Annotated in this window: 48 protein-coding genes and 1 pseudogene (1 of these 49 running past the window's edge); 18 read left to right on the top strand and 31 right to left on the bottom strand. The window is 70.2% G+C overall.

Translation table 11 applies throughout. From position 1 onward, the window contains the following. The coding region (locus tag AC1DE0_RS14600; RefSeq protein WP_478101775.1) for a 13E12 repeat family protein at positions 1–1,129 on the bottom strand (1,129 nt) is incomplete at its 3' end. 83 nt (positions 1,130–1,212) lie between these two features. On the opposite strand from AC1DE0_RS14600, the gene AC1DE0_RS14605 reads away from it, so the two are divergent. After that, on the top strand, positions 1,213–2,169 hold the full coding sequence (locus AC1DE0_RS14605) for an IS1595 family transposase (RefSeq protein WP_478101777.1): 957 nt from the start codon (positions 1,213–1,215) through the stop codon (positions 2,167–2,169). A gap of 159 nt (positions 2,170–2,328) precedes the next feature. On the opposite strand, the gene AC1DE0_RS14610 is transcribed toward AC1DE0_RS14605, so the two are convergent. Continuing rightward, positions 2,329–5,760 (bottom strand): TM0106 family RecB-like putative nuclease, encoded by a 3,432-nt coding sequence (locus tag AC1DE0_RS14610; protein WP_478101778.1) that lies wholly within the window; start codon positions 5,758–5,760, stop codon positions 2,329–2,331. Here AC1DE0_RS14610 and AC1DE0_RS14615 point away from each other — a divergent pair. Then, a complete protein-coding gene (locus AC1DE0_RS14615) occupies positions 5,759–6,475 on the top strand; it encodes a VOC family protein (protein WP_478101779.1) in 717 nt (238 codons plus the stop codon). The two genes, AC1DE0_RS14610 and AC1DE0_RS14615, sit on opposite strands and share 2 nt — an antisense overlap. Positions 6,476–6,601: 126 nt before the next feature. Here AC1DE0_RS14615 and AC1DE0_RS14620 read toward each other — a convergent pair whose 3' ends face one another. The 3 genes from AC1DE0_RS14620 to AC1DE0_RS14630 form a co-directional block, all read right to left on the bottom strand. Continuing rightward, on the bottom strand, positions 6,602–7,177 hold the full coding sequence (locus tag AC1DE0_RS14620) for a DoxX family protein (protein ID WP_478101780.1): 576 nt from the start codon (positions 7,175–7,177) through the stop codon (positions 6,602–6,604). A gap of 141 nt (positions 7,178–7,318) precedes the next feature. After that, the gene (locus AC1DE0_RS14625) at positions 7,319–8,551 is read right to left on the bottom strand and encodes an McrC family protein (protein WP_478101781.1); all 1,233 of its coding nucleotides are present in this window, start codon (positions 8,549–8,551) and stop codon (positions 7,319–7,321) included. Between the two features lie 49 nt (positions 8,552–8,600). Beyond that, positions 8,601–11,417, bottom strand: coding sequence for an McrB family protein (locus AC1DE0_RS14630; protein WP_478101782.1), 2,817 nt, complete (start codon positions 11,415–11,417; stop codon positions 8,601–8,603). Between the two features lie 516 nt (positions 11,418–11,933). Here AC1DE0_RS14630 and AC1DE0_RS14635 point away from each other — a divergent pair. Together AC1DE0_RS14635 and AC1DE0_RS14640 are read left to right on the top strand one after the other, a co-directional pair. Then, positions 11,934–12,401, top strand: coding sequence for a DUF6318 family protein (locus tag AC1DE0_RS14635; RefSeq protein ID WP_478101783.1), 468 nt, complete (start codon positions 11,934–11,936; stop codon positions 12,399–12,401). Between the two features lie 542 nt (positions 12,402–12,943). Next, positions 12,944–13,312, top strand: coding sequence for a hypothetical protein (locus AC1DE0_RS14640; protein WP_478101784.1), 369 nt, complete (start codon positions 12,944–12,946; stop codon positions 13,310–13,312). A 144-nt stretch (positions 13,313–13,456) separates the two neighbouring features. On the opposite strand, the gene AC1DE0_RS14645 is transcribed toward AC1DE0_RS14640, so the two are convergent. The 3 genes from AC1DE0_RS14645 to AC1DE0_RS14655 form a co-directional block, all read right to left on the bottom strand. Further along, positions 13,457–14,065: a hypothetical protein gene (locus AC1DE0_RS14645; RefSeq protein WP_478101786.1), complete on the bottom strand. Its 609-nt coding sequence runs from the start codon at positions 14,063–14,065 to the stop codon at positions 13,457–13,459. Then, positions 14,062–14,334, bottom strand: a complete 273-nt coding sequence (locus tag AC1DE0_RS14650) for a hypothetical protein (RefSeq protein ID WP_478101787.1) — start codon at positions 14,332–14,334, stop codon at positions 14,062–14,064. Before AC1DE0_RS14650 ends, AC1DE0_RS14645 begins: the two co-directional genes overlap by 4 nt. A gap of 130 nt (positions 14,335–14,464) precedes the next feature. Further along, on the bottom strand, positions 14,465–14,899 hold the full coding sequence (locus AC1DE0_RS14655; protein ID WP_478101788.1) for a hypothetical protein: 435 nt from the start codon (positions 14,897–14,899) through the stop codon (positions 14,465–14,467). A 161-nt stretch (positions 14,900–15,060) separates the two neighbouring features. On the opposite strand from AC1DE0_RS14655, the gene AC1DE0_RS14660 reads away from it, so the two are divergent. Next, positions 15,061–16,494, top strand: coding sequence for an amidase (locus AC1DE0_RS14660; RefSeq protein ID WP_478101790.1), 1,434 nt, complete (start codon positions 15,061–15,063; stop codon positions 16,492–16,494). A 130-nt stretch (positions 16,495–16,624) separates the two neighbouring features. Beyond that, entirely contained in the window at positions 16,625–19,045 is a 2,421-nt protein-coding gene (locus tag AC1DE0_RS14665) for a Tex family protein (protein WP_478101792.1), read from the top strand. Between the two features lie 66 nt (positions 19,046–19,111). On the opposite strand, the gene AC1DE0_RS14670 is transcribed toward AC1DE0_RS14665, so the two are convergent. After that, positions 19,112–19,492 carry a VOC family protein gene (locus AC1DE0_RS14670; protein ID WP_478101795.1) on the bottom strand — a complete coding sequence of 127 codons (381 nt, stop codon included), beginning with the start codon at positions 19,490–19,492 and terminating at the stop codon, positions 19,112–19,114. Between the two features lie 99 nt (positions 19,493–19,591). Between AC1DE0_RS14670 and AC1DE0_RS14675 the strand changes: the two genes are divergently transcribed. After that, positions 19,592–20,026 carry an SRPBCC family protein gene (locus AC1DE0_RS14675; RefSeq protein WP_478101798.1) on the top strand — a complete coding sequence of 145 codons (435 nt, stop codon included), beginning with the start codon at positions 19,592–19,594 and terminating at the stop codon, positions 20,024–20,026. Between the two features lie 65 nt (positions 20,027–20,091). Here the strand turns inward: AC1DE0_RS14675 and AC1DE0_RS14680 are convergent, their stop codons facing one another. From AC1DE0_RS14680 to AC1DE0_RS14690, 3 genes are all read right to left on the bottom strand, one after another. Further along, on the bottom strand, positions 20,092–21,015 hold the full coding sequence (locus AC1DE0_RS14680) for a universal stress protein (RefSeq protein ID WP_478101800.1): 924 nt from the start codon (positions 21,013–21,015) through the stop codon (positions 20,092–20,094). A gap of 185 nt (positions 21,016–21,200) precedes the next feature. Next, positions 21,201–22,565, bottom strand: coding sequence for a S8 family serine peptidase (locus tag AC1DE0_RS14685; protein WP_478101802.1), 1,365 nt, complete (start codon positions 22,563–22,565; stop codon positions 21,201–21,203). A 303-nt stretch (positions 22,566–22,868) separates the two neighbouring features. Beyond that, entirely contained in the window at positions 22,869–23,297 is a 429-nt protein-coding gene (locus AC1DE0_RS14690; RefSeq protein WP_478101804.1) for a ChaB family protein, read from the bottom strand. A gap of 321 nt (positions 23,298–23,618) precedes the next feature. Between AC1DE0_RS14690 and AC1DE0_RS14695 the strand changes: the two genes are divergently transcribed. The 3 genes from AC1DE0_RS14695 (at position 23,619) to AC1DE0_RS14705 (ending at position 27,096) form a co-directional block, all read left to right on the top strand. Next, on the top strand, positions 23,619–25,022 hold the full coding sequence (locus AC1DE0_RS14695) for an MFS transporter (protein WP_478102555.1): 1,404 nt from the start codon (positions 23,619–23,621) through the stop codon (positions 25,020–25,022). Then, the gene (locus AC1DE0_RS14700) at positions 25,019–25,573 is read left to right on the top strand and encodes a universal stress protein (RefSeq protein WP_478101806.1); all 555 of its coding nucleotides are present in this window, start codon (positions 25,019–25,021) and stop codon (positions 25,571–25,573) included. The genes AC1DE0_RS14695 and AC1DE0_RS14700 overlap by 4 nt, the downstream gene beginning before the upstream one ends. Before the next feature lie 197 nt (positions 25,574–25,770). Further along, on the top strand, positions 25,771–27,096 hold the full coding sequence (locus AC1DE0_RS14705) for a nuclease-related domain-containing protein (protein ID WP_478101809.1): 1,326 nt from the start codon (positions 25,771–25,773) through the stop codon (positions 27,094–27,096). Positions 27,097–27,181: 85 nt separating this feature from the next. Here AC1DE0_RS14705 and AC1DE0_RS14710 read toward each other — a convergent pair whose 3' ends face one another. Next, a complete protein-coding gene (locus AC1DE0_RS14710; protein WP_478101811.1) occupies positions 27,182–28,099 on the bottom strand; it encodes a universal stress protein in 918 nt (305 codons plus the stop codon). Positions 28,100–28,399: 300 nt separating this feature from the next. On the opposite strand from AC1DE0_RS14710, the pseudogene AC1DE0_RS14715 reads away from it, so the two are divergent. Both AC1DE0_RS14715 and AC1DE0_RS14720 read left to right on the top strand, forming a co-directional pair. Beyond that, positions 28,400–28,858, top strand: a pseudogene (locus AC1DE0_RS14715) (wax ester/triacylglycerol synthase domain-containing protein); the annotation flags it as partial. Positions 28,859–28,904: 46 nt separating this feature from the next. After that, entirely contained in the window at positions 28,905–29,666 is a 762-nt protein-coding gene (locus AC1DE0_RS14720; protein WP_478101813.1) for a WS/DGAT domain-containing protein, read from the top strand. Positions 29,667–29,693: 27 nt separating this feature from the next. Here AC1DE0_RS14720 and AC1DE0_RS14725 read toward each other — a convergent pair whose 3' ends face one another. Genes AC1DE0_RS14725 through AC1DE0_RS14735 form a run of 3 tightly spaced genes read right to left on the bottom strand, consistent with a single transcriptional unit; the run spans position 29,694 to position 33,284 of the window. After that, positions 29,694–31,076, bottom strand: coding sequence for a pyridoxal phosphate-dependent decarboxylase family protein (locus AC1DE0_RS14725; protein ID WP_478101815.1), 1,383 nt, complete (start codon positions 31,074–31,076; stop codon positions 29,694–29,696). Positions 31,077–31,130: 54 nt separating this feature from the next. Next, entirely contained in the window at positions 31,131–31,559 is a 429-nt protein-coding gene (locus AC1DE0_RS14730; RefSeq protein ID WP_478101817.1) for a hypothetical protein, read from the bottom strand. Positions 31,560–31,619: 60 nt separating this feature from the next. Further along, positions 31,620–33,284, bottom strand: a complete 1,665-nt coding sequence (locus tag AC1DE0_RS14735; protein ID WP_478101819.1) for a nuclease-related domain-containing DEAD/DEAH box helicase — start codon at positions 33,282–33,284, stop codon at positions 31,620–31,622. Positions 33,285–33,519: 235 nt separating this feature from the next. On the opposite strand from AC1DE0_RS14735, the gene AC1DE0_RS14740 reads away from it, so the two are divergent. Further along, positions 33,520–35,457 (top strand): hypothetical protein, encoded by a 1,938-nt coding sequence (locus tag AC1DE0_RS14740; RefSeq protein ID WP_478101821.1) that lies wholly within the window; start codon positions 33,520–33,522, stop codon positions 35,455–35,457. 86 nt (positions 35,458–35,543) lie between these two features. On the opposite strand, the gene AC1DE0_RS14745 is transcribed toward AC1DE0_RS14740, so the two are convergent. Beyond that, on the bottom strand, positions 35,544–36,554 hold the full coding sequence (locus tag AC1DE0_RS14745) for an aldo/keto reductase family protein (protein ID WP_478101823.1): 1,011 nt from the start codon (positions 36,552–36,554) through the stop codon (positions 35,544–35,546). Between the two features lie 163 nt (positions 36,555–36,717). On the opposite strand from AC1DE0_RS14745, the gene AC1DE0_RS14750 reads away from it, so the two are divergent. Next, positions 36,718–37,179: a transferase gene (locus AC1DE0_RS14750; protein WP_478101825.1), complete on the top strand. Its 462-nt coding sequence runs from the start codon at positions 36,718–36,720 to the stop codon at positions 37,177–37,179. A 137-nt stretch (positions 37,180–37,316) separates the two neighbouring features. Here AC1DE0_RS14750 and AC1DE0_RS14755 read toward each other — a convergent pair whose 3' ends face one another. The 3 genes from AC1DE0_RS14755 to AC1DE0_RS14765 form a co-directional block, all read right to left on the bottom strand. Then, entirely contained in the window at positions 37,317–38,702 is a 1,386-nt protein-coding gene (locus tag AC1DE0_RS14755) for an NAD-dependent malic enzyme (protein ID WP_478101827.1), read from the bottom strand. Positions 38,703–38,808: 106 nt separating this feature from the next. Then, positions 38,809–39,450, bottom strand: coding sequence for a GTP cyclohydrolase I FolE (gene folE, locus AC1DE0_RS14760; protein ID WP_478101829.1), 642 nt, complete (start codon positions 39,448–39,450; stop codon positions 38,809–38,811). Next, the gene (locus AC1DE0_RS14765; protein WP_478101831.1) at positions 39,447–40,349 is read right to left on the bottom strand and encodes a patatin-like phospholipase family protein; all 903 of its coding nucleotides are present in this window, start codon (positions 40,347–40,349) and stop codon (positions 39,447–39,449) included. The genes folE and AC1DE0_RS14765 overlap by 4 nt, the downstream gene beginning before the upstream one ends. Positions 40,350–40,582: 233 nt before the next feature. On the opposite strand from AC1DE0_RS14765, the gene AC1DE0_RS14770 reads away from it, so the two are divergent. Continuing rightward, positions 40,583–42,040: a right-handed parallel beta-helix repeat-containing protein gene (locus AC1DE0_RS14770; RefSeq protein ID WP_478101833.1), complete on the top strand. Its 1,458-nt coding sequence runs from the start codon at positions 40,583–40,585 to the stop codon at positions 42,038–42,040. 32 nt (positions 42,041–42,072) lie between these two features. On the opposite strand, the gene AC1DE0_RS14775 is transcribed toward AC1DE0_RS14770, so the two are convergent. The 5 genes from AC1DE0_RS14775 to AC1DE0_RS14795 all read right to left on the bottom strand — a co-directional run bounded on the left by AC1DE0_RS14775 (position 42,073) and on the right by AC1DE0_RS14795 (position 48,561). Further along, positions 42,073–43,350 (bottom strand): adenylate/guanylate cyclase domain-containing protein, encoded by a 1,278-nt coding sequence (locus AC1DE0_RS14775; protein WP_478101835.1) that lies wholly within the window; start codon positions 43,348–43,350, stop codon positions 42,073–42,075. Positions 43,351–43,457: 107 nt separating this feature from the next. Then, positions 43,458–43,874 carry a hypothetical protein gene (locus tag AC1DE0_RS14780; RefSeq protein ID WP_478101837.1) on the bottom strand — a complete coding sequence of 139 codons (417 nt, stop codon included), beginning with the start codon at positions 43,872–43,874 and terminating at the stop codon, positions 43,458–43,460. Between the two features lie 291 nt (positions 43,875–44,165). Continuing rightward, positions 44,166–47,087, bottom strand: coding sequence for a vitamin B12-dependent ribonucleotide reductase (locus AC1DE0_RS14785; protein ID WP_478101839.1), 2,922 nt, complete (start codon positions 47,085–47,087; stop codon positions 44,166–44,168). Between the two features lie 91 nt (positions 47,088–47,178). Continuing rightward, complete coding sequence (gene nrdR, locus AC1DE0_RS14790) at positions 47,179–47,676, bottom strand: transcriptional regulator NrdR (protein ID WP_478101841.1); 498 nt, start codon at positions 47,674–47,676, stop codon at positions 47,179–47,181. Between the two features lie 459 nt (positions 47,677–48,135). Then, positions 48,136–48,561: a Crp/Fnr family transcriptional regulator gene (locus AC1DE0_RS14795; RefSeq protein WP_478101843.1), complete on the bottom strand. Its 426-nt coding sequence runs from the start codon at positions 48,559–48,561 to the stop codon at positions 48,136–48,138. 184 nt (positions 48,562–48,745) lie between these two features. Between AC1DE0_RS14795 and AC1DE0_RS14800 the strand changes: the two genes are divergently transcribed. Continuing rightward, entirely contained in the window at positions 48,746–49,984 is a 1,239-nt protein-coding gene (locus AC1DE0_RS14800; RefSeq protein ID WP_478101845.1) for a sensor histidine kinase, read from the top strand. Here AC1DE0_RS14800 and AC1DE0_RS14805 read toward each other — a convergent pair. From AC1DE0_RS14805 to AC1DE0_RS14820, 4 genes are all read right to left on the bottom strand, one after another. Continuing rightward, positions 49,902–50,657 carry a hypothetical protein gene (locus AC1DE0_RS14805; protein WP_478101847.1) on the bottom strand — a complete coding sequence of 252 codons (756 nt, stop codon included), beginning with the start codon at positions 50,655–50,657 and terminating at the stop codon, positions 49,902–49,904. The genes AC1DE0_RS14800 and AC1DE0_RS14805 overlap by 83 nt on opposite strands. Further along, positions 50,654–52,435, bottom strand: a complete 1,782-nt coding sequence (locus AC1DE0_RS14810; RefSeq protein WP_478101849.1) for an alpha/beta hydrolase — start codon at positions 52,433–52,435, stop codon at positions 50,654–50,656. Before AC1DE0_RS14810 ends, AC1DE0_RS14805 begins: the two co-directional genes overlap by 4 nt. Then, positions 52,432–52,761: a hypothetical protein gene (locus tag AC1DE0_RS14815; RefSeq protein WP_478101851.1), complete on the bottom strand. Its 330-nt coding sequence runs from the start codon at positions 52,759–52,761 to the stop codon at positions 52,432–52,434. The genes AC1DE0_RS14810 and AC1DE0_RS14815 overlap by 4 nt, the downstream gene beginning before the upstream one ends. Before the next feature lie 271 nt (positions 52,762–53,032). After that, positions 53,033–53,431, bottom strand: a complete 399-nt coding sequence (locus AC1DE0_RS14820; protein WP_478101853.1) for a LysM peptidoglycan-binding domain-containing protein — start codon at positions 53,429–53,431, stop codon at positions 53,033–53,035. Between the two features lie 263 nt (positions 53,432–53,694). Between AC1DE0_RS14820 and lexA the strand changes: the two genes are divergently transcribed. After that, the gene (lexA, locus tag AC1DE0_RS14825; protein ID WP_478101855.1) at positions 53,695–54,393 is read left to right on the top strand and encodes a transcriptional repressor LexA; all 699 of its coding nucleotides are present in this window, start codon (positions 53,695–53,697) and stop codon (positions 54,391–54,393) included. Between the two features lie 99 nt (positions 54,394–54,492). Beyond that, a complete protein-coding gene (locus AC1DE0_RS14830) occupies positions 54,493–55,395 on the top strand; it encodes a hypothetical protein (protein ID WP_478101857.1) in 903 nt (300 codons plus the stop codon). A 12-nt stretch (positions 55,396–55,407) separates the two neighbouring features. On the opposite strand, the gene AC1DE0_RS14835 is transcribed toward AC1DE0_RS14830, so the two are convergent. Next, positions 55,408–56,484, bottom strand: coding sequence for an aminoglycoside phosphotransferase family protein (locus AC1DE0_RS14835; RefSeq protein WP_478101859.1), 1,077 nt, complete (start codon positions 56,482–56,484; stop codon positions 55,408–55,410). Beyond that, positions 56,468–56,621, bottom strand: the 3' portion of a protein-coding gene (locus AC1DE0_RS14840; protein ID WP_478101861.1) for a Sir2 family NAD-dependent protein deacetylase. The gene runs 821 nt beyond the window's last position; only the last 154 of its 975 coding nucleotides appear in the window; its start codon lies off the right edge, out of view; the stop codon is at positions 56,468–56,470. The genes AC1DE0_RS14835 and AC1DE0_RS14840 overlap by 17 nt, the downstream gene beginning before the upstream one ends.

The raw sequence follows: 56,621 nt of genomic DNA on the forward strand, positions 1-56,621 counted from the left end.
CGTCACGCAGCAGGGCCTCGGTGGCCAGGTCGCAGCGCAGCTGGTCCAGGGTCCGCGAGTCTCCTCCGCCTCGCGCGGCGCGAGCACGGGTGTCGAGCCGGTCCAGGATCGCCGCGACCGTGCCCGCATCGGCCGTCAAGCTCAGACACCCCATCCCGTCACCGACCATCCGCCCGAACACCCCACGCCGGGCCTTCGCGTGCGCCCGCCGCTCCTCCGCACCCCTCGTGTCCACCGACGCGATGGCGCGAGTCAACCGGGCCGTGAACGTCCGCTGCCCCACCACCCGCCCGTCCCGCGACGGAGCCAGCACCGACTCCTCCACCACCGCGACATCCACATCCGACAGCTGAACCGTGTCGCAGGCGACCTGCACCGCCCGGTACAGCGACGTGCCACCGGCCCGCAACGCGGCCAGGACCCGTCGGTGCCGCCGCGGCGCCGTCGCCAACCCCAGCCGCCGCGACACCTCACCGACCCCGACCCCGGTCGCCAGCGCGATCTCCTCCGCGACCACCCGCTCCGACGAGGCCAGTGCCGCCATCCGCACCGCACTCCCACCGGCTGGCAAGGCCTCGATCTGCTGGGCCTCGATGGTGTGCAACGCCCCGTACGCAGCGAGCAGGTCGGCCTCGACCCGCGCCTTCGCCACCTCGAGCGCCTCGACCTGCGCCATCACCCGCTCACCGTCCCGCAGCAGGCCCTCGGTCACCTCGACCGACCGCGCTCGGTCCGTCGCCGCGACGACATCAGTCGCCTCCGGCCGGCCTGCTGCATCGCCAGCACGCAGAAGACTCTCAGTCACCTCGACCGACTGGGCCCGGTCCATCGCCGCGACGACCTCAGTCACCTCGGCCCGGCTTGCTGCATCGCCAGCACACAGCAGGCTCCCGGCGGCCTCGACCGAACAAGCCCCTTCAGCTCGGTCGGCCTTCTCAACCGTCTCGGCATGGTCGGTGGCTCCGGCGTCAGCGTCCTCGACAAGCCTGACCCTGGCGCGCAGCGCCAGCGCGGACTCGAGGGCCCGTGCGAGCTCGGCCGGCTCGCCGGATGCGCTCACGCGCAGCACCTGGAGCGACCCGAGCAGCTCGGGACGCAGGGACTGGCTCGACGCTGCGATGAATGGCATCGGGCCCCTCCCCTCGGCTCTTTGGACTACCGCCAGTAGAACAGGTGTTCTGCATATCTGCTTAGGTGAAGTAAGATCTGTGGATGACGGCGAATCCGGTTCGGGGAGTGGATTACCCGTCGACGTACCAGCAGCTGCTGGAGTGGTTCCCGGACAACCGGTCATGCCTGGAGTCCCTGGCCGGGCTGCGGTGGCCGGATGGGTTTGTGTGTCCCAAGTGCGCGCAGCGGGAGTTCTGGCGCACGGCTGGCGGGTTGTGGATGTGCCGCGCGTGTGGGCGGCGGACCTCGGTGACGGCGGGCACGATCTTCGACCGCACCCGGACGCCGTTGTCGACCTGGTTCGCGGCGATCTGGTTCCTCACCTCGCAGAAGAACGGGATGTCCGCGCTCGGGCTCCAACGGGTCCTCGGGTTCGGGTCCTACGAGACCGCATGGGCCTGGATGCACAAGCTGCGCCGCGCGATGGTCCGACCCGAACGCGACAAGCTCTCAGGGATCGTGGAGCTCGACGAGACCATGATCGGCGGCGTCACCTCGAACAGTCACGGCGGCTACGGAGACAAGGTCGCGGTCATGATCGCCATAGAGCACAACGAAACCCGCCGCCTGGGCCGGGTCCGGCTCGCCGTCGCGGACCACCCCGGAACGACCCAGCTGGTCGACTTCGCCACCACCGTCATCGAGCCCGGATCCACGATCCGCACCGACGGCGCCCGGACCCTGCGCCGGCTCGCCGACCTCGGCTACCGCCACGAGTTCACCCTCGGCTACACGGCCCTGGACAAGGCCAGCGTCCTGCCCGGCGTGCACCTGGTCGCCTCGCTGCTCAAGCGCTGGCTCATCGGCACCCTGCACTTCCGCGTCGAGGAGGCGCACCTGCCGTACTACCTCGACGAGTACACGTTCCGGTTCAACCGCCGCAACGCCAAGTCCCGCGGGCTGCTCTTCTACCGGCTGCTCGAGCAAGCCGTCGACACCGACCCACATCCGCTCAAAGAACTGCTCAAGCCAGAAACCGGCATACCGGACTTCACCTAAGCAGATATGCAGAACAGGTGTTCGACTGAAATGCAAGGCTATGAGCGCATCTGTGGACAGCGAATTCCGCTGTGCCACAGACATTCTCGCCACGCTGTCGGCCACGTGGCACCCGAGACGCCACAGAACAGCGCGCCCTGGGCCGCTGGCCAGCCTGCGTCAGACCGACTTCGCCTCGTCGACGTAGCGGCACAGGGCGTTCACGGCACGCAGCTCCTCGGGTGTGTGCACCTCGGCGTCCATGAGCAGCGGGCTGCCGACGATGACGGCCATCGCCTTGGCCCGCGAGATCGCGACGTTGAGCCGGTGCAGGTCGTAGAGGAACGAGACGCCTCGCGGCGCGAGCGCGGCTGTCGTGCTGGCCATCGAGTAGATGACCACGGCGCCCTGCTGGCCCTGGATCTTGTCGACGGTGCCGACCCTCGCTCCCTCGGGCAGGGCAGCCGCGAGCGTGGCGACGTGGGCGTTGTAGGGCGCGACGACGAGGATGTCGTCGATGTCGATCGGCCTGATCTCGCCGGCCGCGTCTGTCCAGGTGCCGCGCACCAGGTCGGCCACGAGGTCGCGCACGACGGCAGCCTCCTGCCGGCTCGACTGCTCGCTGGGCTCGTCGTGCTCGACGGGCACCCAGCGGAGCCCGTCGCCCGACAGCGCACCCGGCGCATCGACGTGCAGGAGCTCGCGTCCGGGCGCGGACTCGAGGCGGCCTTCGTAGGCGAGCTCGGACACGAAGGCCGTGAGCGACGGGTGCATGCGGTGGGTGCGGTCGAGGAAGACGCCCCGGTGGGGTGGGATGACGTCGTGCACGCCGCCGTCGGCGTCGGTGCGGAGGTGGTCGAGGGCCGAGACCCCGGAACCGTAGGGGTGCACCGCCTTGGTGGGTTGGGTCAGCTGCTGCGGATCACCCAGCAGGACAAGGGACTTCGCAGCCGGCGCAACAGCGACGGCGTTGGCGAGGGAGAACTGCCCGGCCTCGTCGATGACCAGCACGTCGACGGCGCCGACCATGTCGTCGCGGGACCACAGCCAGGCGGTGCCTCCGACGAGGTTGGCCTCGCCCGTCGCGAGGGCCGCAGCGATCTCGGCGTTGTCGGTGGTGTGCCGGATCAGCGCGTTGGGGTCGTCGGGCTCAGCCCCCTCCTCGGCGTTGGTGCCGTCCTTGTGCCACGCGGGACGCTGCACCTCGTCGAGCAAGTTGAGCACGACGGCGTGTGACTGCGCCGTGACCCCGACCCGCAGCCCGGCGTCGAGCAGCTCGCGGATGAGCGCCGAGCCGGCATACGTCTTGCCGGTGCCGGGTGGGCCCTGGACCGCGAGCACCTCGCCGCGGAGCCCGCGACCGACCCGGACCACGACGTCCTTGGGCGTCTCGCCCGATCGGACAGCAAGCACGTCGGCTGCCGGGACGACACGCTCCAGCAGCCGCGTCGCGAGGTTGCCCCCACCTGCGAGCGCCAGCGCGCCGGTGCGGGCGATGCTCGCGCGGAGGACCTGGTCCATGACGGGCCCCGGCCCCCCGAGGCCGCGCGGGCGCGGCGGGTCGAGCGACTTCTTCATCGACAGCTCGACCCAGCCCTCGACGGGGTCGAGGTCGACCACCTTGCCGACCGGCGCGTGCGTGTCGACGTCGGGGACGTACTTTCCGATCGACACCTTGCAGTCCTGCGGCGGGAACGGGTAGCGCCAGACCTTGGAGAGCTTGACGATGCGCATCTCCTCGGGCTCGCCGAGGTCACCGATGGCCGTGCCGTCCTCGACGAGCTCGGGGGTCTCGAGCTCCTTGTAGCGGAAGAAGTCCCACCACTCGGGGCGCTTCTCGCGGCGGTGCCAGCCCACGAGACCGGCGAGCAGGTGGTGGTCGGCGGCGACCAGGGACTCGGCGAGCTGGATCTCGGCGCGCTCGTCGTCGCCGATCTCGCGCAGCGCCTCCGGCACCGGCCGCGTCAGGGCGTGACCGGAGGCGGCGAGCTCGTCGCGCCGCGCCTCGAGCCAGATGTGGAGGTCGAGGGTCGAACGCACGTCGTCGCGGTTGTAGCGGCGGATGTCGTCGAGGATCGACTGGTCGGCTCGCCCCTCGACCCGACCGGTGAGCCACCGCTCGTACTCGATGACGGACGACAGGCCGTCGGCAACGCCATCGGCCTCGGACGTGCGGGTGTGGCCCCAGTAGAACTCCTCGAGCTTCTTGATCGAGTAGGAGCCCTTGCTGATGCGGACGCCTTGGCGCACGACGGCGTAGAGGTCGACGAAGACCTCGTGGCGCAGCAGCTGGTCGAGCTCCGCCTCGCGTGTGGCGTGCTGGCCGACGAGCCGTTTGAGGGCGGTCGTCTCGTAGGGCGCGTAGTGGTAGACGTGCATGGCCGGGTGGCGCCGCCACCGCTCGGTGAGCCAGTCGAGCAGGTCGGTTGTTAGCCGCCCCTCCTCGTCGAAGTCGTGGGCCCAGAAGTCGATGAACTCCCCCTGGCGCGTCCAGATGCCGGCGAGGTACTCGCGGCCGGCGCCGCCCTCGGCCCAGGGGTCGCCCTCGAAGTCGAGGTAGACGTCGCCGTCGTCGGGCTCGGGCAGCATCTGCAGGCCGCGCGCGGGCTCGGGGTCGAGCAGCTCGAACTGCGCCTGCCCCGTCTCGCGCTCGGCGAGCTGGAGCCGGGCCTGCTGGAGCAGCCTGCGTCGAGTCGTCGTCGAGAGGCGGGGCGCGAGCTGCTCGTCGGTCGAGCCCGCGAGCGCGCGAAGTGTCGGGATGCCCAGGTCGATGAGGGCGGCCCTGTGATCGGTGCGCATGCCGGCGACCTGGATGAGGTCGTCGCGGTCGAGCCACTCCTGCGCGCAACGCTCCTTCCAGCGGCACTGCCCGCAGTGCTGCACGCGGGAGGACTCGGTCTCGCGAGGGTTGGCGATGGCGTCGAGCAGCTCGGCCCGCCGCCGACGCGCGTAAGGTGCGACGTCGACGAGGCGCCACGGGTGCACCTCGGTGTCGCCGGTGACGACCGTCAGCCACTGCGGGGGCACACCCTGGAGCGTCTCGAGCCGTGCGGCATACGTGGCCATCTGCAGCAGCGCTGGAACCTTCAGCCGGCGCGCGAGCTTGGTGTCGGCGATGTCGTAGCGCCAGGTGCCGAACCTGCTGCGCTCACCCTCGGGCAGCTCGACCCGCAGGAGGAAGTCGGCCAGGCCGACCCAGTGCCCGTCGTAGAACGTGGCCTGGTAGACGACGTCGACACCGCGCTGCATGGCGTCGACCGTGGCGGCCTCGGCGGCCACCCCGCGCAGCTTGAGCGCGGCGATGTCCTCGACGACGAGGCCCTCGGACACGAGTCGGTCGAGATAGGCGCGTTCGTGCTCGAGGCCCTTGGTGAAGACGAGGTTGAGCGAGTCGTCGGTGCCGGAGGGCTGGGTGCCGCGACCCCCGCCTGCATCGAGTGCCTCGAGGTCGAGCGTGGTGATGTGCGCGCAGGCCACGTGCTTCGTGAGGTCCGTGGGGCTCAGGACCAGGTGACCGTCGTTGCGCTGCATGCCGCCGAGTATGCCGTCCGCCACCGACAGGAGGACGCCGGCCCAACCCGAGCCCACCGCGCGAAGAGACGGGCCCGTCATGACCCAGAAGGTCGCCGTCGGCGTCTACGGTCGCCGTATGCCGCTCGCGACCTACAAGGACCTCTGCATCGACGCGGTGGACCCCCACGCCCTGTCGGCCTTCTGGGGACCGTTGCTCGGCTGGGAGCCCCACCCGCACGACGACGGGGACTCCTGCCTGCGGGTCGGCGACGAGGTGAGGGTGTGGTTCAACCGCGTGCCCGAGCCCAAGACCGTCAAGAACCGGCTCCACCTCGATGTCAACGCAGCCTCACTGGAGCCCGCGCTCGATGCCGGAGCGGTGGTGCACGAGGAGCAGCCCCGCTGGACCGTGCTGCTGGACCCGGACGGCCAGGAGTTCTGCGTCTTCGTGCGCGACGAGTCGGAGACCCAGCCTGCGTACGAGCTCGTCTGGGACGTCACAGGCGACGACCACGCGGCCCACCGACTCACGGAGTGGTGGGCAGACGTCCTCGGTGGCCGTGCCGTCCGCGACGAGGGGTTCAGCCACGTGGAGGACGTCCCTCGCCTGCCCTTCGAGTCGATCGTCTTCCAGCCGGTGCCGGAGGACAAGGCGACGAAGAACCGCATCCATGTCGACGTGACCGTCGCGGAGCTCGGTCCACTGGTCGAGGCCGGCGCGACGGTCGCCCGACCCAAGGGCGACGGTGGGATCGGTTGGACCGTGATGCTCGATCCCGCAGGCAACGAGTTCTGCGCCTTCACGGCCGACTGACCGAAGCCGCTGCCCGGAACGCAGGAAGGCGGCCCTCCGAGGAGGACCGCCTCACTGGTGCCCCAGCGCGTCTGTGGTTGACGCCCCGAGCGGGSGGCSGGGTCGCGACCCGGCCGCCCCACCCGTTCACCGCATGATGCCGTTACCGACATGACGGCCCCACCACTTGCCGAGGCCCCAGGTGTCACCGGCCAGCGTCGCGGCGAGCACCGCGATGCCGAACGCCTCGATCCAGTGGCTGTCGATGAGCGGGTTGGTCATCCCCGAGGCCCCGAGGGGGAACTCGGCGAGGTACATGAGCGCGAGGAGCAGAGCGGCGCTCCAGGCGGCGATCTTGAGGCCCGCACCCGCGAGGAGCGCTACGCCGATGCCGAGGAGGCCGAGCATGAACACCCAGTCGGCCCAGGGGCCGGAGATGTTCTTGAAGAAGCCGGCGAAGGGTCCGTCTGCGTGGGTCATGAAGCCCTGGGCAGGGGTTCCGCCGTGGATCCACGCCTTGGCGGCGGGGGTGGCGTAGCCGAGGCCGAAGAGCTTGTCGAAGAACGGCCAGATGAAGGTGAAGCCGAGCACGATGCGCAGGCCGGCGAGAAGACGACGGGCCACGACCGAACGGACCACCTCCTCCTGGAACGTCACGACGCCCTGGGTGGGGTCGTGCGAGACGATCGCGGGAGTGTGTGTGTCGCGGTGGATGGTGGCCATGGAACTCATCTCCAGAACTCGATGTGTGTTCCCGGCAGGCTTTCTGTCGGTACTACAAAGCGTAGTAATGAAGAATGACTACTACAAGAGGTAGGAGTGTGAGGTGCGAGACAGGTCTCGTCGGGCCCGCACCGGCGCGGGTCAGCGGCGTGAGCGGATGAGGGTCGGCACCTCGAGCTCGCCCGGCGTTTCGACGAGCTCGCGCACGAGGTCGGCCAGGGCGTCCAGCGACTTGCACACGGCGGCATACGACCCGTCGAGGCGGATCGGGCGACACAGGATCCGCGTGCCCGCGTTGCGGATGACGATCTCGGACTCGGGCGCCCGGTCGCTGTTGCAGTGCACGAGCACACCTGTCGGCAGCCCCAGGGCGGTCGTGTACGCGATGAGCTCGAGGTAGTCGCGCGAGGCCATGTAGCCGTCGGCACCCATCGAGTACTTCGCGTCGCCGACCAGCACCACCTCGCTTCCCTGGCGCACGACGAGGTCGGGCGCCATCGTGACGGCACGCCCCTCGTCGAGCCAGACGTCCTCGTCGGTCTCGATGCGCAGGTCGGGGGCGAGGCGCAGGTCGAGCTCCTGCGAGATCCACCGCTGGAAGAGGTCGTCCATGTCGACCATCAGGCTGTTGGCCTGCTGGTCACCGGCCTCGTGGCTCAGCGACATCGCCTGCAGCACCAGGCGACTCAGCCGCATGGCGTCCTCGTAGTGCTCGTTGAGGCGGGTGATCGGCAGCGGCGCCGTGTGCCTCGTGGCCGGCGTGTCGGCGACGCCGTCGAAGCGTCCGAGCACCCGCAGCGCCTCCCGACGCACGTGCGGCGCGAGCTGCGGCCACGCGAGCATCGCCTGGAGGGTGCAGCGGAAGAGCTGGTTCTCGACGATGTCGGCAGTGAAGTCGTCGAAGCGGCACTGCGGCTCGGCGGCGCTCCACGGGCGGCGCGCGAACTCTTCGACGAGCAGCCGCCCGCGGATGGTGCGCATCCGCTCCTCGCGCGGGACGTAGCCGTGGACGAGGCCACGCATCGTCGCAGAGTCGATGAGGCGGATCGCGAAGTAGGCGACGCCGTCGATGAGCTCGTCGGTGTCGCTCCACGTGACGTGCTCGTGGTCGAAGGCATCGGGCGAGACCCCGGCGCCGAGCATCGCGAAGAAGTTGGTGACCGACACCTTCGGCATCACCCGGACGACGAGGCCCGGCACGGCCAGCGCGCCCACCCAGCTTGTCGCGCCGATCGTCACGACGTCGGGATCGGCGGTGGCGTGGATGATCAGCCGCTCCCCCGCGGCGGTCACGAGGGCGGCGCGGGTGTCGCGGGACAGGCGGACCGGCCCCGAGCGTCCGTGCTCGGGGATCGGGGGCAGCTCGATCGTCATCGGCGGGCCGGCCCGACGAGGCGGCCGGAGCCCGTGAGAGGCGTCGGGGTCACGGTCGCGTCAGGTCCAGCTGGGCGTAGCGGGCCTTCACGTTCTCCCAGCGGAACTGAGCCAGCTCATGCTCGCGGCCGTAGAGCTGGTCCTCGATGAAGGGGTAGACGTTGTAGTCCCAGATGCGGCGCAACGTCGCCTCGTCACCGTCGAGACCGGGCCTCATGAAGTACGAGTGCCCGATCTGCAGGTGGGGGCCGCGCAGGGCACGCCGCAGGTCCTCGTTGACGCGGTCGACGAGGTTGGCGACCCAGACCGGGCCGTCATGCGCCTCCAGCCAGCGACGGAGCAGGCCCTCCATGGGCCCGTCGTGCGGCATGAACGGCACGAAGTCGAAGCGGCGGCGCAGGGCGGCGTCGACGAGCGCGATCGACCGGTCGGCGGTGTTCATCGTCCCGATGAAGTAGAGGTTCGGCGGCAGCTCGAAGCCCTCGTCGGGGCGGTAGCTCGTCTTGACCGAGTGGGAGCGGTACTCGAGCAGGAAGAGCAGCTCACCGAAGACGCGCGGCAGGTTCGCGCGGTTGATCTCGTCGATGATCATGATGTGCGGCGTCAGCGGGTCGGCCTCGGCCGCCTCGGCGAGCAGCGCCAACGGACCCTTGCGCAGCTCGTAGACCATCTGGCCCTGGTGGTCGATCTGCGGCCGGAAGCCCTCGAAGAAGTCCTCGTAGCTGCTGCTCGGGTGGAACTGGACGATGTCGCGCTTGGTCGGGTCGGGCTGGAGGGCCTGGGCGAACCGCTGCGCGAGGTAGGTCTTGCCGGTGCCGGGAGGCCCGTAGAAGATGACCTGCTTCTTCTCCTCGAGCAGGCTGCGGATCTCACGGAGGAAGTCCTCCTCGATGAGCAGCTCCTGGGCGGCCTCGCCCAGCGCGTCGTGGTCGGGCATGAGCGCCTTGTCCGAGCGACGCATGAGCCAGTACGCGAGCTGCGCCTGTCCCCACGGGTCGTCGGGCAGGAGCGGGTCGAGCGTCTGCTTGAGCAGGGCGTTGGTCTCGACGTGGGTGCGCCCGCGGGACTTGCCGTCGGTCCAGCGGGCCGGGCCGCCGAGGCGGGTGAGCATGGCGATCTTGCCGGAGTCGCCGCCGAGGGCGAAGAGCGGCAGCCAGTGCGCCGGGTGGGCGATCGCGAAGAGCTTGAGCACGACGCTCTCGCCGAAGCCCTGCACCGGCACGTCGTCGGAGCCGAGCACGCGGTTGATCCGCTCCTCGTCGCGGCCCTCGCCCCACAGCAGGTCGCGCACCATGATGCGCAGCTCGTCGATGCCGGACGCGTCGAGGGCGTTGATGCTGCTGATGAGCACGGACTGGCCGCCGATGTCGCCGTAGCCTCGCGTCGAGACGATGCGCTTGAACGTCGCGAGGTCGAAGTCCTCGAGGCCCTCGCGGGACACGCACGCCGCGAAGACGCGCCGCTGCTCCTGGTGCCAGGCGTCCCGCTCGCTCGGGTAGGGCCGCTCGGACCGGAAGATCTCGACCTCGCTCTGCAGGTCGACCATCGCCGCGAGCTCGAGGCTGGGGTCGTCCAGCGGACCGCGCTGGCTGGAGGTCATGAAGCGCAGCAGCGGCGTCAGCGTGCGGGCGGTGGCGATGATCTCGTCAGCGAAGTCGGCGCGGCCGAGGGCCGCGTCACCCTTCCACCAGCGACCGACGAACGCCTCGCCCGACGGGTACTCGCGCCCGACCGGCTCGAGGCGGTCGGTGCGGCCGTCCTCGTGCACGCGGAAGAAGGTCAGGCCACGGGGCAGGTGCTCCTGCACGATGGTGCCGACCTCGCGGTGCTGCTGGTCGCTCTCGCCTTCCCAGCCACCGTGCAGACCGAACGCGACACCGGACGGGGTGATCCACAGGCGGAAGCCCGGGGCGCCGGCGCCACCGACGAGGATCCACGCGGCGTACAGGTCGGAGCGGTAGGCGGTGTCCTCGCCCGCGTGCTGCTGCAGGGCGAGGGTCGGGGCCTCGAGGTAGAGGCCGGTCTCGGTCGAGAGCCGCTCGATGAGGCTGTCTGAGATGTGGTCGGCCTCGCCGCGCAGCTGGCGGGCCAGGTCGGCCGCCCGCTCTTCACGGGTGCCGTTGCCGTAGCCCGAGGACGGGCGGAAGTCGGCCGCGATCTCGGCGGCTTCCACGCAGACGTCGAGCGCCTTGGGGGCGATGCCCACGAACGCCTCTGTCTCCTTGAGGTACCAGAGAATTCGGGCGGCGTACTTGGCGTCCTCGGGACGCAGGGCAGCGCAGAGGTCGGCGAACGCGACGTAACGCTCGGCGTGGCTCAGGCCGCGCTCGAGCCAGCCGAGCCGCTGGAGCATGTGCGGAGCGTTCTCCCACATGAGCGGCCACTCGCCACCGTCGTCGGTCGACCAGAAGAGCGAGAGGACGTATGCCGTGTGCCCCGGCCCCGGGGCCCGCTGGCCGCGTGCGCCACCGCGAGCGAGGAAGGCCTCCATCGACTGGAGCTTGTCGGCGGCGTCCTGCGGTGACGCGGGGGTCTGCAGGGTCAGCTTGAGCAGGCCGACGACCTCGGCGTACTCCTCCTCCGCGCGTCGCACGAGCGATGCGAGCCACGGGCCGCCGATCGGGCCGAAGCCCACGTAGGGGCCGTCCTTGCGGGTCCACTGGTTCATCGCCTCCTTGAAGGCGAGCAGGTCACTGGAGGCGACGAGGTCGGCGAGGATCTCTCGCAGCTCACCGTTGCGGGACGCACGCTCCGAGTCGAGCTCGGCGAACAGTGCCTGGGCGTCCTTGTCAGCCTCGGCGGCACGTTCGATCAGCGCGTACTTCGCGCGCCAACGCTTGACGTCGACGCTGTCGGTGCGAGACATGGGGCTCCCTTGCACGCCCACTTCTAGGGCGAATAGCTACTGCGCGCGTGGAGGTGCGCGCAGGACCGCGGAAAGGTTACCTGCCAGTCGCCCGTGCTCCGAAACTCGTGGGTGTGTCACCGGTGAGTCCCCGGAATCGCAGCGTCGAACGGCCCCTGACGGCAGCGAATCGTCACCATTGTGACCTGTCGCACGGGAAGATGCGCAGCCGGGGGGCTGTGGATGACGCGGGCGGCTCGGGGTGCGCCTCGGGCAGGATGGTTCTAGGTTCCGAGGAGGAACCACGAGGGCGAAACGCCCTTCACACGACGCAACCGCACGCTGGTCGACGATCGACAGGGGACGCCGATGACCGCCACCGCTAGGGCCCATCGACACAGAAGGCTGATTTCGTATGCCGCCGGGCTCGTCGCGCTGGCAACGCTCGGTGCCTGCACGAGCGCTGAGCCCGGGCCAGGCACGACTACTCCCCCGGTGACGTCGTCGACAGCGGCGACAACGTCTGCTGCGCCGACCATGACGACCAAGCCCACCCCGACCGCGACGGTGGACCCCGTCATCGCCAAGATCCCCGCCGCCGCTCGCCCAGAGACAGAGCAGGGGGCGCAAGCGTTCGCCCGCTATTTCTTCGACTCGCTGAATCGCTCAGCAATGCGCTCTGACCCTTCCGCACTCGAGGGTCTTTTCTCGCCGAGTTGCAAGACTTGCGTCGCCATGCACGATTCGATTGCCGACCTTCAACGCGCAAACCGGCACCACAGTGCTCCGACGATTCGAATCGTTAAGGTATCCACATCTTCGTATGTTACTGAAAAGAGAGTCATACTAGTCGCCGTCGATCAGCGCGCAGTCGATGTTGTCGACGGCAATAACAAGAGGGTGGAACGCACACTGGCCGACCGAGGAACTTTCGCCGTGAGTCTGAACTTCTCATCTGGACACTGGGTCGTTTCTCGCTTGCAGACGGTTGCCTCTCCCTCATGAGTCACAGCGAGAGGCATGTTTCGGTAGGGCTTCTATTCGTCCTTACATGCATCGCGGCGATGAATACTCCCGCGTGGGCAGACGATGACTGTGCGAAGACTTGGGTTGGCTGCGGCACAACTAGTGACCACGCCTATGTGGACTTAATGCCCAGGGCCGAAGTGCTGGCACTCGAGAAATTCCCCGGCGACAGCGGCCACGTGGTGGTAGATCGACCCGCGAGTGCACCTCGGTATGAGTACATGTCGCTCAACGACTGTACGCCTGCAATTCCCGACACAGTTACGGAGGAAGTGACCTGTTCCCACGCGCTGCGCGACTGTCCTCCTGACGAACTTGGACCGCTACTGCGGATCTGGAGACGAACGATCCAAGGCGGCTCTGTCGTTGAGCAATGGAAGACACGCGGATTGACATGCGCCTCAGACATCGCTCCAGGCTCCCGGCCCACTCTGTCTATGGCTGACTTGAAAGCTCAATTTATGCGGACGCCATGGTCGAAACCGCAGATCTCGAGTCAGCCCGCCGGTGATACGACCCTGGTGAATCTGCGGACCTTCTACAAGGTGAACTGGACGCCGAACGGCTTCCAGCCTGGTGAGGTCGACCGGTCCGTGCTGCGCGGCATACCGGTGCAGATCCGGCCCAAGCTCCTCGGCTTCACCTACGTCTTCGGCGACGGTTCCTCGGTCGGCCCCACGACGTCTACGGGAGGTGTCTACCCCGACGGCGACGTCACGCACGTCTACGCCGGCAAGGGCAAGTTCCCCGTCCGCGTGAACACGACGTTCGGAGCAGACTTCAGCCTCGACGGCAGCACCTGGGATGAGATCCCCTCGACGGTGACAGTTCCCGGCCCCAGCACGATGGTGACCGTTCGTGAGGCGAAGGGCGTGCTCGTCAACAACTGAGGCGTGGTCACCCGGCCACTACTCTGCATTGAGTCATCTCGTGACTCGACAGGGATGAGACACGTGTGTCGGCTGCCGGGGTGACCGCGAGTCACCCAGCGAAGCAATGCAGAGGGGCCCGGCGGCAGGCGTACGGCGCATCGGCTAGGCCCGGTTGGCTTGCGAGTCGCCCGGCTTGTCATCGTCGCCGGCAGGCCTGTCGTCGTCGCTGGCGGGCCTGTCGTCGTCGCCGGCGGGCTGGCCGTCGTTCTCAGCGGCGACGTCGTCGAACGTGAAGGTGCCCTGCTCGGACTCGCGTGGCGCGCGGACGGGAGGCTCGTCCTTCTTCACGACCTCGGGATCGACCTCGACGGCGTCGACGGCCTGGACGGCTTCGGGCTCGCCGACCCCCGCCAGGTCGCCGTGGGGCGTGGCCTCCGCGACCGGTGGGACGTCTGCCTCGACGGCCCCGGCAGCGGGCACGGGTTCGTGCGGCAGCAGTGCGTCCTCGTCCTGCGCGTCGCGGTCCCAGCTCTCGGCGGCGCCGACGTCGGACGAGAACTCGGAGGGCGCACCGGCGAAGTCCGACGGGTCCGAGACATCAGGCTCGTCATCGGCGCTGCCGTTCGAATGGGAGGGAGCCGCCGCCTCCAGCGGTTCGCTCTGTGAGACCGCGGGTCCACTGCTCGGGACGGCCGCACCCTCACGCCTCGTCAGGAGCCAGGTCACGACAATGCCGAGCACGAAGGCCACGAGCACCAGCCACCACTTCATCGCTGGCCCCCCGACGTGCTCCCAGCCTGACCCGAGGCCAAGTCGGGCTCAGCGCGCCCCGCCCCTCCTCGACCCGTGACGGCGATGGCCACCAGCGAGCCCACGACGAAGCCGACGATGCTCCAGAGGAAGACGCCCCAGAACCCACCGTCGCCACGCCCTGCGAAACCCAGCAGCACCGTCACGGTCACGAGCGCCGCCCACCACTGCCAGCCGACGGCTCCGCGAGAGCGTGTGTCGGACGTCCCGGGTGAATGGGCCAGCGTCATCGGTCCTCCAAGGTCGGCTCATGGCCGCAACGGCGACCACCGTTTGGACGGTACCCCGATCAGCCGTAATGGAGACGGACGAGGCATCGGGTCGGTCCTCGACAGATGCGCCGGGAACGAGTGCGCCCGCTCAGGCGGCCGCGCTGTCGCGCTGCGCGGGCAGGACGGCAACGGCATCAGGCGCCGCGATCGCCACCGCGTGAAGAGTCAGACCGGCAGTGCGGCAGACGCCCTCGAAGGCGGCGCGCAGGTCGTGGTCGCGCGGCGTGGCCGTGGGGCGCCCGGGCCTCGCGATCGCGATGACGACGTCACGAACGCCCTGGCCCGCGGCCTCGGAGAGTGCCAGCAGCACCCGCTCTCGCACGGCTGAGATCGCGACCCGGCGCGGCTCGTCGGGAAGGAGCACGGGCTGCAGCAGCCGCCGGTTGGGGTGGCACAGCAGCAGATAGGTCGCACCGTCGTCTCTCGCCTGGCCGGTGGCGATGAGGTCGACCACGCCCTCGAGCACGTCAGGGTCGGTGATCGGTCGTTGGGCCCAGTCCCGCGGCAGATCCTCGAAGCGCATGGGTTGAGCATGACGGCGACCGGTGACAGTGGGTCGGCGTTGTCCACATGCCCGGTACCTCTCCGCGCGTGAGAGGTACCGTCTTCCCATCACAGGCCGGATGTCGAGAACTCGTCCGGCGGCCGAGGCGGCTCGACGGCCGCCCACGCGGAAGGACGCCCATGCCGCCGCACCCCTCCGACCGACCCGCTGGTCTCACCGCCACCGACCTCGTCCACGCGTACGCGTCGGGCGACCTCTCCCCCGTCGAGGTGTTGCGCGACATCGCCGACGTCATCTGCGCCCGTGAGCCCGAGCTCAACGCGTTCTGGCAGCTCGACCTGGACGGCGCTGCAGCAGCTGCTCGTGAGAGCGAGAGTCGTTGGCGCAGAGGCGAGCCCGCTGGCCCCATCGACGGGGTGCCCGTCACGCTCAAGGAGAACCTGGGCCGCGTGGGTGTGCCGATGCCGGCAGGCAACGCGGGTGTCGAGCCGGTGGTGCCGACCCGCAGCTGCCCGGTGGCGGAACGGGTGGAGGAGTCGGGCGGTGTCGTCCTGGGCTCCACGGTCATGCCCGACTGGGGGATGCTCAGCTCGGGAGTCTCCAGCCTGCACGGCATCACGCGTTCACCGTGGAACCCGGCCCTGACGACCGGTGGCTCGAGCTCGGGCGCGGGCGCCGCGGCTGCCGGGGGCTACGGCCCGCTCCACGTGGGCACCGACATCGGCGGCTCGATCCGACTGCCCGGCACCTGGCTCGGCCTGACGACCCTCAAGCCAAGTGCCGGACGCGTGCCGCTCGACACGCCCTACCTGGGCCGCGTCGCCGGTCCGATGACCCGGTCGGCCCGCGACGCCGCGCTCCTGCTCTCCGTCATCAGCCGGCCCGACCCGCGCGACTGGACGAGCCTCCCCCCGACCGACCTGGGCGCGGTGCTGCCAGCCGAGCCGCTCGACGTGCGGGGCCTGCACGTCGCTCTGCACGTCGACGCCGGGTGCGGACTCCCGCTCGACCCCGAGGTCCGGACCGCCGTCGAGCGTGCAGCCCAGGTGTTCAGGGACGCGGGCGCCGAGGTCACGCCGCTCCACCCGTTCATGACGCCCCGGATGCTCCGCGACCTCGACGAGTTCTGGCGGGTCCGGTCGCTCACAGACTTCGATGCCCTCGGGCCGGAGGCCCGCGAGAGGGTGCTCCCGTTCATCCGGCGATGGGTGCTCTCGGTGCGCGACGTCGACGGACCATCGGTCATGCGCGACTACGCCAGCATCATGGCCTTGCAGCAGGCGACGGTTGCGGCCACCGAGGCCTACGACCTCGTGCTCTCCCCCGTGGCGCCCGTCGCGGCCTTCCCGGCCGAGTGGCCGATGCCGTGGGGCGACAGCGACGAGGGCATGGCCCACATCGGCTTCACCGTGCCCTACAACATGTCAGGCCAGCCGGCAGCGTCGGTCAACTGCGGCTTCACCGCCGACAGACGCACCATCGGGCTGCAGGTCTCGGGCCGTCGCTTCGACGACGTCGGCGTGCTCCGTGCCGTCGACTGGTACGAACAGCGCCGGGGCACGGAGGCGACGCCCGTCTGGCCCATCCCCCGGGCAGGCGACGGCCGTGCCTGAGACCCCGCCCGCGGTGGCAACCGCCGCCCTCGAAGCTCTGCTCGACGGCTGACCCTGCTCGACGCCGGACCGGGACCGCACGGCAGAATGCGTGACTCGGTCAAGCGTCGGCGACAAGGAGAACAGCCCCGTGAGCGTGCAGGTGAAGGTCGCGTCCATCGAGCGTCGCATCGCGGAGGAGCTCGGCGTCCGCGACGGGCAGGTGACCGCGGCGGTCGGTCTGCTCGACGGCGGCTCGACGGTTCCCTTCGTGGCGCGCTACCGCAAGGAGGTCACGGGGGGCCTCGACGACGCGCAGCTGCGCACGCTCGAGGAGCGGCTCGGCTACCTGCGTGAGCTCGAGGAGCGACGTGCGGCGGTGCTGGCGTCGGTCGAGGAGCAGGGCAAGCTCGACGACGCGCTGCGCACGCAGATCCTCGCTGCCGAGACGAAGGCGCGCCTCGAGGACTTCTACCTGCCCTTCAAACCGAAGCGGCGCACCAAGGCCCAGATCGCCCGCGAGGCCGGCCTCGAGCCGCTCGCTGAACTCCTCCTCGGCTCGCCCGAGACCGAGCCGTCCACGGCTGCAGCGGGATTCGTCGACACCGACCGAGGGGTAGCTGATGCCGCTGCCGCGCTCGACGGGGCCCGCGCCATCCTCGTCGAGCGCTTCGCCGAGGACGCCGACCTCATCGGCGAGCTCCGCGAGCGGGTCTGGAAGCAAGGACACGTCGGGTCCAAGGTCCGCGCCGGCAAGGAGGAGCAGGGCGCCAAGTTCTCCGACTACTTCGACTTCTCCGAGCCCCTCGCCAAGCTCCCGTCGCACCGCATCCTGGCCCTATTCCGAGGCGAGAAGGAGGACGTCCTCTCCCTCGACATCAACCCCGACGACCCCACGGCCGAGCAGCAGCCCGGCCCGACGGCATACGAAAGGGCCATCGCGCGGCGCTTCGGTATCAAGGACGCCGGGCGACCGGCCGACCAGTGGCTCGCCGACACGGTCCGCTGGGCCTGGCGCACGAAGATCCTCGTGCACCTCGGCATCGACGCCCGCATGCAGCTGCGTCGCGCCGCCGAGGAGGAGGCCGTACGCGTCTTCGCCGCCAACCTGCGCGACCTGTTGCTCGCCGCACCGGCCGGGGCGCGAGCAACGATGGGTCTCGACCCGGGCTTCCGCACCGGCGTCAAGGTGGCCGTCGTCGACGGCACCGGTCGCGTCGTCGCGACCGAGGTCATCTACCCCCACGTCCCGCAGAACCAGTGGGACCGATCGCTCGCCACGCTGGCGCGGCTGGCCAAGGAGCACGCGGTCGACCTCATCGCGATCGGCAACGGCACCGCGTCGCGTGAGACCGACCGCCTGGCTGCCGACCTCATCAAGGCGCACCCCGAGCTGAAGCTGACGTCGGCCGTCGTCTCCGAGGCGGGCGCCTCCGTCTACTCCGCGTCGGCGTTCGCCTCGCAGGAACTGCCGGGCATGGACGTGTCACTGCGTGGCGCCGTCTCGATCGCACGCCGCCTTCAGGACCCCCTCGCCGAGCTCGTCAAGATCGACCCGAAGTCCATCGGCGTGGGGCAGTACCAGCACGACATCTCCCAGACGGCGCTCTCGCGCTCACTCGACGCCGTCGTCGAGGACTGCGTCAACGCGGTCGGCGTCGACGTCAACACCGCCTCCGCTCCCCTGCTGACCCGGGTCTCGGGCATCACCGCCGGGCTGGCCGACAGCATCGTCGCGCACCGTGACGCCAACGGTCCGTTCCGCAGCCGGAGGGCCCTCAAGGACGTGCCGCGGCTCGGCCCCAAGGCGTTCGAGCAGGCTGCCGGCTTCCTCCGGGTCCCGGGGGGCGACGACCCGCTGGACGCCTCCGCCGTGCACCCCGAGGCCTACCCCGTCGTGCGGCGCATGCTCGAGTCGACCGGGCAGAAGCTCACCTCGCTCATCGGCAACACCGTTGCGCTGCAGGCGATCCGGCCCGCCGACTACGTCGACGACACCTTCGGCCTGCCGACCGTCACCGACATCATCAGCGAGCTCGACAAGCCCGGTCGTGACCCCCGGCCCACCTTCAAGACCGCCACCTTCAAGGAGGGCGTCGAGGAGATCAAGCACCTCAAGCCGGGTATGACGCTCGAGGGCGTCGTCACCAACGTCGCGGCCTTCGGCGCCTTCATCGACGTCGGCGTGCACCAGGACGGCCTCGCGCACGTGTCGGCGCTGTCCAAGAGCTTCGTCCGGGACCCGCACGACGTCGTGAGGTCGGGCGACGTCGTCATGGTCAAGGTGCTCGACGTCGACGTCGCCCGCAAGCGGATCTCGCTCACGCTGCGGCTCGACGACGAGGTGCCGGCCGACGGGTCGAAGGCCGACACCTCCGGCCGGGATGACTCCCGGCCAGCGGGTGCGGGCGGCCAGCGACAGGGCGGCAGGGGCGGCCGTGCCGGCAGCCCTCGCCAGGGCGAGAACGGCAGCCGGGGCAACCGGGGCGATGGCACTCCGGCTCGCCGCGGCGACGCACCTGCAGACAGCGCCATGGCCGATGCGCTGCGCCGGGCCGGCTACACCGGCTGACTCAGAACCACGGGCAGGCGCAGCTGACCTGAGGGTGACGGCCGACGTAGACGGCCGCGGCACTTCTCAGGCGTCGGGGCCTGCCCCGTGGAAGACGGCCTCGACGTTGTTGCCGTCGGGGTCGCGCACGAAGGCGCCGAAGTAGCCCGGGTGGTACTCCGGCCACAGCCGCGGCTCGTGCAGCGACTCGGCGCCCAGCTCGACGGCCTTGGCGTGGAAGGCCCGCACCGCCTCGACGCCCGTGGCACCGAACGCACAGTGCATCTCGCGGTTGGGCTCGGTGCCCTGCCACGCGCTGATCCAGAAGTCGGGGTGGCCCTCGGAGCCGTAGCCGATGGCGACGCCGACATTCATCTGGCGGCTGTAGCCGAGGATCCCGAGGACCTCGTCGTAGAAGCGGGCGCTGGCCGCCAGGTCGGAGCAGTTGATGCCGAAGTGATCGATCATGGCCGCAGGCTAACCATTGTCTTCCGGCTCAGTCTTTGGTCGACTGTCTGTGGTGGGTCCGGCCCATCAGGGGCCGGTCCACGCGACCCGGAGGTGCCCATGAGCAGTTCAACGCAGTCGATCCCCGAGAACGCTGAGGACGCAGATTTCGAGGGATCTCCCGCGGGCGTGCACTCGACGCTGTCCGTCGGTGCACCCGTTGACCAGGTGTGGCGCCACCTCATCAGCTCCCGCGGCACCGAGGCCCTGCTCGGTTCCGGTGTGACACTCGGCAACAAGGGCGAGTCGTGGCACAGCGCGGACGGTCCCCACGGCGTGGTGCGCAGCTACCACCCGATGGAGCAGATCCGCGTCTCCTGGCACCCGCACGAGGACGGCCCCCTCAGCATCGTCGACCTCCAGCTCAAGCCCGACGGCGACGGCACGCGCGTCGACCTCTACCACGAGGGTCAGGGCATCGCCGAGGACGGCGCGGGCGACAAGTCGCGCTGGGACGAGGCACTCGGACGGTTCGCCCAGTCTTTCGGCTCGTAGGGAACTGGGCACTCGACGCGTGGGGCACGAGACGGGCGCCGCAGCACGCTGAACGCTGACCTGCGTCAGTGGACGACCATGACGGGGCAGGTCGCGTCGTGGATGACCCGGTGGCTGACCGACCCGAGCAGCATCCCGGCGAACCCGCCGTGCCCGCGCGAGCCCACGACGATCAGGCCGGCGGTCGCGCCGAGGTCGGCGAGGGACTGGCCCGGGTCGCCGTAGAGCACCTCCGTCGTGACCAGCACCTTCGGGTGCCGGGCCCGAACCCGGTTGGCGGCCCGTGTCACCGACTGCTCGGCGTGGTCGCGGATCGCGTGGGTCTCCTCGGTGCCTCCCTTGGCCACCTCCGCGTAGGTCCAGGCCTCCATCGAGGCCGAGTGCGCCACGCGCACCACGTGCAGGGCGGCGCCCTCCCGCTCGGCCACCTCGGCGGCCGCGTCGACCGCGCGAGCGGAGCTGTCCGATTCGTCGACACCCACGACGACGTCGTGGTCACGGCCGGGCCGTGCCGGCGTCGGCAGGGCTTCGGACGAGGAGTCGACGGGGCCGCGCACGACGACGACCGGGCAGGTGGCATGGGCCGCGACCGTGTACGACGTCGACCCGAGCAGACCGGCGAGCACGCGCCCGCGCCCTCGGCTGCCGACGACGACCAGGTCGGCGTCCTTCGAGGCGTCGACGAGCTGCGCGGCGGGGCTGCCCAGCCAGTACTGCGTCTCGATCTGGGAGGCGTCGAGCTTCTCGGCGGCGCGCACGGCGCCGTCGTCGACGAGGGACTTGGCCGCCTGCGCGAGCGTGGGCTCGAGCTGGCTGAGATCCATCGCCGGGAAGGCCGGCACGGTCGCGACGTTGACGCTGTGCACGAGGGTCAGGTGCGTGCCCTGCACGCGCGCTGTCTCGGCGGCCCACGCCAGCGCGAGTCGGGATCCTGGCGATCCGTCGTAGCCGACGACAGTGCCGTACGTGGTGCGAGCCTGGCGGTTCATGGTGCGCCCCTTTCTGGGCGTGACGATCGATGTCGCCGGGGCCGCTCGCTCCGGCCACCTCAATCGTCCCGCCCAGGGCAGGTCATCCGAGGGTGGTGTGACCACTCAGACAAGTGGGGACGACCACGACTGCGTATGCCGCCGGGCCGGGTCGCGCGACCTGACCCGGCGGCATACGGGCTCGGTCAGCTGACCGCCTTGAGAGCGTCGACCTCCCCGGAACCGAACCAGCTGTTGTGGCCGACCCCGCCCTGGCAGGTCTGGGGCGCACCGCCGTCGACCGCTGGGAAGAAGGCGTACGCCGACACGTCGGCTGGGCAGGCGAACGGGTTGGTCGCTCGCTGCAGGGCCGCAGCGAGGGTGCTGCCGCTCTGTCCGGTGCGGCTCGCGATGAGCGCGGCGACCCCGACGGCGTGCGGCGAGGCCATCGACGTGCCCTGCTGGTAGCAGTACGTCGCCCCGCTCGCGTCGACCACCTGTCGTGCCGGGAGACAGGTCGCGTTGAGCAGCGCGGCAGGCCAGGTCGACAGGACACGGCCGTTCGGGGACGCGGTGGTCCGCTGCAAGATGGAGTCGCCACCGGGTGCTGCGACGTCGACCGACGACGTGCCGAACGACGAGTAGAACGACTTCATCCGCAGGTTGCCGGTGGCGCTGACTCCGACCACACCGGGGACCTCGGTCGGGACGACCGCGCAGGCGTTGGTGATGTCTCGCGTGACGGGAGTCGCGTTGTCCGGGCTGGTCACGTCCTGCGTCGGGTGGGACAGGTCGTCCGCCTGGTTGCCCTCGGCCGCGACGACGAGGACGCCCTTGTTCTGGGCGTACTTGATGGCGCGACGTTCGGCGTTCCAGATCGCCCGCTGCTCGGGGTCGTTCTTGCAGTTGAAGAGCCACGGGTCGGCGAAGTAGCTGTTGTTCGTGACGTCGACGCCGTGGTCGCCCGCCCATATGAACGAGCAGATGACGGCCTCGGGGAAGAAGAACCCGTTGGCGTCTCCGGCCTTGATGCCCGCGATCTTCACGGTGGGCGCAACCCCGACGATGCCGATGCCGTTGGCTGCGGCCGCGATGGTGCCGGCAGTGTGGGTGCCGTGGCCGTTGTCGTCGTTGGCCGCGACCATTCCGGGCACGGCGAGGCCGCTGGTGCAGTTGGCGCTGGCGCTGTCGTCGACGTTCGCCGCCAGGTCAGGGTGCGTGTAGTCCAGTCCGGTGTCGATGTCGCCGACGAGGACCGACGGGCTTCCCGTGGTCACCCTGTGGGCGTTGCCGACGCGGATCTGGTCCATGTCCCACTGCAAGCCCGACAGGGAGTCGGTCAGCGGGATGACGCCGGCCGCGGCGGCCGTCGCCCTGGGCGCGGCACTCGGGGTCGCGGCGCTGGCTGCTCCCCCGCCACCGACCGCGGTGGCGAAACGCGTTGTGGCGACGGCGCCCTCGACTCCGTTGACCGTCTTCATCCGGGCTGCGAAGTCGACGTTGGTCGACCTCGCGACGACGACACTGATGGGTGCGTAGCTCGCGACGAGCTGCCCCCCGGCGGCGCTCACGGCGGCCGCCGCGCCGGTCGTCGCGTTCCCGCGCGGTAGACGACCAGGTAGGTCGTCATGGCCCCCGCCGCCGTGGCCCCCGTGGCCGCTACTCCGGTCGCCAGCGCAGCGGCAGCGACGAGTGCCTCAGCCCCCACTCCGGCAACCGATCGAACCGTGTTCCGAGATCCATTCCGTGCACGTGACACCGACATGGCCCACTCCTCCGCGGCGGCAGTCTGGTCACCCCACCGCACCGGCCGCCTCCGTGGCGGCCCAACAGATCAGCGTAGAACTGTCTGGAGGGCCGGGCGAGGCCTTTCGTCAGTCACGTGCCGCCGCGGTGGCGCGGTCGTTGGCGCGCTGGATCGCCTCCACGAGCTCGTCCTTGCTCATCCGCGAGCGACCCGCGACGTCGAGGCGCTTGGCGATGTCGTAGAGGTGCGCCTTCGAGGCGTTCGCATCGACCCCGCCCGCGGAGTCCCCGTCGTCGAGGTGGGCCCGCGCCTCCGCACCGCGCCTGGCCGCCTGGGCGTCGCTCGGCCCCTTCTCGGCCTTCTCCTCCCAGTGGTCGCCGACCTTCTCGAAGGAGTGCTTCAGCGACGCGAAGGCAGTGCGGTGCGCCCGCTCCCCCTCGCCGTACTGCTCCACCGCGGCGTCGTGCGTCGCCAGCCACGTCTCCTGGGCCTTCTTCGACGAGCGCTCGAGGGTCGAGGGCAGGTCCGTGCTGCCCGATCGCTTCCTGGCCGGCATGTCGCTCCTCCTGGTGTGCCACCGACGGGCTCCTTCACCCGCCACGCGACTGTCACGTACCCACGAAGCCGTGGATGACGGCATACGGGCGGGGGCGTGGCGGCATACAGGCGACCCGGCACACGGCAGCGCAGGTCACTGAGCACCCTGCGCCCAAGGCGTTGCTCTCGGCACGCCACAGGGTACGGATCGAGACGGTGAGGACGTGGCGCGCACGAACACACCCGACGGTTACAGCGATCGATCAAAGGAGATGTGATGAGCGAGGCTGTCGCACAACAACGCACGGACGGGGCGATCAGAAGCCTGGTCCCGGCGCGCATGGACCGGCTGCCCTGGACGAAGTTCCACTGGTCCGTCGTCATCGGGCTCGGCATCTCGTGGATCCTCGACGGTCTCGAGATCCAGATCGTGTCCGAGTCCGGCTTCCAGAAGACGCTCGGCATGTCGGCCGCCCAGGTCGGGCTCACGGGCACGGTCTACCTCGTCGGGCAGGTCGTGGGAGCGCTGACCTTCGGCAGGCTCACCGACCGGTGGGGACGCCGCAGGCTCTTCATCATCACGCTGGTGATCTACCTCATCGGTTCCGGCCTCGCCGGCTTCGCGCCGAGCATGGGCTTCCTCTGGGTGTTCCGCTTCATCGCCGGAATGGGCATCGGCGGCGAGTACACCGCGATCAACTCCGCCATCGACGAGCTGATCCCGTCGCACTACCGGGGCCGCGTCGACATCGCCATCAACGGGACCTACTGGTTCGGCGCCTTCTTCGGCGCCCTCGCGAACCTTTACCTGCTCAACCCCGACAACGTGGCCGAGAACCTCGGCTGGCGCCTCTCGTTCTTCATCGGCCCGCTCCTCGGCCTGTCGATCATCTACCTGCGCCGACACATCCCGGAGAGCCCGCGATGGCTGCTCACGCACGGCCGTGCCGAGGAGGCCGAACGCACCGTCGAGGAGATCGAGGAACGGGTGCGCCGCGAAGGCGGAGAGCTCCCCGAGGTCGACGAGAGCAAGGCGATCCTCGTCAAGCCGGAGGACGCGATGGGTCCCAAGGTGCTGTGGGACGTCTTCGTCCACCGCTACGGCAGACGCACGGTGCTGGGCCTCACGATGATGATCACGCAGTCGTTCCTCTACAACGCGATCTTCTTCACCTACGCGCTGGTGCTGACGAACTTCTACCACATCGACAAGGCCGGAACCTCGCTCTACTTCCTGCCGTTCGCGGCCGGCAACCTGCTCGGACCGCTCCTGCTCGGCCATCTCTTCGACACCATCGGTCGACGCAAGATGATCTTCTTCACGTACACGGTCGCCGGACTCGTGCTGCTGGTGTCGGCCTGGCTGTTCCAGGCGCAGGCCCTGACCGCGACGACCCACACGATCTTCTGGTGCGTGTCGTTCTTCTTCGCCTCGGCAGGTGCGTCGGCGGCCTACCTCACCGTGAGCGAGATCTTCCCGCTCGAGGTGCGCGGGCAGGCCATCTCGTACTTCTTCGTCATCGCCCAGTGCGCCGGTGCCATCGCGCCCGTTCTCTACGGCACGCTCATCGGTGAGGGCAAGGACCGTATGCCGCTGACGTGGGGTTACGTCGCAGGTGCCGTCATCATGATCATCGGTGGTGCCGTGGCCCTCGCGATCGGCATCGACGCCGAACGCAAGTCGCTCGAGGACATCGCCGACCCGTTGAGCAAGGTCTCGGAGGAGTCGGGAGCGCCGGCATGAACCTCGCCGCGCTGGGCCGGCCCCACACGATCGTCGTCGGGGTGAGCCCCACGAGCGGGTCGCCCGGTGCGCTGCGTTGGGCCGTCGAGGAGGCCTCGGTCCGCGGCGGGCGGGTCGTCGCCGTGCGGGCCTGGCGGCCGCACGCTCCCGAGACTGCGACTGGCGGCCGGGTGCCGTCGGTCGTCTCCCACGACAGCGCACGTGCCGTCGAGGAGGCGCGACTCGCAGCGGACGTCGCGAAGGTGCTCGGCCATGACCACGTGGTCGAGACCCGCGTCGTCGGCGGGAAACGGCGCGCGGTGCTGCTCGAGGAGAGCCGAACGGCCGACCTCGTCGTCATCGACGCCGGGCGCTCCACCGAAGTCGGCGCGCGATGGCTCGGGAGTCGGATCGCCCGGGCGTCACTGTGCCCCGTCGTCGTGGTTCCGCCTGCCCTCGGTGACCGCGGCACGGGCGCGTTCGGCCAGGCGGTCGGCAGGTTCGGCCGCTCAGTCGAGCGAGCGGCCGGCACCGCCGGACGCCCGGGTTTCCAGCGTCCACCGGTGCGCTGAAGGACCACCCTGCGGACCGTGGAGGTTCGGACCCTCGATGAGGGCGCCGAACCTCCACGGTCCGTTTGCGTGTCCGGGCTCTGCCCGATCCTTCGGCCCCCATGGTCCACATCTGAACGAGTTGTCTGGATTCAGGCCCGCCACGTAGGTCCCGTTGCCTAGAGTCGCGACGCGGGACTGCACAGGGGGAAGAAGACATGGCAGACGGTGGGTCGGCTCGCGCACGGGCGGAGGAGCTCTGGACGCGTGCGGCTGCTGAGCGCGAACGTGAGGACGAGGCCCGTGTCCGGGCCGAGCAGCTCGAAGCCCAGGCCGGCGCCTGGGCGGCGGGCGCCGACGGGGAACGGCGCGTCGCCAAAGCACTCACGGACCTCCCCTCCGGTTGGGTCGTGCTGCACGACCGGCTGCTGCGGCCCGGAACGAGCCTGACCAACCTCGACCACCTCGTCGTAGGACCCGGTGGCCTCTTCCTCGTGGACGCCAAGAACTGGGCAGGCGGCCTCACGGTGCATGACGGCAACCTGTGGCAACACGCCGGGCGCAGCTCGGCAAAGGGGGTGGAGCTCGACAAGCTCGCCGGTTTCGCGGGCGAGATGGAGAAGGCACTGGGAGTGCCGGTGGTCCCGGTCGTCGCCCTGGCAGGCGCCCACGGAGCGAGGTTTCGCGCCCAACGCGTCCGCGGCGTGGAGGTCGTCCCGTGCGGTCGGCTCGCGAAATGGCTGAGGCGACAGCCGATGACAACGGACCCGGTGACCGCGGAACTCCTGTCACGCAAGATCGCGCACACGTATCCATCCGCATCAGCGGACGACTCGGGGGTTCCGCCGTCGGCGACGAGTGAGCTGACCGTGCCTGAGATAGTCAGGGAAAATCGGCCCCGCGGTCGAATCCAGAACAAGCAGCGGAGATCTGCTACAGCCCCAAGACGAAGGCGCCGACCTTCGGTGGTCAGGGCCGTCGTGGGCTTAGCGTTGCTTGTCGGCATCGGCCAGTTGGCGCCTCGCGCTTCTCAAGTTTTCGGCGGGAGTCTGCCGAATTTCTCCTTCCCCCAGTGGAGTTCGCCGGCAGAGACATCTGCGCCTCGCGGAAAGGACTGTCAGGAACTGACGAGGACAGCGATCGCCAAGGCCACCAATGCGAAGGTCGTCCTGGAGCAGGCACGCGCCGGCGACGTCTGCGCGTGGTGGTTGGGCAAGCCGCAGTATGCCAACCAGCGCGCCGACGTGACCCTCACCACCGGCACGTCCGTTCGGGTCAGTCTCTCCATCACCGGCTCCACCGAGTCGAGGATCGACATGATGCCCGGGGAGGTGACCGCCTGGCTGCCCGAGCACACAGCACTCCCGGGATGGAAGGCGAGCAGCAAGGCAACGCAGGCGTTAACGGTGTCGCTGCGGTTCAGCTACCCCGAGGGCGCCACGCCCGCGCAGGCACGTGCGACGGAGGCCGCTGCCGAGAGGACTGTGACACGGCTGGCGGAGCAGGCAGCCATCGCCTTGGCCGGGCGCACGACCGCACCTTGAGAACGGCGCCAGCACACCACGGACGCGTGGAGGTCCGAACCGGCCCCCTGATGAGGGCTCCGAACCTCCACGGTCCGTTTGCGTGTCAGCGCACGACCATGACGGGGCACGGTGCGTCGTGGATGACGCGGTGGCTGACGGAGCCGAGCAGCATCCCGGTGAACCCGCCGTGGCCGCGAGAGCCCATGACGATGAGGCCCGCTGAGACGTCACTCGCGTAGCCGGCGATCGCGTGCCCGGCCGCGCCCGCGACGACGTTGGTGCGGACGTCGAGTCCGGGGTGGGCACGCCGCGCCTCCTCGGCGACGTCGCGCACCGTCTTCTCGAACTGCCTGTGCATCGACTCGACGACCTCCTCCCTACCGAGCATCGTGTCGGTCTCGGGCCAGGCCTCCAGGCCCCCGACGTTGTCGACCGAAACGACGTGCAGCGTGGCCTCGGCCGCTGCCGCGACCTGGATGGCCGTCTGGAGAGCGGTCTGAGCCGGCTTCGAGTCGTCGAACGCGACCACGACGGGATGCGACGGCCCGGCATGGACGACCGAAGGACCACGCACGACGACCGCAGGGCAGTGAGCGTGGGCGGTGACGGCATACGACGTGGACCCGAGCAGCCCCGACGAGATCGTGCCGTGCCCGCGCGACCCGGTCACCAGCAGGTCTGCCTGCGCCGACACCCCCACGAGCTCCGCGGAAGCGTTGCCGACGGCGCTCAACGGTCGGACGTCCTTGCGGCTCAGCTGTTTCGACGCGACGTCGATCGCATCGGCGAGGACGCCGCGCGACAGCTCCTCGTAGGTGTGGGCATGCACACCGGGGTCGTACGCGCGGAACGCCGGGGTCATCGTCAGGCCCACGCAGTGCAAAAGGGTGAGCGGACGGTCGTCGCGTTTCGCGCTCTCGACGGCCCATTCCAGGGCGAGGCGTGCCCCGGGGGACCCGTCATAGCCGACGACGATCCCGTGACTCGTGGTGGTGTTCGTCGGGCTGGCTTCGGCGCCCATCGCTCTCCCCTTCGATGCCGGTCGGGGCCGTGTGCTCCGGCCACCTCCATCGTCCCGCCTGGCGGCCGCCGTGGCGTCGCCCTGTGACCACGGAGACACACCAGCGGACGGGCTGCGTGACGCACGAGACAGCCGCCGTTCTCCGGAGCACCGGATGGTGCGGATGGTGCGGCCTAGCGTCGAGACATGGGCACCGAGACGTGTGCACGTTCGCCGGGCGAGTTCGGCGGGGACGGCGCGCTTCTGCGCGTCACGCCGAACGACCTGACGACGCTGCTGAGCGACCGCGGCCCGGCTCCGATGAACATCGCCGCGGTCCTCGTGGTCGACGGCGGATGCACCCTGGATCCGTCGGCTGTGGCAGCGGCCGTTGCCCGCGGGGTGGCGCGCGTCCCCCGGCTGCGACAGCGTCTGCGGGCGGCGCCCCTCGGGTGTGGTCGCCCCTACTGGCTCGACGACGATGACTTCGTGGTCGAGAGCCACGTCTCGTTCGAACGGGTCGACGGTGAAGGGGACCTCTGGCGCCGCGTCGCCGAGCTCGTGTGCCGACCGCTCCCCCGCGACCGTCCCCTCTGGGCCGCGCACTGGATCGTCGGGTTGCCGGAAGACCGCGCCGCCCTGGTGTTCATCTGCCACCACGTGCTGACGGACGGGATCGGCGGGCTCGCAGTGCTCGCCGCCTTCGCCGACGCCGGGGCCACAGGCGACGTCACCACCGACGTCGCAGGACTGGCCGGCCCTTCGAGCGCCGCAGGGAGCCGGACCGCGCCGACCCGGCGGGCCCAGCGACGCGTGGCGCGGTCGCATGCACGCCATCAGGTCGGTCGGCCCACGACTGCGTCTCGTCCGGTCGGGACTGCGCGACCTGGGCGCACGCGCGGAGCGCCCCCGGCTCTGCCCACCGACATCGCTCAACCAGCCGACCGGGAGGCGCCGGCAGGTCTTCGTCGTCGACACCTCGCTCAGCGACGTCGTCGCGGCTGCCCACCGGCATCGAGCGACCCTCAACGACCTCCTGCTCTCGGCGGTGTCCGGGGGGATCGGCCGAACCCTGGCGGATCGCGGAGAACACCTCGACTCGGTGGTCCTGTCGGTGCCCTACTCCTCTCGCGCCTCGACGACGGGGGGAAGCCTCGGCAACGAGACCGGTGTCGTGCCGTTCCGGATCCCGCTGGCGCCCGACGCGCTCTCCAGGCTCCGGAGCGTCGCGCACCTCACCCGCCTGCAGGGCGATCGGCCGCGGGCCGCCTCGGCCAGACCTCTGGGCGTCGTCTTCCGCGGTCTGGCACGCGTCGGTCTGCTGCAGTGGTTCGTCGACCACCAGCGACTCGTCAACTCGTTCGTCACCAACGTCCACGGCCCTGACGCAGCGCTGAGCTTCTGCGGCTGCCCGGTCGCGCGGCTGGTGCCGGTCGCCGTGACGCCCGGGAACGTCGCCGTGACCTTCGTCGTGCTCTCGTATGCCGGCACGCTGACCGTCAGCGTCGTCACCGACCCTGACATCGTCGAGGACAGTGGCCCGCTCGTGGCGCACGTGAGGGAGGAGCTGGACCTGCTTCTGCGCTGACGCGTGGGGGCTCGTCCGCTCAGCGCGTCATTGCGGGACCGCGGCGCCCAGGATGGCGTCGGCGGACACGTCGATGTCGGCCTCTGTCGTCGTCGCGTTCGAGACCGAGATGCGGATGAGCCGCAGCCCGCGCCAGGTCGTTCCGCCGACCCAGCAGGTGCCCTCGCGCTGTACCCGCTCGATGACGGCGTCGGTGTGCGCCGGATCCCCGACGCTGACGAGCACCTGGTTGAGCACGACGTCGTTGTGGATCGTCGCACCACCCGCGCGGAGCCGCTCTGCCATGCGTCGCGCCAGGGCGCACGAACGGTCGACCAGGTCGGCGACACCATCGCTGCCCAGCTCACGCAGCGCAGCCCAGACCGCGAATCCCCTTGCCCGTCTGGAGGACTCGGGGGTGAGGTCACCGAGGACGAAGTCAGAGGCCGCCCCCGACCCGGTGAGGTACGAGGCGGCATACGACATCGTGGAGGCGTGCAGCGCTGCGTCGGCGCAGATGGCCAGACCACAGTCGTACGGGACGTTGAGCCACTTGTGGGCATCGACGCCCCATGAGTCGGCGAGGTCGAGCCCGTCGACGAGGTGGGCGGTGCGGGGACTCGCGGCCGCCCACAGTCCGAAGGCGCCGTCGACGTGCACCCAGGCCCCGCGGTCGCGCGCGAGCGGGATTGCGGCGCGGAGGTCGTCGCACGCGCCGGTGTTGACGTTGCCAGCCTGCAGGCAGACGACGATCGGCCGCCCGGCAACGGCATCGAGCGTCACGGCGAGCTGCTCGAGGTCGATGGCCCCTTGCGGGCCGGACGCCACGGGCTCGATGCTGGCAGTGCCGAACCCGAGCAGCCGCGCGGCGCGGTCGATCGTGGCGTGGCGCTCGTCGCCCGCGACGATGGCGACGCGCGGCGCACCGAACAGGCCGTCTCGCGCGACGTCCCATCCGGCGTCCGCCAGCACCCGCTGCCGACCCACGGCCAGCCCGACGGTGTTCGCGGCCTGCGCGCCAGTGACGAAGCCGACGGATGCCGTCGACGGCAGGCCCAGCAGCTGCCTGACCCAGGTCGCGGCGGCACGCTCAGCGGCCGCGGCGGACGGGGAGAGCGCCTCGCTGTAGGCGCACTGGTCCCACCCCGTCGTCAGCAGGTCGGCAGTGGCGGCGGCAGGTGACGAGCCACCGATGACGAAGCCGAAGTAGCGCGGGCCGACCGTGCCGACGAGACCCGGGGTGGCCGCTGCGACCAGCTCGTCCACCACCTGCGTGGGCGCGGTCGGTCCGGCCCTGAGCGGTCCCCCGAATGCCTCCGCGAGGGGTGCGGGGTCCGGGTAGGGGTGCACGGGCCGGTCGGCGACGGTGGCGCGGTGCCGGGCCCCCTCGACGGCCGCGTGGGTGAAGAGCTGCTCGAGGTCGGAGTCCATGTGCGCACGTTCCTCGCCCGGGCCCTCGGCGCGCAAGAGTCGCGCGTCGACGGGTCAGGAGGCGGCCGTGAGCGGCTCCGGCAGCCGGAAGACCCCGTCGGCCGTGGCGACGTGGAAGCCGAGCAGCCGCACCCCGTGGGCGGAGCAGCGCTCGATGGCGGCCTGGTGCCACGTGCGGTCGACGTCGTCGGCGACGGTGCCGCGCGGACGGCCTCGACCGATGAGGAGCGAGCCGTGGCGTTCCGCGATGAGCGGCAGGACGAGCTCCAGCAGCGTGACGAGCCCGTCGGCCTCGCGGTCCGCGGGAACGTCGTGCAGCAGGATGGGCTGGACGCCGCGGTGCTGCTCGTCGCAGATCATGAGGCCGACGCAGCCGCCGGCCCGATCGGTCTCGCCGATGATGAGGTCGATGACGTCGCCGGCGACACGGACGTCGGTGAGCGGGATCTGGCTGGCGCGTGGGGGCAGGTCCTCGAAGGTCATGCGTGCCATCGTGGCCGCGCCAGGACCCACCGCGTCAGAGTTGTCCCCAGCGACGCCTCGTCAGCGAGGTTCGAGCCCGAGGCGCAGCGCGACCTGGTCGCCGCCGATCTCACGGACGAAGTCGGGGTCGCCGACGACGACCAGCTGGTCGGTGGCTCGTGACATGCCGACGTAGAGCATCTCTCGGGCACGGTCGGTCGACTTCGCGTTGACGCACAGCACGACGGCGCGCCGTTCGAGGCCCTTGCAGCCCAGGACATGGCCGTAGAAGACGTCGTCGTCCTCCCAGAACGAGCGCCAGTAGCCGATGTGGCCGTCGGCTTCCTGACGCTCCACCTGCGCGGGATGGCGCGACCCCATGGTCAGCAGCGCCACGTGGTCGGGTCGCCACCCGGCGGCCAGCAGGACGTCGACCTGGTCGTCCGCCGCGGCGATGGCCTCGTCGATCGAGGCCGGCACGAAGGTCACTTCGGCGCCGTCTCCGCCGCGCAGCTGCATCCGGGTGGGAGCAAGGGGCCCGAACGCCTTGGCGATCTGCTGGGTGTTGCGCAGGTTGTGGTCGAGCACGAGGGGGACGAGGGGCACCGGCGGCCGCCCGTAGCGCGCGAAGATCCGCTGGTTCTCGTCGCTGTAGACGTAGAGCCCGCCCTCGTCCTCGTCGCGCAGGGACTTCATCAGCGGGTGCCACCAGTGGTCGGCGAAGTCCTGGGCCTCGTCGACGATGACCGCGTCGAACCGCTTGCCCTCGGGCAGCGCCGATGCCACCTCGGCCATCCGGGCGGCGAGGTCACGCTCCCAGAAGGTTGCGTCGTTGCGGTCGTGCGAGGCCGTGTCGATGCCCCAGAGGTTGGCGAGGTCCTCGAAGGACCCGACGAACGCGGGCCGGTGGTTGCGCGGCACCCCGGCGAGCTGCCGCTTGAAGTACTGCGAGAGCCCGATCGAGTAGCAGACGAGGGCCACCCGCTGAGCCTTGCGGTCGCCCTGGCCCCGGGTGAGGTCCTTCGCCTGCGTGAGGGCGAGGATCGTCTTGCCGCTGCCGGCACCGCCCCGGACCTCCATCCTCCGGATGAGCCGCGTGACCTGGAGTAGTGCTGCCTGCTCGAGCGTCAGCCGGTCGGCCGCGGCCTCCCGGTCGTCAGCATCCGCAGCGATGTCAGGCACGGGAAAGCCTCTGCCCGTGAGGATCTCGGCGATCAGCTCGATGTCGTCGCGGGTCGGGACGCGCTGGTCGTTCTCCTGGCGTGCGGCGACGGCGTGGATGCGCAAGGCGAGGTCGTCGAGGTCGCGAGCCCCGCTGATCATCCACCGTGGGCAGTCCGGGGTGGCGAAGTCGTCGGCGACGTCCGTGAACGGCACGACGACCGCGTGGCCGAACCGCACCCGGCTGCGGTGGTTCTTCCAACGCGGGTCGGCCTCGATGAACTCGCGAAGGGCGTACTTGCCGTCGCGGCACTGTTCCACCGGGCGCACCCGGCTCTTGCGGGTGCCGCCGCCGGACCACCAGCAGCCCTGCGCGTCGACGGACACGCTGCCGCCCTTCACCTCGACGACCACGATGCCGACTCCCGGCATCAGCACGACAACGTCGAGCTCGTGGTCCTTGCGCTGCGACGTCAGCCTCAGGTTGGGCAGCAGGACCGTGCCGTCCGCCACCGTGCCGCTCAGCCGCTCCCAGACGAGACGCTCCGACTCGTGCGCGAACCGCGCACCCTCCCCCTGTGCCATGGCCGCAGGCTAGCCACCTGCCGCGACAAGGTACGGCACTTCGGACGTATGCCGTCCGGCGCGGCGAAGGGGCGCACGCGGGCAGCGGGAGCCGCCGAGGGCAAAAACCGCAAAGCCGTCCTGGCCGGTGCACGCGAGCGTACGTTTGGAAGTCGTGTGGGCTTGGTTCTACATGTACGACCCCGGAAGAGGCCTGCGCGACGATTCAGTGCAGATTCCCCCCACGGAGGTGCTCATGCGAAAGATCATCGCCACCGGTGGAGCCGCAGCCATCGCTGCGGCCCTGCTGAGTCTGCCAGGAGCCGCGAACGCCGCCCCTTCTGACACCCGCCAGATCACGTCCTCTGGCACGACCAGTATCCGCAACCTCGCCACCGGCGCGGGCGACCTCCAGCAACCCGAGCTCAGGGCCGGCCCCGACGACGAAGGGCCCGCGGTCCCATCCACGCGGCCCGACCCGCACTTCAAGCACGGCATCTTCCCCAAGCACCCGCTCGAGGCCCCAGCCGTGGCCTCCAGTGCGGTCGTCGGTGCCGGGCCGGCTGTCCGCGCCAGCATCCAGGGCCTCAACCACCGGGACCAGCGCACCGCCAACGGAGGCAACCAGTTCTCGCTCGAGCCGCCCGACCAGGCACTCTGCGTCGGCAACGGCTTCACCGTCGAGTCCGTCAACAGCGTCCTGCGCGTGTACGACTCCAACGCCAACCCGCTGACCGGGGTGCAGGACCTCAACACCTTCTTCGGCTACCCCGCCGCGATCGACCGGACGACCGGCGTGGTCGGTCCCAACGTCATCGACCCGGTCTGCCACTTCGACCCGGACTTCGGGCGCTTCGTCGTGGCCATCACCACGCTGGACGTCGACGCCAACGGAGACTTCAACGGCAAGAACACCATCGACGTCGCCGTCTCCAACACCAGCGACCCACGCGACACCTGGACGATCTATCACGTGCCCGCGCAGAACGACGGCACGGATGGCACCCCGGACCACGGCTGCACCCTCGACGGCACGACGCCGGGACCGTGCTTCCAGGACTACCCGCACATCGGTGGTGACGCGAACGGCATCTACATCACGACGAACGAGTACGACCTGTTCGGGCCGAACTTCAACGCCGCGCAGGTCTTCGCCTTCTCGAAGGCACAGCTCTCGCAGCACCCGGCCTCGGTGCGGGTGACGCTGGTCCCGAACCTGCAGCTCGCCGGCACGCCCGGTTTCACGGTGTGGCCCGCCACGTCGCCGCCCAACCAGTACGCCACCGACGCCAACGGCACGGAGTTCATGCTCAGCTCGGTTGCCGGTGACGGCTCCGAGACCGGCAACCCGACCGGCACGGCCAGGCGCATCGGGCTCTGGGCGTTGACGAACACGGCCTCGCTCAACGCGACGACGCCGGACCTGCGGGTCACCAACCGGGTGATCAACAGCGAAACCTACGTCGTCCCCCCCAAGGCCGAGCAGAAGCCCGGCCCGTTCCCCCTCGGTCAGTGCGTCAACGACACGACGACCGTGGTTGCGGGTCTGACCGGATGCTGGCAGCTCTTCTTCGCGGCCGAGCCGGCTCACGACGAGGTGATCTCCCACCTCGACGCGAACGACAGTCGGATGCAGCAGACCTGGTACACCAACGGCGTCCTCTGGGGCGCCCTGGACACTGCGGTTCGCGTCAACGGCGAACTCAAGGCCGGTATCGCCTGGTTCGCCGTGCAACCGAAGATCAACGGCGCCGGCAAGGTCGGCGGCAAGGTCGAGAAGCAGGGCTACCTCGCGTTGGCGAACAGCAACCTCACCTACCCCGCCATCACGATGCTGCCCAACGGCAAGGGCGCCATCGCGTTCACCGTCGGCGGGGCCGACCGCTATCCCAGCGCCGGCTACGCCGCGATCTCGTCGGCGGGAGCAGTGGGGCCGATCCACATCGTCGGAGCGGGCCTCGGCCCGTCGGACGGGTTCACGAGCTACAAGGCGTTCGTGGGCTCGCCGATCCGCACTCGCTGGGGCGACTACGGCGCCGCCGTCACCGACGGCAGCTCCATCTGGATGGCGTCGGAGTACATCGCCCAGACATGCACACTCCAGCAGTACCTCACCGCGCCGATCGGCAGCTGCAACGGCACGCGGACCTCGCTGGGCAACTGGTCGACGCGCCTGACGAAGATCACACCCTAGTGTCCGCCTGACACGCGGCCACACACGTATGCCGCCCAGCCTCGCGAATCCGGCTGGGCGGCATACGTGCTCGGTGACGGGCGTCGTCAGGCGACGCGCTGCTGCGGCGCGGTCTCCTTCGTCTTGCCCGGGTCCTTCTCGACGATGTCGCCGAGCACGTCGTCGATCTTCGTCATGAGCTCGGGCTCGAGCTTCACGCCGGCGGCCTTGACGTTCTCGGCGACCTGCTCGGGACGTGAGGCGCCGACCAGCGCGGCTGCGACGTTCGGGTTCTGCAGCACCCAGGCGACGGCGAGCTGGGCCATCGTCAGGCCGGCCTCGTCGGCGATCGGCTTGAGGTTCTGCACGCGGGTCAGCACATCGTCGTTCATGAACCGCTTGATCATGTCGGCGCCGCCCTTCTCGTCGGCCGCTCGCGATCCCTCCGGCGGCTGCTGACCCGGCTGGTACTTGCCCGTGAGCACGCCCTGCGCGATGGGGCTCCACACGATCTGGCTGACGCCCAGCTCCTCACAGGCCGGCACGACCTCGCCCTCGATGACGCGCCACAGCATGGAGTACTGCGGCTGGCTCGAGATGAGCTGGAAGCCGAGCTCGTTTGCGAGAGTGACGCCCTCGCGGATCTGGTCGGCGGTCCACTCGCTGACGCCGATGTAGAGCGCCTTGCCCTGACGGACGACGTCGGCGAAGGCCTGCATCGTCTCCTCGAGTGGCGTCTCGGTGTCGTAGCGGTGTGCTTGGTAGAGGTCGACGTAGTCGGTCTGCAGGCGTCGCAGCGAGCCGTTGATCGACTCCAGGATGTGCTTGCGGGACAGCCCGGTGTCGTTCTTGCCGCCGGGGCCGGTGGGCCAGTAGACCTTGGTGAAGATCTCCAGGCTCTCGCGCCGTTCGCCCTTGAGGGCGTCACCGAGCACGGTCTCGGCCTTGGTGTTGGCATAGACGTCGGCGGTGTCGAACGTGCTGATGCCCGCCTCGAGCGCCGCCCGCACGCACTGCGTCGCGACGTCGTTCTCGACCTGTGAGCCGTGGGTCAACCAGTTGCCGTAGGTGATCTCGGAGATCTTCAGTCCACTGTTACCCAGGTATCGAAAGTTCATCCCCACACCGTATGCCGCAGGGAGGGTCAGCAAGGAACGGCCACTTCGGCTGGTGAGACAGGTGTCAAAGGAACTGTCGGGGCGGGTACAGACGTTGCGGTGAGACCAGCGGTCATCTGCTGGCCTCGGCGGAATCTTCATGTTCACTTGAACGTTGTTTCGCATGAGTGACGCGTGGGCAGAGTGCTCACGCCTGGACCTGGAGGGGGTGCACCCGATGCGGCAGAGGAAGTACGAGGAGTTCGAAGAGGACAACGGCACGATGCTGCGCTACGTCCGTCACGAGAACGGCGGCGGATTCGTGGAGTCGCACGCCCACGTCGACCCGACCGCATACATCGGGCCATCTGCGTACGTCGACCGCGACGCGGTCGTCGGAGCCGGAGCCCGCATCGGTAAGGGCACGTGGGTCGACCGTGAGGCTGTGGTCCACCCGCACGCCGTCATCGGCTCGACCGTGCACGTCGGTGCCGGCGCCGTCGTCGGGCGGGACGCCAAGATCGGCGCACGCGTCAAGATCGGCGCCCACGCCCACATCTGGGATGCTGCGCGCGTCGACGACGACGACGTCGTGCCCGATGGAGCGGTCGTCCGTGCCGGTTCACGGAGCCGTCGCGCGGCCTGACGCGCTGCGGTCCATGGCCAGACCCCTCCGTGCCCTGCGGCCAACGCCGGCGCGGGGTGGCCGCCTCCCCGTGATCTGTGGGTCACACCGGTGGCCGGACTCCGTGGAGCCGGCCACCCGGCATACGGCCGGGGCGGCTACGCCGAACCCGCCACGCGGCGTACGGCCTCGGCGACCGCCGGGGCGACCGTGGAGTCGAACACGCTCGGGATGATGAAGCTCGCGTTGAGCTCACCGGGCTCGACCGTGTCGGCGATGGCGGTCGCGGCGGCGACCATCATGTCGTCGGTGATGTCGGAGACCCCCGCATCGAGCAGGCCGCGGAAGAAGCCCGGGAAGACGAGCACGTTGTTGATCTGGTTCGGATGGTCGGATCGGCCGGTGGCCACCACGGCGACATGCTCGCCCGCCGCGATCGGGTCGACCTCGGGGATCGGGTTGGCCAGGGCGAAGACGACGGCGTCGGGGGCCATCGTCGCGATGTCGTCGCCCGTCAGCAGGTCCGGCGCCGACACCCCGATGAAGACGTCGGCTCCGACGAGGATCTCCTTGAGCGAGCCACTCTCGTGCCGCGCGTTGGTGTGGTCGGCGATCCACTGCCGGAACGGCTCCATGTCCTTGTCGCCCTTGTGGACCGCACCGTCACGCCCCGCCGCGACGATGTCACGGGCGCCCTGGCTGAGCAGCAGCCGGATGATCGCGTGGCCGGCCGCTCCGACGCCGGAGACGACGATGCGCACGCCGTCGATCGACTTGCCGACGACACGGAGGGCGTTCTTCAGGGCGGCCAGCACCACGATCGCCGTGCCGTGCTGGTCGTCGTGGAAGACCGGGATGTCGAGCAGGTCTCGCAGGCGCCGCTCGATCTCGAAGCAGCGCGGCGCCGAGATGTCCTCGAGGTTGATGCCCCCGTAGACCGGGGCGATCGCCCGCACGATCTCGACGATCTGGTCGGAGTCCTGCGTGTCGAGGCAGACCGGCCACGCGTCGACTCCCCCGAACTGCTTGAACAGGGCTGCCTTGCCCTCCATGACGGGCAGGGCGGCGAGCGGTCCGATGTTGCCCAGACCGAGCACGGCCGTTCCGTCGGTGACCACGGCGACGGTGTTGCGCTTGATGGTGAGGCGTCGAGCGTCCTCGGGATGCTCGGCGATGGCACGGCAGATGCGGGCGACGCCCGGTGTGTAGGCACGGGAGAGGTCGTCGCGGTGCTTGAGCGGCACCTTCGGCACGACCTCGATCTTGCCGCCGAGGTGCAGCAGGAACGTCTGGTCGCTGACCTTGCGCACCACGGCCCCGGTCATCGCGGCGATGGCGTCGGTGATCAGCCGGCCGTGCGCCTCGTCCGTCGTGTCACAGGTGACGTCGACGACCAGCCGGTCGGTGCGGCTCTCGGCGACGTCGAGCGCGGTGAGGGCTCCGCCCGCCGACGCGACGGCGGTCGTCAGGGCGGCCGTGGCGTTGGACGCCGCCGGCACTTCGACCCGGATGGTGATGGAGTACCCAGGACTCGGTGTGGCCATGGCGGTCCTCTCGCAGGTGCGGCTTGCCGACCAGCCCATCCTGCACCCGTCGGCGCCTTCGCGCCGTGGATGTCTGGTTGGGGGACGTCGCAGTGCTGAGGAGTCATCAGCGCGGAGGCCGCGTCAGCGCCAGGAACTCGGCTCTCGACCGGGAGTCGTCGCGCAGCACGCCGAGCAGGCTCGACGTGATCGTCGTCGTTCCCGGTGCCTGGACGCCGCGGAGCGTCATGCAGAGGTGCTCGGCCTCGATGACCACACCGACCCCCACGGGTCCGAGCTGGGCGTCGAGCCAGTTGGCGACCTGGACGGTGAGGCGCTCCTGCACCTGCGGCCTCGATGAGAAGTGCTCGAGCACGCGGGCCAGCTTCGAGAGTCCCAGGATGCGTTCGCCCGGCAGGTAGCCGATGTGCGCCGTACCGACGAACGGCAGCATGTGGTGCTCACAGAGCGACCGGACCGGGATGCTCCTGGCGACGATGAGCTCGTCGTAGCCGCCGTCGTTCGGGAACGTCGTCATCTGGAACGGCCGCGGGCTGACCAGCTCGACGAGCGCGGCAGCCATTCGTTCAGGGGTCCGCGTCATGGACTCGCTGTCCAGGTCGATGCCCAAGGCCTCCAGCATGATTCGGGCTCCAGCCGTCGCCCGTGCGAGGTCGCGTTCAGCGACCGCCCCCGTGCCGCGCCACGTCGGGTGCTGGCGGTGGCGTGGTTCGGGGTCCGCGGACGGAGACGATGTCGCCGGGTTCATGGGATGAGTCCTCTCTCGGGGTCGGGGGCCTGCTCCGTCACCGTTCGCGGTGGCCGGTGGTGTGCGTGGAGGGCGAGGACGCTTGCGTCGTCGAGCGGCGGTCGGGCCGTGAGCCAGGCGCTGGTGCTGTCGTGCGCCCGGGCCAGCAGGGTGGCCGTCTGGGTGAAGTCCGCCGGGGAGACGGACAGCGGGCACAGGGGCGGGACGACGTGCAGCCTCGCGTCGCCGCGGTAGCCGTTCACCTGCGCCATGAGCTGCCGGTGCAGCAGCAGGCTCAGCGCGGTCAGGGCTGCGCCCAGGGCAGACGTGGGGCGGGCCCCGGCGCAGGGATAGCCCGCCGGCAGGAGGTAGATGTCGCTCACGCCGTGCGCTGCCGTGTGGGCGAGGACGTCGAGCTCGCCGATGGCGCCGTCGACGAGGGTTCGCCCGTCCCTGGTCACCGGGGGCAGGACGCCAGGGACCGCGGCGGAGGCCCGAACCGCGCTGGCGGCAGGACCGGTCGCGAGGACCAGGCCGTGCCCGGTGACGAGGTCGCTGGCGGTGACCTCGACGGGGATGCGCGCCTGCTGGAGGTCGTCGTAGCCGAGGTTGCGACGAAGCAGCCCGTCGAGGCCCGCGCCGTCGAAGAGGGAGGTGCGGGTGCCGACTGCCGCCCCGAACCAGCGCCGCAGGTCGACAGCGAAGATGTCCTGTCGGCGCATTCCCTGCCAGAGCATCGCGAGCGTGCGAAGCCGGTCTGCCTGACGGCCCGGACCGCCGAGGTGGGCCGCGTTGACGGCTCCTACGGACGTGCCGACGAGCAGGTCGGGGTGGATGCCCCGGTCGTGCAGGGCGCTCAGCATGCCGACCTGGACGGCACCGAGGCTACCGCCACCCGTGAGCACGAAGGCGATGGTCACGTGTCCTCCTGCATGCGGGACTCTGGTCAGTCCTGTTAGTGCTGGTGCACGACGCGGGTCTTACCGGCTCCGCGATGAACAGCGCGCACGCGACGAGAGGGCCGAGGACAGGACTACGCCGTTCGACGTAGAGCGAGCCACCACCGCTGCGCGAAGCGTCGCGACCGCGTCGCTACGCACAGTGGGACGCATACGCCGCACTCGGAGCACTCCGGAAGAAGGGGACCCTCGTCATGCTCTGCACGAAAACACCTCGACACGCCATCACCTCCGCAGCCCGACGTGTGGTCGCCGTCGGCGCCGCGGCCGCCGCCGCACTCGTGACGGTTCCGGTCACCTCCGCCTCAGCCGTGGCAACCACCCTGTATGTCCGTCCGACCAGCTGCTCTGACGCGGGGTCCGGAACCTCCGCGCTGCCGTACTGCACGATCGTCAAGGCCGCGAAGGTCGCGGTGGCCGGGCAGACCGTCGTCGTCTCGAGCGGCACCTACACCGGCGAGGTCCTCCCCCTGCACTCCGGCCTCCAGAGCTCACGGATCACCTACCGGGCCGCCACGGGGGCCACCGTGACCATCTCCGGCCCCCGGCACGGGTTCACCATCTCGAACCAGAGCTTCATCACGGTGATGGGCTTCCACATCCAGAACACGACGGGCATCGGCCTGTACGTCTCCAACGCCCGGGGCGTGATCCTGTTCGGCAACTCCGTACAGACCTCCGGACGGAGGGTCAGCGGTTCGAGCGCGTACGGCATGTACCTCAACGGCATGGTCGGCTCCATCGTGAAGAGCAACCGGGTGACCAACAACTCGGCGTCCGGCATCTTCCTGTCGGCGACGTCCAACAGCAACCAGGTGCAGTCCAACGAGGTCTCCAGCAACGCGTACGGCTACGTGCGCAGCGCAGCCGGGATCGACGTGCGCGGGCCCGGCAACCTCATCCAGGGCAACCGGGTCCACCACAACGAGGACCCCGGCATCCAGGTCTTCCCCGGGGGCGACCGCACGCGCATCATCAACAACGTCGTGTATTCCAACAAGGGCTTCACGACGACCGTCCAGACCAACTGCACCCACCCGGCCACCGGCCACACCGCCGGGTGCATGACCGGTGACCACGGCATCGACAGCAGCGGCGTGACCGGCGGGCAGATCGTCGGCAACACGGTCTACGGCAACGCGACGTCAGGCATCAACCTCGAGGGCGTGCCCGCAGGAACCTCCAGCGGCATCACGATCGCGAACAACATCGCCGTCGACAATGCCGTCAAGTGTCCAGACGGAGCAGGTGGCAGTGTGAAGTGCCCGCGCAACGGCGGCAACATCCGTGTCGACACGAACTCTCGCCTCGGCACGAGCCTGGGCTCCGACCTGCTGTTCCTCAGCGCCGCCGGACCCGTGGTCATCTGGGGGACGACTTCGTACACGTCCCTCGCCGCCTTCCGCACCGCGACCGGCCAGGAAGAGCGCGGCCTGCAGGCCGACCCCCGGTTCACCAGCCCGTCCTCGAGCGTGTTCACCCTCGTCGGAGGCTCCCCCGCCATCGACTCGGCCAACTCCGGCGCCCCCGGCCAGACGGCGACGGACGCGCTGGCGCACTCCCGCATCGATGACCCCGGCACCCCGAACACGGGCGTTGGCGTACGCACCTACGACGACCGTGGCGCGTACGAGTTCCAGCCGGCGGGCTGACTCCAGAAGCCGGCGGAGCGGGCACTGGACGCTCAGTCGTGCGTCTCGGGCGGCTCCACGAGGAAGGTGCTCATCGGGCCCTTGCCCTTGACGTCGACGATGCCGCGTGGCCGGACGGAGAAGTCGGCAGCGATGGCGTGGGCGACGGCTTCGGTCACGTGAATCTGTCCGGGCAGGCCGTGCGACTCCATCCGGCTCGCGGTGTTGACGGTGTCCCCCCACAGGTCGTAGATGAACTTGCGTCGTCCGATGACGCCGGCGACCGCGGGCCCGGATGCGATGCCGATGCGCACCTGGAGCCAGCTGGCGTCCTCCTGCGCGAGGCGGGCGATCGCCTCACGCATGCTCAGCCCAACCCTCACGATGGCGACGAGGTGGTCGGGCCGCCGGTCGGGCAGGCCCCCTGCGACCATGTACGCATCTCCGATCGTCTTGATCTTCTCGACCTTCTCGCGGTCGACGACCTGGTCGAACGCCGTGAAGATGCGGTCGAGCAGGGTGACGAGGTCCTCGGGCTGCATCAGCTGGGTCTGCTCGGTGAAACCGACCAGGTCGGCGAACAGGACGGACACGTCGTCGTAGCGCTCCGCGATGACGCCCAGCCCCGCCTTGAGGCGTTGGGCGATGGCCTCGGGGAGGACGTTGAGGAGCAGGCGCTCCGACCTCTGCTGCTCGACCTCCAACGCCTGCCTGACGCGCTCGCGCTGCTCCACGAAGTAGCCCAACATCAGGTAGGCGCAGGTCGTCATGCCGCTGACGTTGAGCACGAAGAAGGCGGTGACCAGGCCACCGGGCAGCTCGGGAGGTCCGTGGGAGATCCGTGAGTCGAGCACCGCGAGCAGCGCCACCTCCGCCACGTAGGCGACCAGCCACGGCACCGAACGCCGCAGCCCGGCCAGCGCCAACGCGGCGAGCGGCACGACAACGGCCCAGAGCACGATGCCGCTCGATGCGATGAGGCCGCCCAACGAGACCTGCAACAGGCCCGGGAGCACCAGGAAGAGCACGAACTGGACCCGGCGGAACCGCTCGAAGTCGTGGGTGCGGGCCAGAACGACCAGACCGGCGACGGTGACGAGCTGGTACGTGGCCGGAATGGCGGCCGAGCGGACCAGGCCGTACGCGAGGTAGATCCCCACCCACACGGTCGAGACGACGGCGATCAGCAGCGAGGCGAGGATCAGGGTGCCCTGGCGCAGGCTCTCGTCCTCGGTCAGGTCCGCCGCTCCGATGCACGACACCCGCTCGATGACGCGCACGACGTGCCGCCGACGCGGCCGGCCCCGAGCGGCGAGGACGTCTGCCCCCATGCTGCCGATGGTACGCACTTCTGCGGGACGTGCCGGGCTGAGCCCCCTCCTGCCGTGAGGTGACCCCGACCCCGCGGGCGCTGAGGCCCGGCACGGGATCCCGCCCGTCAGCCGCTGCCGAAGGTCGCGCCGAGCCCGTCCGTGCTACCGGTGCCCCCGCGGTGCGTGAAGGTGGTGCCGTCGGGCAGCTGCACCGTCCACTTGGAGGCGTTGGGAATCACCCCGCGTCCCGTGAAGCGGCACCCGGGCCCCACCGCGTTGCCCGCCGCGTCGGTGTGTGGCCCGAGGTAGATGAACGCCGTCACCGCCGTGTCCACCGTCACGGTGGCCGTGACCGGGGTGATGGCCGCGGCGCGTCCGTAGGCGGGCTCGGTCGGGGTGAAGCGGACCACGCTCCCGAGGCCCAGGCCCAGCCGGTTCCCGGGGCGGTGGATCGTCAGCGGGCACGCCCGGGACGTTCCGGCCACGAGCGCACGCACATCGTCGTCAGGCAGCTCACCGCCCACCTTGAGGTCGAGGGACATCGTCGTGGTCAACGGCGCCGGCGGGCGCGACGTCGACGGAGCGGCACACGGGTCGCACGACGACGGCGGCCGCGCCGAACACCCCGCCGCCGCGGCCACGACACACGCTGCGAACGCGGCTCGAGCAGCCCGGCGCCACGATGGCCCTTCCATGGGGAGCAGCGTGCCCGGACTGCCCGCGCGGGACCTCGGGTCCGGGACAAGTGAGACGAGACCGTGACACGCTCGTGGCGCAGCAGTGGGCCCGGACGGCATTCGCCGTCCGGGCCCACTGGTCCGGCTGCTGGTCGATCAGCTGCAGCCGCTGGTGCTTCCGCAGCCCTCGCAGACGTAGCAGGAGCCGGCGGGCCGCATCTTCGTGCCGCAAGTCATGCAGATCGGAGCGTCGGCCGTGATTCCACCGAACTTCTCGAGCAGCTCGGCCGAGCTGTGGACGTCGCTCGACGCGGCACGGGCCGAGGCGGCGCCGGCACCGAACTTCACGTCGACGGCCTCGCTCTTCGAGCTGGGCTCCTCAGCCTTCGGCTCGGCCTTCTTGGCGACCGGTGCCGACTGCTGCAGCGACTTGAGCTCGTCCGCCAGCTCCTCGTCGGACTCGTCCGCCTCGGTGGCTTCGTAGGAGCCGGTCTCGACCTGGCGAGCCCGCTCCTCGGCGGTGTGGATGCCCATGAACGAGCGCGTGTCGAAGTCGAGGTAGTCGAGCGCCAGACGGCGGAAGACGTAGTCCATGATCGACTGCGCCATGCGCACGTCGGGGTCGTCGGTCAGGCCGGCCGGCTCGAAGCGCAGGTTGGTGAACTTCTCGACGAACGTCTCGAGCGGCACGCCGTACTGCAGGCCGATCGACACCGCGATCGAGAACGCGTCCATCACGCCGGCCAGGGTGGAGCCCTGCTTGCCGAACTTGAGGAAGATCTCGCCCAGCTGCTTCTCGTCGTAGGTGCCGGCCGTCAGATAGCCCTCGGCGCCACCGACAGCGAACGACGTCGTCTGCGACGTGCGGCGCTTGGGCAGGCGGCGACGGACCGGACGGTACTCGATGACCTTCTCGACCTTGACCTCGGCCGCGGCGGCATCGGCAGCGGCCTTGTTGTTCTTGGCCGTGGAGCCACCGTCGGACAGCGGCTGACCGACCTTGCAGTTGTCGCGGTAGATCGCGAGCGCCTTGATGCCGAGCTTCCAGCCCTGCATGTAGACATCCTGGATCTCCTCGACCGTGGCCGTCTCGGGGAGGTTGACGGTCTTGGAGATGGCGCCGGAGAGGAACGGCTGGGTCGCGGCCATCATGCGCACGTGGCCCATGGCCGAGATCGAGCGCGCACCCATCGCGGTGTCGAAGACCTCGTAGTGCTCCGGCTTGAGGCCGGGGGCGTCGATGACGTGGCCCTTGTCGGCGATGTACTCGACGATGGCCTCGATCGACTCCTGCTGGTAGCCGAGCTTCTTGAGGGCCCGGGGGATCGTCAGGTTGACGATCTGCATCGAGCCGCCGCCGACGAGCTTCTTGAACTTGACGAGCGAGAAGTCCGGCTCGATGCCGGTCGTGTCGCAGTCCATCATGAAGCCGATGGTGCCGGTGGGGGCGAGCACCGAGGCCTGGGCGTTGCGGTAGCCGTGCTTCTCACCGAGCTTGACGACGTCGTCCCACGCCTTCGTCGCGAGCGCGTGGACGTCGGAGTCCATCGCGTCGAGCGTCTTGATGTTGTCGTTGGCGGCCTGGTGCTTGCGCATGACCCGCTTGTGCGCGTCGGCGTTGCGGGCGTAGCCGGCGTAGGGGCCGACGACCGAGGCCATCTCGGCGGACCGCTTGTAGGCGGCGCCGGTGAGCAGCGAGGTGATCGAGGCGGCGAGCGCGCGGCCACCCTCGGAGTCGTAGCCGTGGCCGGTGGCCATGAGCAGCGCCCCCAGGTTGGCGTAGCCGATGCCGAGCTGGCGGTAGTTGCGCGTGGTCTCCCCGATGGGCTCGGTCGGGAAGTCGGCGAAGCAGATCGAGATGTCCATGGCCGTGATGACCAGCTCGGCGACCTTCTGGAAGGTCACTCCGTCGAAGGTGTCGTCGTCGCGGAGGAACTTGAGCAGGTTGAGCGAGGCGAGGTTGCACGAGCTGTTGTCGAGCGACATGTACTCGGAGCACGGGTTGGACGCCGTGATGCGGCCCGTCTCGGGGTTGGTGTGCCAGGCGTTGATCGTGTCGTCGTACTGGATGCCGGGGTCGGCGCACTCCCACGCCGCCTTGGCGATCTTGCCGAAGAGCTCACGGGCGTCGACCGTGTCGATGACCGAGCCGTCGCCGCGCGACCGCAGGCCGAACTCCGTGCCGTCCTCGACGGCCTTCATGAACTCGTCGTTGACGCGGACCGAGTTGTTGGCGTTCTGGTACTGGACGGAGACGATGTCCTTGCCACCGAGGTCCATGTCGAAGCCGGCGTCGCGCAGGGCGCGGATCTTGTCCTCCTCGCGCGCCTTCGTCTCGACGAACTCCTCGATGTCGGGGTGGTCGACGTCGAGCACGACCATCTTGGCGGCGCGGCGCGTGGCGCCCCCCGACTTGATGGTGCCCGCGGACGCGTCGGCGCCGCGCATGAACGACACCGGACCGGAGGCCGTGCCGCCGGAGGACAGCAGCTCCTTGGAGGAGCGGATGCGGGAGAGGTTGAGGCCGGCGCCGGAGCCGCCCTGGAAGATCTTGCCCTCTTCCTTGTACCAGTTGAGGATCGAGTCCATCGAGTCGTCGACGGCCAGGATGAAGCACGCTGAGACCTGCTGCGGGCTCTTCGTGCCGACGTTGAACCACACGGGCGAGTTGAACGAGAAGACCTGGTGCAGCAGCGCGTAGGTGAGCTCGTGCTCGAAGACGTCGGCGTCGGCGTCAGAGGAGAAGTAGCCGTTGCTCTTGCCGGCCGCGACGTACGTCAGCACGACCCGGTCGATGAGCTGCTTGAGCGAGACCTCACGCGCGGCCGTGCCGACGGCGCCACGGAAGTACTTCGTGGTGACGATGGTGCTCGCGTTGATCGACCAGAAGTCGGGGAACTCGACCCCGCGCTGCTCGAAGATCGTCTCGCCGGTCTTCCAGTTCTGCTGGACGACGTCGCGCTTCTCCCACGTCACCTCGTCGTACGGGTGCACGCCGGGCGTGGTGTAGATGCGCTCGATCTTGACGCCCTTGGCGTTTGCCTTGGAGCGTGAGCTGCGGTTACCGATCTCCGTCATTTCGTGCGGCCTCCCTGACCGATGTGCATGTGGTTTGAGTCTTGCTGATGGCACCGACAGTGGTCGGGTCCCGGGCGTTCGTGGAGGGTGGTCACCGCTGGGCGTCGAGCTGCGAGGGAGCCTGAGGCTCCTCCCCCAGCGCGTCGCGCTCGGCTCGAAGGAGCGCGATGGCTCCCTCGAAGTCCTCGAGGCTCTCCCAGGCCTGGTAGACGCTGGCGAACCTGAGATATGCGATCTCGTCGAGCTCACGCAGAGGCTCGAGGACAGCCATGCCGACCTCGTGCGCCTCGATCTCGGCGTTTCCCTGCGACCGGATGGTCTCCTCGACCTTCTGGGCGAGAAGGGCCAGGTCGTCCTCGCTGACCGGGCGTCCCTGGCACGACTTGCGCACGCCGGAGAGCACCTTGGCCCGGCTGAACGGCTCGGAGGCTCCCGACCGCTTGATCACGTTGAGGCTCGAGGTCTCGAGCGTCGTGAAGCGGCGGTTGCACTGCGGGCACTGGCGCCGGCGCCGGATGCAGGCGCCGTCGTCGGTGGTGCGCGAGTCGATGACCCGCGAGTCGGTGTGGCGGCAGAACGGGCAGTGCACGTCTGGTCACCTTCCCTTCCCCGAGACCCAGTCGTTCAGCGTGCGGCCCTCCCGTATGCCGTCCGACCCGGCCCCAGCGCCGCCCGGTGTTCGTGGGACCGGTCGAGGCTGGGGATGGAGCTGGGGATGACGTGGGGATGACCTGTGCGTAACCCCCGTTTGCCTGGGGACTACATGTGGACGTCTTACATCTGTGTAACTACTAGATGTAGGGGTAACTGTAGGCACGCTGTGACCTCGATCGCAAGCGAATCGCGAACCTCCGGCGCGTCGTGGTCGCTGACCTGCACAAACGTCACACGCGCCTCATCCGTCCCGGCGTGTCAGGGCGGCCGATGCGCGACCGCACCCCAACATCTAGGGGTGGCCAGCATCTCGCACACCACCATCTGCGGCCTGCACAGCGCGCCGGAACAGCCCTGCGCGAGCGGTCGGTCGTCGCGGGGAAGGGTCAACCGGTCAGGCATTCACCTCACGGAGGCGCGCCTCCAGCTGCCGCACCCGCGTGACCAGCCCCTTGAGCAGGAGGACAGCGGTGTGCGGGTGCTTGTCGATGAGGTCGTTGAGGGCTGCCTGCGACAGCCGGAAGGCGGTCGCCCCGTCGGCCCCACTCGTCACGGTCGCCGAACGGTCGGCGCCGTCGATGAGGGACATCTCGCCGAAGTAGTCGCCCGTCGACAGTTGGGAGATCCGCTTGCCGTCCACGTCCACCTCGGCCGTTCCGTGGATGAGCATGAGCATCCCGCCGCCGACGTCGCCCTGGCGAACGAACGGGACTCCCGGCCCCACCTCGACGGTCGAGCCCCGGGCGATCATCTCCTCGACGAGGTCGTCCGGCAGCTCGCAGAAGAGCTCCACGGCGCACAGTGAGTCCTTCAAGCTCATCGGCCCTCCTCATCACAGGTGGCGGTCAGATTCCGCCCCTCCGACGGTAGCCCCAGGTGCGGGTCGCGTGGTCCGAAACCCCGAAGCGCGCGAGCCGACGTGCGCGCCACCCGTCTTCATGGGAGCGCGACATGACGCAGCACATCCTTGCCCGGCACCACCTCCGTGACACACGCTTCGTATCGTGACAAACCGGACGGTCGTGGATGAGCAGTCGGACCAGGCGCAGCGGCGCTACGACGTGCTCGGCCGCGCGCCGGGCCGCGAGCTGCAAGCCCTCGTCGACATCGCGGCGCAGCTGTGCGCGGTCCCCACGGCCGCCATCAACCTCATCACCTCGACCGAGCAGCAGCAGATCGCCACCACCGGCTTCGAGCCGTCGATCTGCGCGCGCGAGGACTCGATGTGCGCGGCCGTGCTCGAGCACACCGACCGGGTCGTGGTGCCCAACGCAAGCGTCGACGAACGCTTCCGTGACAACCCGTTCGTCACGGGGATCCTGGGCGACGTCCGGTTCTACGCCTCCGCTCCCCTCACGACCCCGGAGGGCGTGATCGTCGGTCGGCTGTGCGTGTTCGACGACGTGCCCCGTGAGCTCGACGAGGCGCAGGAAGAGGCCCTGGTCGCCATCGCCGAGCGCGTCGTCGACGTGCTCGAGCTGCGCCTGCGCACGCGCGAGCTCGAGGACTCGTTGGCCGCTCTCACCCAGACCCGCGACGAGCTGCACCGCTCCAACGAGGCACTGTCGGTCTTCGCGGGCCAGGTGAGCCACGACCTTCGGACGCCCCTCACCGCGATCATGGCGAGCACCGAGATGCTCGGCCAGCAGGAGGCCGTCGTCGCGGACCAGTGGTCCGGGCGCCTCGTGGCCACGGCGTTCCGTTCCGCCACGCGCATGGCCGGCATGATCGAGCAGATCCTCGCCCACGCCCGTGTCGGCGCCGAGCTGCACAAGTCGCCGACCGACCTTCGCACCGTGCTCGACTCGGTGCTCGAGGACCTCGCCCCGACGCTGTCTGCGCGACGAGCCTCCGTCGAGGTCGGCGACCTCCCGAGCATCCCGGCCGACGCCCAGCAGCTCTACTCCGTGCTCCTCAACATCGTCTCCAACGCGATCAAGTACGCCCGCCCCGACGTTCCGCCGGCCATCGCCGTCACCGCCGACCAGTACGGCCGGTCGTGGCGGATCTGGGTGCGCGACAACGGCATCGGCATCGCCCCGGCCGATCGCCAGCGGGTGTTCGACCTCTTCCACCGGGTCGAGACCTCGGTCGACGGCAGTGGCATCGGGCTGGCGACCGTCAAGCGCATCATCGAGGCGCACGGCGGATCCATCGGGATCAGCCAAGCTGACGGACCCGGCACCGTCGTGTGGTTCGAGCTCCCGGCCGCCGACGACTCTGACGGCGGCCGCGAGTCCTGACCGGCCTCTGTGCCCGCGCAAGCACCAGCCAGGCGACCCCGAACGCCGCGGGCGCACGGAGGTCGATGAACCCGGCCTCGACGAGCAGCAGCACGAACGTCGAGGCCGCAGTTCCGTCGTCCATCGAGCGCAGGAACGACGTGGAGCCTGCCGCCACACCGCCGTCGAGCACCACCGCCGCGGCGAGCACGCCGATCTCGACCAGAGCCGCAAGGGCTGACCAGCGCAACCGCTCCCTGACCGTGCTCGTCGGAGGGCCTTGACGGACCGGTCCCGAGAGCCCTACCGGGCCGCCCGCCCCGCCCGCCCCGAGTGGCCCGTCCGGCTCGGCACGGTGCGGCACGGGAGGCGGCGCGCCCAGCTCGTCGACGGGGCCGCGCACCGGGTCGCTCCTCGGCTGCAGCCCGGACCTGCTCAGGGCCACGGCCAGCGTGACCCCGAACCCCACGACACCCAAGAGCACAGGTGACGACACAGCGATGAGCGCAGCGTCCGCCGCTGCACCCGGGCCGCAGCCGACCCAGGCGATGAGAATCGCTGGAACCGCCGGCAGCACCGCGCTGCCCAGGCACGCCCGGGCGACGAGGGCGTCCCTGCGCTCGCGGGCCTGTCCGGGCACCCATCGCGCCATCCGACGCGGTGTGGCTGGGCCCGGCGTGAGGGGCCTGCTCACGGCACGAGCCTCGGCCACCGCAGCGGGTCGGAACCGAGGCTGGGCCCGGTGGTGGTGCAGGCTCGCTCGTCGGCACCCTGCACGATGCGCAGCTCGGGGCGGCCGGCCGCGACGGCCACCAGGTTGTGCGCGCTGTCGGTGCCCGCCCGCAGGTAGTCCGAGTGGCCCGCCGACGTTCGGCCCGCATCGACGAAGGCCGCGCGGGGCCGCATCCAGTGGTTGCAGCCCGAGCCCGGATGCTTGAGCGCGAACGTCGAGAGCCGCAGGGCGCCGCCGACCTCGGCCGGGCGCGTGCCGTGCACCATCCAGCCGTAGCTGAACACGTCGTCGCCGACAGCGCCCAGCACGTTGAGCGCACCCGGCTTCAGCGCGGTCTGCGCGATGTCGGTGAACGGCAGTCCGGGAGCCCCGAAGACCGCGACGTCGTCGATCGAGCTGGTGCGCAGGCTGGCGAACCCGGCCAGCGTGGCGCCGTAGGAGTGCGCCCACACCGTCTGGTGCGCAGGTCGGTCACGGGCGGTCTCGAGCCCGGTGACGAAGTCCGCGAGGGCTGCTGCGTTGTCGCGGGCAAGCTTGGCGTTGAGGACGTTCCGGTCGATGGACGACGTGATCTCGTGCACCTGGGGCGCGTCGTAGCCCATCCACGTGACGACCGCGACATCATCCCCCCGTGCGATCGCCCGTGCCTCGGAGCGCATCCGGACGAACGTGTCGTCGTAGCGCCGCAGGTCGGCACCGACCATGGTCGAGAGGCCGCCCACGAAGGTGACGACGTGCTCGGCCCGGTCGACGTCTCCCACAGCGACGACGGCCCTCAGGTCAGGCTCGCGAGCGTCCAGCAGGAGAAGCCGTCGCGGCGCCCCGTCACGGCGGGCGAGCACGTCACGCACCGCGCGTATGCCGTCCAGCTGTTCCTGCGCCCGCGTCCGCTCGGCGGCGTTCCAGGGAGAGCCCCGGCGCCGCGCGTCGCGAGCACGAGCGGTCGCCGTGCGCTCCGCGCGGTCGAGGAGGATCAGGTTCGCCTCCTGGCGCGCGGCCGCCGGCACCCCGTCGCGAGGACCGACCCACTCAGGCTGCTCGCGGAGAGCCTGACGTCGCTCCTCGTCGGTGAGGGACCGCCACCACGCCGCCGACGCGAACACGCCGGCGGCCGTCGGGGGCGGCGCCGGCAGGTCGCTTCCGTCGAGGACAGCCGCCCCGGAGGCCGATCCAGCCGCCGGGCCGCCTGCTGCCGCGAGAGAGGTGGCTCCTCGCGCCGCGGCCAGCAGCGCGCGGTGCAGGTCTTCGTCGGTCCGGGTGGCCGCGCGCCGGGCCTGCTGCAGGCAGGCGTCGACCTCGGCCCTGAGCAGGTCGTCGAGGCGCGCCCGGTGCGCCTCCCCGACAGGGTCGCCGAGAGAGGCTCGCACCGGGAGGAACAGGCGACCGTCGTCGTCGACCCAAGCACCCTCGTCAGACGCTCGGTGGTCGGCGCGCCCGATCAGGTCGAGTGCACCCTGCAGGCGTTGGGCGGCGTGGGCCACGGCGTTCCCTGCCACCGCGATGCTGCTCGCGAGCTGTCCCAGCCCGGCCACCACGGTGCCGTAGCGGTCGGCCGCGGCGCTCGAGCCGGCACCGCTCCACCGAGGCGCGGCCGACCGGCGCCACAGCACCAACTCGGCCAGGACGACGAGCCGGGATCGGCGCTGCTCCAGACGCCGGCTCACCTCGAGCAGCAGCTGCGGCCGGCCGGCACGGATGTCGCGCACGGTCAGGCCCGAGCCCACGACCGCGGCGCTCACCGTGTGCCGTCGACGGGGTCGCCTTGGGCGGCGCCAGGCAGGGTCGCCTGCAGGGCTTGCCGGGCCACCTGTTCGACGGCGTCGTAGCCGTCGGCGGCGAGGCTGACGCGACGCCCGAGCTCGCGGAGCTCCCACTGGGCCGTCGACAGCCTCGCCTGCCAGGCAGCCGCCACCTGTGGCAGTCCCGACGCGCAGCGACCCCCCGGAAGAGCCGTTGCCACCGGCCGGAGGTCGTCGGCCACCCCGAGCCGCCGCACCTGCCCTAGCACCTCCTCGATGGTGACGGCGCTGGCTCGCAGCGCCGCCGTGTCGATCTCGTATCTCATCCCTGCTCCCTTCCCGAGGCCAGCCACGCTAGGTCGCGGACGCCGGGTCCGGCTGGCGTCATCCACAGGCTCCGGGCGGCCGGTCGTGACACAGCAGAACGCCGCACCCCTCCTCAGGGGTGCGGCGTCCGGGCGGTCACGACGGGGTCGAAGCGCCGTTACCGCCAGCCGCTGGAGGTGGAGCCAACGCGGCCGATGGGGCGGGTCGAGAGAAGCGGGAGCGAGCCAGGCGGCATACGCACGGAAGCCACGAGCCAGGGAGCTCCCGGTGTCAGCGACCCGGGACGACGAGCTGCTGCCCGACGTGGATCTCGGTGGTGCTGAGGCTGTTGGCGACCTGGAGCTCGACGACACCGTCGGCGACGGACAGCTGCGGCAGCTCGCGCGCCGCGATGCCCGACAGCGTCTGACCCGAGGTGACGGTGACCGTGTGGGAGCCGGACGATGCCGAGGCGAGCTGACCGGCCAGTCCGACCGCCAGCAGCGAGACGACCGCCGCGACCAGGATCGAGACCACGAGCCGGCCGAACCGTGTCAGGCGCAGGGGCGGCTGGGCGGCCCGTGCGGCGCGGACGGCCTCGCGCCCGGTGGGCACGAGCACGAGGTGCGGACGGGCCGGCGGCTGCGTGGTCTGCGGCTGACGAACGGCCTCGAGGACGATGGCGCTCATGGTGACCTCCCCTTGCTCCTGAACTGGCGAACGTGTGTTCGATAGAACGTCTGTACGAGTTGTAGCACGTATGTTCGAGGAAGTCGAGACACGCATCGAACAGGTGTTTGGCAACTGTGTTCGAACCTCGTTACTCTTTCCTCACACCACACACCTCACCAGCCACCACTGACACTGGCCCCCGAGCGGCCCTCGACCTCTCCTCGCGCAGTTCTCGAGCCAGGTTCAGCACACGGTCTGACGAGCCGACGAAGGGGATCACCATGGGCGTGACCGAGCTTCCCGATCGCGAGACCGGCGACGGACTGACCGTGCGTCAGCGGCGCGTGCTCGAGGTGATCCGCAACTCCGTCGACCGCAGGGGCTACCCGCCGAGCATGCGCGAGATCGGCGACGCCGTCGGCCTGGCGAGCCCCTCGAGCGTCTCCCACCAGCTCAACGCCCTGGTGGCCAAGGGCTACCTGCGCCGCGACCCCAACCGCCCGCGCGCCCTCGAGATCGTCTCGCCGGATGCGACGGCCGAAGAGGTCGGCTACCGCAGCGGCGACCACTACGACACCGAGACCGGCTCCGGCGACGCCCGTCCCGAGGCGTCCTACGTGCCCGTTCTCGGGCAGATCGCGGCAGGCGTCCCGATCACGGCCGAGGAGGTCGTCGAGGACGTCTTCCCGCTGCCGAAGCAGCTCGTCGGCGAAGGCGACCTCTTCCTCCTCAAGGTCAACGGCGACTCCATGGTCGACGCCGCCATCTGCGACGGCGACTGGGTCGTCGTGCGCCAGCAGCAGCACGCCGACAACGGCGACGTCGTCGCGGCGATGCTCGACAACGAGGCCACGGTGAAGACGTTCAAGCGCGTCGACGGGCACGTCTGGCTGATGCCGCACAACGAGGACTTCTCCCCCATCGACGGCGACGACGCGACGATCCTCGGCAAGGTCACCGCCGTCCTGCGCCGAATCTGACGCGCGGGGTCGCCCGCGGCGACGCGACCCCGCTCCAGCAGGCGTATCGCCACGGCGGCCGCCACACTCTGACGAGTGAGTCCTGCAGAGGAGACCGCCATGGCATCCGGGCGCACCCGCGACGTCGTCTACACCTACCGCTACCTGCGGGGCGCGATGATCGCCCTGCTGCTCATGCTCCTGCTGTCGGTGGGCTACGAGTGGTGGTGGGAGACCGAACACAGCTGCTGGCTCGGCTCGATCAGCGCCTACTACTACACGCCCGCGCGGACGGTCTTCGTCGGCTCCCTCTGCGCCCTCGGCGCGAGCCTCATCGCGTACAAGGGGCACTCGTCCGAGGAGGACGTGCTGCTCAACTTCTCCGGCTTCATGGCGTTCGTCGTCGCCATGGTGCCGACCGTCCCCGACGACCGCTGCGGGCCGAACGCCTACACGCAGACGCCCGCCGAGATCGCCGCGGCGGTGCGCAACAACATCTGGTCGCTCGTCGTCGTCGCGGTGATCGCGGCCGTCATCGTCGCGGCGCTCAAACGAGGCGCGATGCGGCGCGATGCCTCCGCGCGCCCGACGACGCGGTCGGTGCTGGTGACCCTGGCCTGCGCAGGCGTGCTGCTGGTGGAGCTCACCCTGTTCCTCGTCCTGCGCGACCGTTTCATCGCCCTGAGCCACGGCATCGCCGCGGGCACCATGGTGGCCGGGGTCATCGCCGTCATGGTGTTCAGCGCACTGCGCACCGAGGAGCGCCACCGGGCGGCCGGCGACGACGACGGGCGCGGCTACCGCCGCATCTACCTCGCCATCGCGGTCGCGCTCACGGTCGCGCTCGCCGCGACGGTCGTCGCGGCGCTGACGGTCCAGGGCTTCGCCCACCTCGTCCTCGTCGCCGAGGTCATCGTCATCGTGCTGTTCGCGACCTACTGGGGCGTCCAGACCAAGGAGCTGTGGGACCTCGGCGAGGTCTCCGCCGACGAGGCACGCGACCTCGGGGCCCGTGCCGAGTAGCCCCTCCGCGGCTCACGACAGGGGCGTGGGGTCGCCGAGGGCCCCGAGCCACCACGTGCCCGCATCGCCGTACTCCGCCCGCTCTTCTGTCGTCATCGTGGCCACGACCCGCAGCCAGGACTCGGCGCGCGCGAGCCGCCCCAGGTGCAGGGCCGCGGGCAGCGCCTGCCGGAGCCGGGTCGAGGGAACGACGTCGCTCCAGACCTCGAGTCCCGCGTCGGCCACCCGTCGCACTCGCGGGTCGTCGGGCCCCGCCTCGAAGCGGTGCAGGAGCACGTTGAGCGGGATGAACAGGGCGGTGAGGGGGTGCGCGAGCACCGCGTCGCCGAAGTCGAAGAAGCGCATCCCCGCTGGCGTGGCAAAGACGTTGTTGGCGTGCAGGTCGTTGTGCACGAGGTTCACGCCCAGGCCGAGCGCGTCGAGCTCGGTGCCCCACCGCTCCACCGTCGGAAGCAGGCACTCCAGCCGTGCCGCCACCTCCGGCTCCATCCGCCGCGGGTCGCCCGCGGGAAGCGCGACGAGAGAGGCCGTCCGGCCGCTCACGTAGGCCGCCGCGTGCGTCGGGCGCAGGAGGCCGGCGCCGGCCGCCCCGAGCTCACGCTCGTGCCCGACGAGCTCACGCTGCAGGTGCATCGCTTCCGCAGCGACGCGGCACCACGCGTCGACGTCGTCGCCCGCGACGGTCTCGGCGAAGACCGGGCCCTGGTCGGGCACGAGGTGCAGACCTCGCTCGAGGTCCGCGGCGACGACCGGCACCACGCGGTCGGGGGCGAGTCGGTCGAGGACGACGAGCAGCGCGGCCTCGAAGGACTGGTGAGCGCAGTTCTGCTTGGCCCAGTAGACCGTGCCGTCGGCGGCTCGGGCCCGCCACACGGTCGACCACGGACGTTGGTGCACGGGCTCGAGATCGACAAGTTGGCTGCCGAGCCCGTCGAGGGCGCCCTCGAGCCACGTACGCAGCTCGTCGGCGAACTCCTCGGACACCCACCGCACCGACGGGCCGGGCCCGTCCTCAGGCAGGACGGCATACTCCGTCGGTTCGTCCCCGCGGCGGTGCGCACCGCCCTCCGGGTCAGTGACCGAGGGCATCGCGCAGCGCGGTGAGAGTCTCGCCCAGCGGGGCGTGCAGGCGGATCGTCGCCTCGGCATCGCCGCGGGTCGCCGACCGGGTGAGGATGGCAACGGGCACGTGGCGCTGGTGGGCGCGGCGCACGAAGCGGTAGCCG

It is taken from the genome of Terrabacter sp. 05T424, assembly GCF_056396225.1.

Bases quoted from the DNA above. Each gene is read 5' to 3' on its own strand.
- AC1DE0_RS14730 (WP_478101817.1), bottom strand. From the start codon at position 31,559: ATGACCTTCGAGGACCTGCCCCCACGCGCCAGCCAGATCCCGCTCACC.
- AC1DE0_RS14670 (WP_478101795.1), bottom strand. From the start codon at position 19,492: ATGATCGATCACTTCGGCATCAACTGCTCCGACCTGGCGGCCAGCGCC.
- AC1DE0_RS14650 (WP_478101787.1), bottom strand. From the start codon at position 14,334: ATGACGCTGGCCCATTCACCCGGGACGTCCGACACACGCTCTCGCGGA.
- AC1DE0_RS14795 (WP_478101843.1), bottom strand. From the start codon at position 48,561: ATGAGCTTGAAGGACTCACTGTGCGCCGTGGAGCTCTTCTGCGAGCTG.
- AC1DE0_RS14720 (WP_478101813.1), top strand. From the start codon at position 28,905: ATGCACGCCATCAGGTCGGTCGGCCCACGACTGCGTCTCGTCCGGTCG.
- AC1DE0_RS14655 (WP_478101788.1), bottom strand. From the start codon at position 14,899: ATGCGCTTCGAGGATCTGCCGCGGGACTGGGCCCAACGACCGATCACC.
- AC1DE0_RS14815 (WP_478101851.1), bottom strand. From the start codon at position 52,761: ATGAGATACGAGATCGACACGGCGGCGCTGCGAGCCAGCGCCGTCACC.
- AC1DE0_RS14635 (WP_478101783.1), top strand. From the start codon at position 11,934: ATGACGACCAAGCCCACCCCGACCGCGACGGTGGACCCCGTCATCGCC.
- AC1DE0_RS14750 (WP_478101825.1), top strand. From the start codon at position 36,718: ATGAGTGACGCGTGGGCAGAGTGCTCACGCCTGGACCTGGAGGGGGTG.
- AC1DE0_RS14770 (WP_478101833.1), top strand. From the start codon at position 40,583: ATGCTCTGCACGAAAACACCTCGACACGCCATCACCTCCGCAGCCCGA.
- AC1DE0_RS14785 (WP_478101839.1), bottom strand. From the start codon at position 47,087: ATGACGGAGATCGGTAACCGCAGCTCACGCTCCAAGGCAAACGCCAAG.
- AC1DE0_RS14645 (WP_478101786.1), bottom strand. From the start codon at position 14,065: ATGAAGTGGTGGCTGGTGCTCGTGGCCTTCGTGCTCGGCATTGTCGTG.
- AC1DE0_RS14625 (WP_478101781.1), bottom strand. From the start codon at position 8,551: ATGACGATCGAGCTGCCCCCGATCCCCGAGCACGGACGCTCGGGGCCG.
- AC1DE0_RS14700 (WP_478101806.1), top strand. From the start codon at position 25,019: ATGAACCTCGCCGCGCTGGGCCGGCCCCACACGATCGTCGTCGGGGTG.
- AC1DE0_RS14705 (WP_478101809.1), top strand. From the start codon at position 25,771: ATGGCAGACGGTGGGTCGGCTCGCGCACGGGCGGAGGAGCTCTGGACG.
- AC1DE0_RS14610 (WP_478101778.1), bottom strand. From the start codon at position 5,760: ATGACGGGCCCGTCTCTTCGCGCGGTGGGCTCGGGTTGGGCCGGCGTC.
- AC1DE0_RS14675 (WP_478101798.1), top strand. From the start codon at position 19,592: ATGAGCAGTTCAACGCAGTCGATCCCCGAGAACGCTGAGGACGCAGAT.
- AC1DE0_RS14660 (WP_478101790.1), top strand. From the start codon at position 15,061: ATGCCGCCGCACCCCTCCGACCGACCCGCTGGTCTCACCGCCACCGAC.
- AC1DE0_RS14695 (WP_478102555.1), top strand. From the start codon at position 23,619: ATGGACCGGCTGCCCTGGACGAAGTTCCACTGGTCCGTCGTCATCGGG.
- AC1DE0_RS14680 (WP_478101800.1), bottom strand. From the start codon at position 21,015: ATGAACCGCCAGGCTCGCACCACGTACGGCACTGTCGTCGGCTACGAC.
- lexA (WP_478101855.1), top strand. From the start codon at position 53,695: ATGGGCGTGACCGAGCTTCCCGATCGCGAGACCGGCGACGGACTGACC.
- AC1DE0_RS14745 (WP_478101823.1), bottom strand. From the start codon at position 36,554: ATGAACTTTCGATACCTGGGTAACAGTGGACTGAAGATCTCCGAGATC.
- AC1DE0_RS14830 (WP_478101857.1), top strand. From the start codon at position 54,493: ATGGCATCCGGGCGCACCCGCGACGTCGTCTACACCTACCGCTACCTG.
- AC1DE0_RS14775 (WP_478101835.1), bottom strand. From the start codon at position 43,350: ATGGGGGCAGACGTCCTCGCCGCTCGGGGCCGGCCGCGTCGGCGGCAC.
- AC1DE0_RS14820 (WP_478101853.1), bottom strand. From the start codon at position 53,431: ATGAGCGCCATCGTCCTCGAGGCCGTTCGTCAGCCGCAGACCACGCAG.
- AC1DE0_RS14615 (WP_478101779.1), top strand. From the start codon at position 5,759: ATGACCCAGAAGGTCGCCGTCGGCGTCTACGGTCGCCGTATGCCGCTC.
- folE (WP_478101829.1), bottom strand. From the start codon at position 39,450: ATGAACCCGGCGACATCGTCTCCGTCCGCGGACCCCGAACCACGCCAC.
- AC1DE0_RS14735 (WP_478101819.1), bottom strand. From the start codon at position 33,284: ATGGCACAGGGGGAGGGTGCGCGGTTCGCGCACGAGTCGGAGCGTCTC.
- AC1DE0_RS14725 (WP_478101815.1), bottom strand. From the start codon at position 31,076: ATGGACTCCGACCTCGAGCAGCTCTTCACCCACGCGGCCGTCGAGGGG.
- AC1DE0_RS14605 (WP_478101777.1), top strand. From the start codon at position 1,213: ATGACGGCGAATCCGGTTCGGGGAGTGGATTACCCGTCGACGTACCAG.
- AC1DE0_RS14690 (WP_478101804.1), bottom strand. From the start codon at position 23,297: ATGCCGGCCAGGAAGCGATCGGGCAGCACGGACCTGCCCTCGACCCTC.
- AC1DE0_RS14620 (WP_478101780.1), bottom strand. From the start codon at position 7,177: ATGGCCACCATCCACCGCGACACACACACTCCCGCGATCGTCTCGCAC.
- AC1DE0_RS14780 (WP_478101837.1), bottom strand. From the start codon at position 43,874: ATGTCCCTCGACCTCAAGGTGGGCGGTGAGCTGCCTGACGACGATGTG.
- AC1DE0_RS14630 (WP_478101782.1), bottom strand. From the start codon at position 11,417: ATGTCTCGCACCGACAGCGTCGACGTCAAGCGTTGGCGCGCGAAGTAC.
- AC1DE0_RS14835 (WP_478101859.1), bottom strand. From the start codon at position 56,484: ATGCCCTCGGTCACTGACCCGGAGGGCGGTGCGCACCGCCGCGGGGAC.
- AC1DE0_RS14740 (WP_478101821.1), top strand. From the start codon at position 33,520: ATGCGAAAGATCATCGCCACCGGTGGAGCCGCAGCCATCGCTGCGGCC.
- AC1DE0_RS14755 (WP_478101827.1), bottom strand. From the start codon at position 38,702: ATGGCCACACCGAGTCCTGGGTACTCCATCACCATCCGGGTCGAAGTG.
- AC1DE0_RS14710 (WP_478101811.1), bottom strand. From the start codon at position 28,099: ATGGGCGCCGAAGCCAGCCCGACGAACACCACCACGAGTCACGGGATC.